The organism is Pigmentiphaga litoralis, assembly GCF_014651835.1.
Classification (GTDB): Bacteria; Pseudomonadota; Gammaproteobacteria; order Burkholderiales; family Burkholderiaceae_B; genus Pigmentiphaga; species Pigmentiphaga litoralis.
The window spans coordinates 512,959-570,629 of sequence record NZ_BMXQ01000002.1; the positions used below are offsets into that span (position 1 = coordinate 512,959).

49 protein-coding genes and 1 pseudogene (2 of these 50 only partly in view) are annotated in these 57,671 nt (G+C 64.9%); 24 read left to right on the forward strand and 26 right to left on the reverse strand.

Annotated features, from left to right (window positions below):
- The 3 genes and pseudogenes from IE116_RS20855 to IE116_RS20865 form a co-directional block, all read left to right on the forward strand.
- Positions 1 to 364 carry the end of a D-2-hydroxyacid dehydrogenase family protein gene (locus tag IE116_RS20855; RefSeq protein WP_189615165.1) on the forward strand. 596 nt of this gene lie to the left of the window's left edge, so only the last 364 of its 960 coding nucleotides appear in the window; its start codon lies beyond the left edge, outside the window; it ends in the stop codon at positions 362 to 364.
- Between the two features lie 179 nt (positions 365 to 543).
- Positions 544 to 972, forward strand: a complete 429-nt coding sequence (locus tag IE116_RS20860) for a DUF2231 domain-containing protein (RefSeq protein ID WP_189615166.1) — start codon at positions 544 to 546, stop codon at positions 970 to 972.
- A gap of 2 nt (positions 973 to 974) precedes the next feature.
- A pseudogene (locus IE116_RS20865) lies at positions 975 to 2,261 on the forward strand (PQQ-dependent sugar dehydrogenase); the annotation flags it as partial.
- A gap of 297 nt (positions 2,262 to 2,558) precedes the next feature.
- Here IE116_RS20865 and IE116_RS20870 read toward each other — a convergent pair.
- On the reverse strand, positions 2,559 to 4,706 hold the full coding sequence (locus IE116_RS20870) for a sensor domain-containing protein (RefSeq protein ID WP_189615167.1): 2,148 nt from the start codon (positions 4,704 to 4,706) through the stop codon (positions 2,559 to 2,561).
- A gap of 621 nt (positions 4,707 to 5,327) precedes the next feature.
- Here IE116_RS20870 and IE116_RS20875 point away from each other — a divergent pair.
- Entirely contained in the window at positions 5,328 to 6,209 is an 882-nt protein-coding gene (locus IE116_RS20875) for a hypothetical protein (protein WP_189615168.1), read from the forward strand.
- 242 nt (positions 6,210 to 6,451) lie between these two features.
- Positions 6,452 to 6,847, forward strand: coding sequence for a hypothetical protein (locus tag IE116_RS20880; RefSeq protein WP_189615169.1), 396 nt, complete (start codon positions 6,452 to 6,454; stop codon positions 6,845 to 6,847).
- A 26-nt stretch (positions 6,848 to 6,873) separates the two neighbouring features.
- On the opposite strand, the gene IE116_RS20885 is transcribed toward IE116_RS20880, so the two are convergent.
- On the reverse strand, positions 6,874 to 7,581 hold the full coding sequence (locus IE116_RS20885; RefSeq protein ID WP_189615170.1) for a glutathione S-transferase family protein: 708 nt from the start codon (positions 7,579 to 7,581) through the stop codon (positions 6,874 to 6,876).
- Positions 7,582 to 7,901: 320 nt separating this feature from the next.
- Between IE116_RS20885 and IE116_RS20890 the strand changes: the two genes are divergently transcribed.
- On the forward strand, positions 7,902 to 8,723 hold the full coding sequence (locus IE116_RS20890; RefSeq protein ID WP_189615171.1) for a YihY/virulence factor BrkB family protein: 822 nt from the start codon (positions 7,902 to 7,904) through the stop codon (positions 8,721 to 8,723).
- Between the two features lie 30 nt (positions 8,724 to 8,753).
- Here the strand turns inward: IE116_RS20890 and IE116_RS20895 are convergent, their stop codons facing one another.
- The 6 genes from IE116_RS20895 to IE116_RS20925 are packed head-to-tail and all read right to left on the reverse strand — an operon-like array spanning position 8,754 to position 15,567.
- On the reverse strand, positions 8,754 to 10,187 hold the full coding sequence (locus IE116_RS20895) for an NAD-dependent succinate-semialdehyde dehydrogenase (RefSeq protein ID WP_189615172.1): 1,434 nt from the start codon (positions 10,185 to 10,187) through the stop codon (positions 8,754 to 8,756).
- A 28-nt stretch (positions 10,188 to 10,215) separates the two neighbouring features.
- Entirely contained in the window at positions 10,216 to 10,974 is a 759-nt protein-coding gene (locus IE116_RS20900; protein ID WP_189615173.1) for an SDR family NAD(P)-dependent oxidoreductase, read from the reverse strand.
- A 43-nt stretch (positions 10,975 to 11,017) separates the two neighbouring features.
- Complete coding sequence (locus tag IE116_RS20905; RefSeq protein WP_189615174.1) at positions 11,018 to 11,734, reverse strand: ABC transporter ATP-binding protein; 717 nt, start codon at positions 11,732 to 11,734, stop codon at positions 11,018 to 11,020.
- Positions 11,731 to 12,501, reverse strand: coding sequence for an ABC transporter ATP-binding protein (locus IE116_RS20910; protein WP_189615175.1), 771 nt, complete (start codon positions 12,499 to 12,501; stop codon positions 11,731 to 11,733). Before IE116_RS20910 ends, IE116_RS20905 begins: the two co-directional genes overlap by 4 nt.
- Positions 12,498 to 14,381: an ABC transporter permease gene (locus tag IE116_RS26005; RefSeq protein WP_229828637.1), complete on the reverse strand. Its 1,884-nt coding sequence runs from the start codon at positions 14,379 to 14,381 to the stop codon at positions 12,498 to 12,500. Before IE116_RS26005 ends, IE116_RS20910 begins: the two co-directional genes overlap by 4 nt.
- 25 nt (positions 14,382 to 14,406) lie before the next feature.
- Positions 14,407 to 15,567, reverse strand: coding sequence for an ABC transporter substrate-binding protein (locus IE116_RS20925; protein ID WP_189615176.1), 1,161 nt, complete (start codon positions 15,565 to 15,567; stop codon positions 14,407 to 14,409).
- A gap of 300 nt (positions 15,568 to 15,867) precedes the next feature.
- On the opposite strand from IE116_RS20925, the gene IE116_RS20930 reads away from it, so the two are divergent.
- Positions 15,868 to 16,581 (forward strand): TetR family transcriptional regulator, encoded by a 714-nt coding sequence (locus IE116_RS20930; RefSeq protein WP_189615177.1) that lies wholly within the window; start codon positions 15,868 to 15,870, stop codon positions 16,579 to 16,581.
- Positions 16,582 to 16,609: 28 nt separating this feature from the next.
- Here IE116_RS20930 and IE116_RS20935 read toward each other — a convergent pair whose 3' ends face one another.
- The 3 genes from IE116_RS20935 to tcuA all read right to left on the reverse strand — a co-directional run bounded on the left by IE116_RS20935 (position 16,610) and on the right by tcuA (position 20,782).
- Positions 16,610 to 18,040: an MFS transporter gene (locus IE116_RS20935; protein ID WP_189615178.1), complete on the reverse strand. Its 1,431-nt coding sequence runs from the start codon at positions 18,038 to 18,040 to the stop codon at positions 16,610 to 16,612.
- 137 nt (positions 18,041 to 18,177) lie between these two features.
- Complete coding sequence (gene tcuB, locus IE116_RS20940) at positions 18,178 to 19,323, reverse strand: tricarballylate utilization 4Fe-4S protein TcuB (RefSeq protein WP_189615833.1); 1,146 nt, start codon at positions 19,321 to 19,323, stop codon at positions 18,178 to 18,180.
- Between the two features lie 46 nt (positions 19,324 to 19,369).
- On the reverse strand, positions 19,370 to 20,782 hold the full coding sequence (gene tcuA, locus IE116_RS20945; RefSeq protein WP_189615179.1) for an FAD-dependent tricarballylate dehydrogenase TcuA: 1,413 nt from the start codon (positions 20,780 to 20,782) through the stop codon (positions 19,370 to 19,372).
- A gap of 217 nt (positions 20,783 to 20,999) precedes the next feature.
- On the opposite strand from tcuA, the gene IE116_RS20950 reads away from it, so the two are divergent.
- Positions 21,000 to 22,601, forward strand: coding sequence for a histidine kinase famiy protein (locus tag IE116_RS20950; RefSeq protein WP_189615180.1), 1,602 nt, complete (start codon positions 21,000 to 21,002; stop codon positions 22,599 to 22,601).
- On the opposite strand, the gene IE116_RS20955 is transcribed toward IE116_RS20950, so the two are convergent.
- Positions 22,602 to 22,802, reverse strand: a complete 201-nt coding sequence (locus IE116_RS20955; RefSeq protein WP_179589248.1) for a hypothetical protein — start codon at positions 22,800 to 22,802, stop codon at positions 22,602 to 22,604. It lies immediately after the preceding gene.
- Positions 22,803 to 22,937: 135 nt separating this feature from the next.
- Here IE116_RS20955 and IE116_RS20960 point away from each other — a divergent pair, with 135 nt between their 5' ends.
- On the forward strand, positions 22,938 to 24,176 hold the full coding sequence (locus IE116_RS20960) for a pyridoxal-phosphate-dependent aminotransferase family protein (RefSeq protein ID WP_229828643.1): 1,239 nt from the start codon (positions 22,938 to 22,940) through the stop codon (positions 24,174 to 24,176).
- Here IE116_RS20960 and sodC read toward each other — a convergent pair.
- From sodC to IE116_RS21025, 13 genes are all read right to left on the reverse strand, one after another.
- On the reverse strand, positions 24,169 to 24,690 hold the full coding sequence (sodC, locus tag IE116_RS20965; RefSeq protein WP_189615182.1) for a superoxide dismutase family protein: 522 nt from the start codon (positions 24,688 to 24,690) through the stop codon (positions 24,169 to 24,171). The genes IE116_RS20960 and sodC overlap by 8 nt on opposite strands.
- A 121-nt stretch (positions 24,691 to 24,811) precedes the next feature.
- A complete protein-coding gene (locus IE116_RS20970; RefSeq protein WP_189615183.1) occupies positions 24,812 to 25,084 on the reverse strand; it encodes a hypothetical protein in 273 nt (90 codons plus the stop codon).
- 151 nt (positions 25,085 to 25,235) lie between these two features.
- Complete coding sequence (locus IE116_RS20975; protein WP_189615184.1) at positions 25,236 to 27,530, reverse strand: xanthine dehydrogenase family protein molybdopterin-binding subunit; 2,295 nt, start codon at positions 27,528 to 27,530, stop codon at positions 25,236 to 25,238.
- A complete protein-coding gene (locus tag IE116_RS20980; RefSeq protein WP_189615185.1) occupies positions 27,527 to 28,582 on the reverse strand; it encodes an FAD binding domain-containing protein in 1,056 nt (351 codons plus the stop codon). Before IE116_RS20980 ends, IE116_RS20975 begins: the two co-directional genes overlap by 4 nt.
- A complete protein-coding gene (locus IE116_RS20985; RefSeq protein ID WP_189615186.1) occupies positions 28,579 to 29,142 on the reverse strand; it encodes a (2Fe-2S)-binding protein in 564 nt (187 codons plus the stop codon). Before IE116_RS20985 ends, IE116_RS20980 begins: the two co-directional genes overlap by 4 nt.
- 141 nt (positions 29,143 to 29,283) lie before the next feature.
- Positions 29,284 to 30,183 carry a phytanoyl-CoA dioxygenase family protein gene (locus IE116_RS20990; protein WP_229828647.1) on the reverse strand — a complete coding sequence of 300 codons (900 nt, stop codon included), beginning with the start codon at positions 30,181 to 30,183 and terminating at the stop codon, positions 29,284 to 29,286.
- A 301-nt stretch (positions 30,184 to 30,484) separates the two neighbouring features.
- Positions 30,485 to 31,051 (reverse strand): SAM-dependent methyltransferase, encoded by a 567-nt coding sequence (locus tag IE116_RS20995; RefSeq protein WP_189615188.1) that lies wholly within the window; start codon positions 31,049 to 31,051, stop codon positions 30,485 to 30,487.
- 27 nt (positions 31,052 to 31,078) lie between these two features.
- A complete protein-coding gene (locus IE116_RS21000) occupies positions 31,079 to 32,515 on the reverse strand; it encodes an APC family permease (protein WP_189615189.1) in 1,437 nt (478 codons plus the stop codon).
- 172 nt (positions 32,516 to 32,687) lie between these two features.
- The gene (bcaP, locus tag IE116_RS21005; RefSeq protein ID WP_189615190.1) at positions 32,688 to 34,094 is read right to left on the reverse strand and encodes a branched-chain amino acid transporter BcaP; all 1,407 of its coding nucleotides are present in this window, start codon (positions 34,092 to 34,094) and stop codon (positions 32,688 to 32,690) included.
- Positions 34,095 to 34,206: 112 nt separating this feature from the next.
- Positions 34,207 to 35,088 carry a TauD/TfdA dioxygenase family protein gene (locus tag IE116_RS21010; protein ID WP_189615191.1) on the reverse strand — a complete coding sequence of 294 codons (882 nt, stop codon included), beginning with the start codon at positions 35,086 to 35,088 and terminating at the stop codon, positions 34,207 to 34,209.
- 53 nt (positions 35,089 to 35,141) lie between these two features.
- Positions 35,142 to 36,221 carry a tripartite tricarboxylate transporter substrate binding protein gene (locus tag IE116_RS21015; protein ID WP_189615192.1) on the reverse strand — a complete coding sequence of 360 codons (1,080 nt, stop codon included), beginning with the start codon at positions 36,219 to 36,221 and terminating at the stop codon, positions 35,142 to 35,144.
- Positions 36,199 to 37,113 carry an IclR family transcriptional regulator gene (locus tag IE116_RS21020; protein WP_189615193.1) on the reverse strand — a complete coding sequence of 305 codons (915 nt, stop codon included), beginning with the start codon at positions 37,111 to 37,113 and terminating at the stop codon, positions 36,199 to 36,201. The genes IE116_RS21015 and IE116_RS21020 overlap by 23 nt, the downstream gene beginning before the upstream one ends.
- Before the next feature lie 104 nt (positions 37,114 to 37,217).
- Entirely contained in the window at positions 37,218 to 38,135 is a 918-nt protein-coding gene (locus tag IE116_RS21025) for a LysR family transcriptional regulator (protein WP_189615194.1), read from the reverse strand.
- A 174-nt stretch (positions 38,136 to 38,309) separates the two neighbouring features.
- On the opposite strand from IE116_RS21025, the gene IE116_RS21030 reads away from it, so the two are divergent.
- The 13 genes from IE116_RS21030 to IE116_RS21090 all read left to right on the forward strand — a co-directional run bounded on the left by IE116_RS21030 (position 38,310) and on the right by IE116_RS21090 (position 54,627).
- On the forward strand, positions 38,310 to 40,493 hold the full coding sequence (locus IE116_RS21030) for a thiamine pyrophosphate-dependent enzyme (protein WP_189615195.1): 2,184 nt from the start codon (positions 38,310 to 38,312) through the stop codon (positions 40,491 to 40,493).
- A complete protein-coding gene (locus IE116_RS21035) occupies positions 40,490 to 42,307 on the forward strand; it encodes an indolepyruvate oxidoreductase subunit beta family protein (protein ID WP_189615196.1) in 1,818 nt (605 codons plus the stop codon). The genes IE116_RS21030 and IE116_RS21035 overlap by 4 nt, the downstream gene beginning before the upstream one ends.
- A gap of 171 nt (positions 42,308 to 42,478) precedes the next feature.
- Positions 42,479 to 43,489, forward strand: coding sequence for a TRAP transporter substrate-binding protein DctP (dctP, locus tag IE116_RS21040; protein ID WP_189615197.1), 1,011 nt, complete (start codon positions 42,479 to 42,481; stop codon positions 43,487 to 43,489).
- Positions 43,486 to 44,031: a TRAP transporter small permease gene (locus tag IE116_RS21045; RefSeq protein WP_229828650.1), complete on the forward strand. Its 546-nt coding sequence runs from the start codon at positions 43,486 to 43,488 to the stop codon at positions 44,029 to 44,031. Before dctP ends, IE116_RS21045 begins: the two co-directional genes overlap by 4 nt.
- Complete coding sequence (locus IE116_RS21050; protein WP_189615198.1) at positions 44,028 to 45,344, forward strand: TRAP transporter large permease; 1,317 nt, start codon at positions 44,028 to 44,030, stop codon at positions 45,342 to 45,344. The genes IE116_RS21045 and IE116_RS21050 overlap by 4 nt, the downstream gene beginning before the upstream one ends.
- A gap of 82 nt (positions 45,345 to 45,426) precedes the next feature.
- Positions 45,427 to 46,635 carry an MFS transporter gene (locus IE116_RS21055; RefSeq protein ID WP_189615199.1) on the forward strand — a complete coding sequence of 403 codons (1,209 nt, stop codon included), beginning with the start codon at positions 45,427 to 45,429 and terminating at the stop codon, positions 46,633 to 46,635.
- Positions 46,636 to 46,804: 169 nt separating this feature from the next.
- Positions 46,805 to 47,704 (forward strand): TauD/TfdA dioxygenase family protein, encoded by a 900-nt coding sequence (locus IE116_RS21060; RefSeq protein ID WP_189615200.1) that lies wholly within the window; start codon positions 46,805 to 46,807, stop codon positions 47,702 to 47,704.
- Positions 47,705 to 47,945: 241 nt separating this feature from the next.
- Positions 47,946 to 48,986 (forward strand): ABC transporter substrate-binding protein, encoded by a 1,041-nt coding sequence (locus IE116_RS21065; RefSeq protein WP_373303072.1) that lies wholly within the window; start codon positions 47,946 to 47,948, stop codon positions 48,984 to 48,986.
- Positions 48,961 to 49,893 (forward strand): ABC transporter ATP-binding protein, encoded by a 933-nt coding sequence (locus IE116_RS21070; protein ID WP_373303073.1) that lies wholly within the window; start codon positions 48,961 to 48,963, stop codon positions 49,891 to 49,893. The genes IE116_RS21065 and IE116_RS21070 overlap by 26 nt, the downstream gene beginning before the upstream one ends.
- Positions 49,894 to 49,974: 81 nt before the next feature.
- A complete protein-coding gene (locus IE116_RS21075; RefSeq protein ID WP_189615202.1) occupies positions 49,975 to 50,850 on the forward strand; it encodes an ABC transporter permease in 876 nt (291 codons plus the stop codon).
- Positions 50,851 to 51,249: 399 nt separating this feature from the next.
- Positions 51,250 to 52,284, forward strand: coding sequence for an aromatic ring-hydroxylating dioxygenase subunit alpha (locus IE116_RS21080; RefSeq protein WP_229828653.1), 1,035 nt, complete (start codon positions 51,250 to 51,252; stop codon positions 52,282 to 52,284).
- Between the two features lie 55 nt (positions 52,285 to 52,339).
- Positions 52,340 to 53,545 (forward strand): ABC transporter substrate-binding protein, encoded by a 1,206-nt coding sequence (locus IE116_RS21085; protein WP_189615204.1) that lies wholly within the window; start codon positions 52,340 to 52,342, stop codon positions 53,543 to 53,545.
- Positions 53,527 to 54,627, forward strand: coding sequence for an apurinic/apyrimidinic endonuclease family protein (locus IE116_RS21090; protein WP_229828654.1), 1,101 nt, complete (start codon positions 53,527 to 53,529; stop codon positions 54,625 to 54,627). Before IE116_RS21085 ends, IE116_RS21090 begins: the two co-directional genes overlap by 19 nt.
- Positions 54,628 to 54,684: 57 nt before the next feature.
- On the opposite strand, the gene IE116_RS21095 is transcribed toward IE116_RS21090, so the two are convergent.
- Positions 54,685 to 55,488: a TetR/AcrR family transcriptional regulator gene (locus IE116_RS21095; RefSeq protein WP_189615205.1), complete on the reverse strand. Its 804-nt coding sequence runs from the start codon at positions 55,486 to 55,488 to the stop codon at positions 54,685 to 54,687.
- Between the two features lie 371 nt (positions 55,489 to 55,859).
- On the opposite strand from IE116_RS21095, the gene IE116_RS21100 reads away from it, so the two are divergent.
- Both IE116_RS21100 and IE116_RS21105 read left to right on the forward strand, forming a co-directional pair.
- A complete protein-coding gene (locus IE116_RS21100) occupies positions 55,860 to 56,996 on the forward strand; it encodes an ABC transporter substrate-binding protein (RefSeq protein ID WP_189615206.1) in 1,137 nt (378 codons plus the stop codon).
- Positions 56,997 to 57,035: 39 nt separating this feature from the next.
- Positions 57,036 to 57,671 carry the 5' portion of a branched-chain amino acid ABC transporter permease gene (locus tag IE116_RS21105; protein ID WP_189615207.1) on the forward strand. Its footprint extends 237 nt past the window's final position, so 636 of the gene's 873 nt are visible here — the first part of the coding sequence; its start codon is at positions 57,036 to 57,038; its stop codon lies beyond the right edge, outside the window.

The following is a 57,671-nucleotide window of genomic DNA, read 5'->3' on the forward strand; positions in this document are numbered from 1 at the left end:
CACGTCGGACGCGATCAGTCTGCATCTGGTCTTGAGCGCACGGTCGCGTCACGTGGTGGACGCGGCCGCCATTGACGCCATGAAGCCGGGCGCGTTCCTGGTCAACACGTCTCGCGCGGGTCTGGTGGACAGCGACGCGTTGATGCGCGCCTTGATGGCGCACAAGATAGGCGGTGCCGGGCTGGATGTGTTTGACCAGGAACCGCTGCCTGCAGACCATCCGATCCGCACGCTCGACAACGTCGTGCTGACCCCGCACCTCGGATACGTCAGCGAAGACAATTTTCGTGCGTTCTACCAGAACGCACTGGCTGCCGTGCAGGCGTGGAAAGCCGGTAAGCCGATCAATGTGTTGAGTAAATAAGCAGAAAAGACGTCACGCCGCAGGCTGGCCTTGTGCGAGCCGCGGCAGCCCGCATACGCATGTGCTGACAGGGTTTGGACCTTGCAGCATGCCCGCAGGCGATGCGCCGGTACGCAACTTGCTGCATGCCCCTCCACAGATAGCACCCCCGCTAGACATCGCTACCAAGGAGGCAGTCAGTGGCCCACGTCATCGAACACCGCTACCACGTCACCCTACAACCGTTGCACGCCGTCTTTCTGGCAGGCACGGTGCCCTTGTTTCTGGGCGCCTTGCTCAGCGACGCCGCCTATGCCAAAACCTTCCACATCCAGTGGAGCAACTTCGCGTCCTGGCTGATTGCGGGCGCGCTGGTATTTGCGGGCATCGCACTTGTTTTTGCGCTGGTTGATCTTTTCCGGCCTTACCAACGGGCACGGGGCAGTGTGCCGTACTTCGTGGTCTTGCTGGCCACCTGGATACTCGGGTTCATCAACGCACTCTGGCACGCTCGGGATGCCTGGGCGATGATGCCTTTGGGGCTGATCCTGTCGATCGTCGTGACTCTGCTCGCTTGCCTGGCCTGCTGGCTGGGTTTCCGTACACCACGCGTCATGGGGCCGCTATGACTATGAAATACGCAAGCTCGATCGCCATCGTTACGTTGACCGCTCTGCTGGGCGCATGCGGCGATAAACCTGAACCGGTCCAGGTAGGGGCGGATCCGCAACTGCCCGAGCCCTCGCGTGGGCTGTTGCCGGACATGGTGATTGCCACGCCGGCGCCGTGGGGGGACAAGATCCCTGTGGTGCCGCAGGGCTATACCGTGACCGCCATTGCCACTGACCTGAAGATTCCACGGCAGACCCTGGTCTTGCCCAACGGGGACATTCTGGTGGCCGAAGGGCGCGGCGGCGCGGCGCCCGACCTGAAGCCGAAAGATGTGATTGCCGCGGTGATCAAGTCCAAGGGCACCAGCTCGGTCAAGGGCGGCAATCGCCTGAGCCTGCTGCGCGATGCCGATGGCGACGGCAAGTATGAAACGTCTACGGTCTTTGCTGAAAACCTGAATGCGCCGTATGGCCTGGCTTTGGTCGACAACATCTTGTATGTCGCCAACCAGGATGCCCTGGTGCGGTTCGACTACAAGGAAGGCCAGACGCAGGCCAGCGGCCCACCTCAGCTGGTTACCTTGCTGCCGTCGGATATCAACCACCACTGGACCAAGTCGCTGGCGGCGAGTGCAGACGGCCAGTATCTGTATGTCGGTATCGGATCGAACAGCAACATTACCGAACGCGGCATGACGGCGGAAGTCGATCGCGCCATGGTGTGGCGGGTCAACGCGCGCACGGGTGAGCACATGGCGTATGCCACGGGCCTTCGCAACCCGACGGCGCTGACCATCCAGCCCGAGACGGGGCAGTTGTGGGCCGTCGTGAACGAACGGGATGAAATCGGTCCCAACCTGGTTCCGGATTACCTGACGTCGGTGCGAGAAGGCGCCTTCTACGGCTGGCCGTACAGCTATTGGGGGCAGAATGCCGATGACCGTGTCCGGCCCCAGAACCCCGACAAGGTCGCGGCGGCAGTCAAGCCGGACTATGCGCTCGGCTCGCATGTGGCGGCGCTGGGTGTCGATTTCTCGACCACTGCAATGGGGACCCAGTTCGCCAATGGGGTGTTCGTGGGTGAACATGGCAGCTGGAACCGCAAGGATCCGGTCGGCTACAAGGTCGTGTTCGTGCCCTTCAACCAGGGACGGCCGACAGGGCAACCGGTGGACTTCGTGACCGGTTTCCGGGATGACGACGGGACGACCCGGGGCCGTCCGGTAGGCGTGACGGTGGATCCGCGCGGCGCGCTGATCGTGGCGGACGATCTGGCCAACACGATCTGGCGCGTGGCGCCGGTGCAGTCGGCGTCTGCGCCGCAGGCCGTGCCACCGGCGGCGGCGCCCGCTGCTTCCCCGGTGACGCCGGCGGAGCCTGCAGCAGGCGCCCAACCGGCCGCGCCAGCTGATCCAGCGCCGGCCGCGCCAGCAGCGCCGGCTGACCCAGCGCCAACGGTTCCGCCCGCATCGCCCGCGCCAGCGGATCCGGCTCCGGCTGCTCCGCCAACTCTGTCGCCGAGCTGATCGGCGCAGGCGCCTGCTAAAAAGCCGCTGACTCATCGTGAGTCAGCGGCTTTTTTTCGCCCGTCGTATCTCGATGCGTTAAATCGGCGCGGGCTTGTGCAAGGCAAACCCCTGGGCATAATCAATATGCAGCGATTTGAGCAGCGGGATCAACGCCTCGGATTCCACCGATTCGGCAATGGTCCGCATATTCATCGTCTGCGCGACCTTGATCACGGCTTCGACAATGATGGCGCTGGCCGGCTGATCCAGGATGGCCTTGACGAACTCGCCGTCGATCTTGACGTAATGCACCGGCAGGTGCCGCAGGTACGTAAAGGAAGCCATGCCTCTGCCGAAGTCGTCGAGCGCGAACTGAAAGCCCATCGCGATCAGCCGTTGCATGGCGTCGGCAGTGCGTTTCACGTTCGACAATGCGGCCGTCTCGGTCACCTCGAAGCAGATGCGGCTTGACGTGACCAGCGGATAGGTTTCCAAGGACGCTTCAACAAAGGCCAGAAACCCGGGCGCGCTCAGGGTGATGCCCGAGAGGTTGATGAAGTAGCAGGGCGGCTCGCCAGCCAGTAAGGACTGGGCCTGGATATGGGCGAACGTCTTGCGGACAATGTGCCGATCGAACTCCTCGATCAGGCCAAACCGTTCGGCGGCGGGTATGAACGCGCCCGGCAGCACCACGGTTCCGTCCAGATCCTGTATCCGCGCCAGTACTTCGCAGAACACCTCGGGCTTATCCCTGCCGGCGTGGAACGGGACGATCCGCTGGGCATAGAGCAGCACGCGGTCTTCCCGCATGGCGTCTTTCAGGCGGGTCACGCTGTCCATGTCCTGCTGTTGCTGCCTGACCTCTTCATCGCTGGGCAAGCTCACCTGCACACGATTGCGCCCCTTTTCCTTTGCCAGGAAGCAGGCGGCGTCGGCCTGGGCCAGGGCGGACTCGAACGACAGGCCGTCCGGCTCCCCGGCAAAGGCGACGCCCACGCTCAGGGTGATGCCGTAACGCCGGTCCTGCCACATGAAGTCGATGTTCTCGATGGCGGCGCACAGGCGGTTCGCGAGCTCCAAGGCGTCGTCGGGTCCGCAATTGGGCCGGACCAGCACGAATTCATCGCCGCCAAACCGGGCAAGAAGATCGTCGTCCGCGCAGGCAGTCGTCAGCAGGTTGGCCACCTGGATCAGCAGGCTGTTGCCGGCGGCATGCCCCCGGCGGTCGTTGATGATCTTGAAATGGTCGATGTCCATGTACAGCAGCGCATGGGGGCCGGGGCCTGCAATGTGCTGGGTGCGCTCGGTGAATTCCCGCCGATTGATGAGGCCGGTCAGCGAGTCGTGGGCCGCCTGATAGGCGATTTCCTGGCCTAGTTCGTAGGCTTCGGTGACGTCATTGCCTTGCACGAAGATGCCGGTCACGGCGTGCGTGGCGTCAAGGATGGGCTGGTAGATCAGATCGATGAAATGCTGTTCGAACTCGCCGCCGGCTTCGCGTTGCAGCTTGATCGGCATGGCGCGGCCGACAAAGGGCGTTCCGGTCGTATACACGCGGTCGAGTTTGGCCAGGAAACCCTGTTCGATGACTTCCGGCATGACCTTGGCGAGCGGCTGGCCGATGATGGTGCGGTGACCGGCCAACTGGTAATACGCATCGTTGGCCAGCTCAAGGACATGGTTCGGACCTTGCAGGACGCAGATGAACCCCGGCGCCTGCTTGAACAGCTGCTGCAGGCGCTGGATCTCGCTCTGAAGAATGTTCTGGATGTTGCGGGTCCAGCGCTGCGTGGTGGCCTGCTGGCCGGCGATCAGGGCCACGTCCAGCGAGCCGGAATCCTGGTGATCATTCCGGACCAGTTCAGTGACGTCAGCTGCGCAGTGCAGGATCCCGCGCAGGACCGAATCGCCATCGAACACCGGGGTGTTGGACACCGTCCAGTAGCGCTCTTCGTGCACGCCCTTGGCGGCGATCGAATACTGGATCTGCGAGATGTGATGCGGCTTTCCGCTGTCCATGACGCGCTGGTAGGAGTCGCGCATGATCTCGGACTGCTGATCGTCGGATCCAGGAAAGATGTCGAAGATCTGCCGGCCAAGCATGGCGGCGCGATCCTTGTGCACGGCGTGTTCGTACGCACTGTTGCAGGCCAGCACTGTCAGGTTGCAGTCGAGGAGCAGCGCCGGGCACGGGGCATCTTCGAACGCAACCTTGAAACCTTCTCGGGTGATAGCCGTAAGCAATGTGTCTCCTCCTGTCTGGCAGCAAAATAGGATGGCAACCGCCAAACGGGTTGCATCTGTGCGCCGCAATGCATCGGTCGCGACTGGCGTCCATATGCGGCTGCACACGCAGGAGTTTAGGTGCTGCCGGCGTTTTGTGATGCCGGGACGGCATGAAGCCGTCAAATGCGGTGTGGAACTGGTGTTGGAATGACACAGTGCAGGCCTGACAACCCGCGGTTGCCGTGCCCCCCAGGGTTTGACCGGCCTTGTCGCATGCACTTACACTCCGGCCATGATCGGCCTTCGCACCCCCATATCCATTGCCCGCGCTGCCTCGTCCTCGAGCGCCGTGCAGGCGACCGTGCGCGTCGATATCCCCCCTTGTTCTGCATGCATCCGGGTCCGATATTCGGGCGCAGTTTCCTGAGCCCGGCGATACCTCCCCCCTTTATCTGATTTGCGCATTGTTTTCATCGCCGGGCCAACAGCTCAGCGCGACTGACGCCGCTCGTACCGTTCGGGCGCGTCGATCATGGAAACACCAATGCCGTCACATTTTCCGTACGGGCTTCTGCCACGTCCGCTGGCTAGGTTCGCCAGCAATGCCCCGCGCTTGCCTTTCTTGCGGAGGGCCGCGTCATGACCGACCTGGCGCTTGCCGACATTACACGCAACTTCATCAAGACCAAGGAGCCGTGTGCCGCCGGCTACCGGTGGTTCCTGCGGCGGCAGGAGTTCGGCAGCAGCTACCAGGCCCTGCTCGATGACCTGGTCCGCGACGGACGGGTGGACGACGCGTGCTGGTTGCTCGATCAGCTGGGGCCTACCAGCGATGTCTTGCGGCTTTCCGGACTGGATACCGAGGCCTTGGTGTTTGCGGGCCAGGTGGAATGCACGGGCAGCGTCGACGTCGGCACCGTATTGCGCACCGGGCGGGGCCTGACGGCACGCGGCGGTGTGTTTGCCGGCGAGCGCCTGCAGGCGGGAGACAGCCTGCTGGTGGCAGGGGCCGTCCAGTGTGGCGGGGCGATCCAGGTGGGCGCGGACATGCGCATCGAATGGGGCGTGGACGCCACGGGCACCGTGGTGTGCGAAGGCAATGTGCGGACGGGGTGGGGCTTCGCGTCAGGCGCGGAAGCGCGTATCGGCGGCGAAGCGATGATTGGCCAGGACATGCACGTGGCCGGCGACCTGGTCTGCGGGCAGGGGGTCAAGGTGGGCGGCGACCTGCACGCGCAAGGGCAGGTCCAGGTTGGCCGCGGCATCCACGCGGGTGGGTCGGTCCGCGCCACGCGTCACATAGGTGCCGGGTGGGGCATCCGCGCCGGGGGCGACATTGTGTCGGGCGGTGCGATCCGGGCGGGGGAAAGCCTGCTGGCAACGGGCATGATCGAGGCGGGCGCCGGCTATGGCGTGTTTGCAGGAGTCGATGTCTGCATGGACAGCTGGGAAGACAGCGCCCGCGTGACGGCACAGTGCAAGCCTGAGCGTTTGCTGAGCGGCTGGTGGCATGCGCCATGAGCGCAGCCCGGGTGTGCGATGTTCGCCCCTTCGGCATGCCGCGAGCTATCGGCGGATCGGGATCGCCGGCGCGCTGTTGCCGAGACGGGTCGACAGCATGTCGCGCCTGTCCGGCCGGCTTGGCTGCAGCCGCGCTGAGGCCTCTCGATAGGTGTTTTTGCAACGCCGCGACACCGTGTGAGTTTGCGTGAGCCTCTTCGCGGGCGGCGTGAGTATTCTTCGCTCGATCAGAAGGGAAGACCATGCAAATTGAGTATCGTGGCCACTGGGTCGAGGTGGTCGAGCTGCAGCGCGAGGCGCTTGGCTGGACCGCACTGGCAACGGGCGGGCCGAAAGGGACGCCTGCTTCGTTCGACGTCATGACGCCGCAAACGTACGAGACCGAGCTGGAAGCGTTCGTGGCCGTGGTACGGGTGGCCAAGCGCCGGATCGCGCAACTGCTTTCGTCGTCTGCAGGCAATTACTACGTGCCGCTGTCGCGGCGCGATTATGCGCACAAGCTGCGGGCCATCAGCGCCAGTCACACCGCGCCGCGTGCGCCTGCGCCCGCCATTTCCGAACCGCTGATCGATGTGTTTCCGGGGTTTGCGGCGTGCCCGCAGGCGGTACGGTACTTTGCCGACGTCAGGAAGTACTGACGCCGACGGCAACAGCGACGCCTGCCTCAGCCCGCTGCGGGCGGGAAGTTCGACGGGAACAGCGACCGCCGCGTTTCTTCGTCATTCACCTTCTTGAACTCGATGTCCTTGCCGACCGCGCGAGCGCGCGTTGCGGCATCGCGGGCGTTGATGGTCTCGAACAATCGCTTGACGTTGGGGTAGGCCGACAGGGGATCGTCGACGCCTTTGAAGACGCGCGTGGCGCGGTCGATCCAGCCCCAGGCCGACATGTCGGCGATGGTGTATTCATTGCCGACGATGTAGTCGCGGCCTTCCAGGTGGTCGTTCAGCACCTGGTAGTGGCGTTCCACTTCGCGGCGATAGCGGTTGGTGGCGTAGGGGCTTTCGTTTTCCGCCACGTATTGGAAGTGCACGGCCTGGCCCGAGAAGGGACCCAATCCCGACGAAATGAAGAACAGCCAGGACAGCAGCTCGGGCTTGTCTGCCGGCGACCCCAGGAAGCGGCCCGTCTTTTCGGCCAGGTACACCAGGATGGCGCTGGAATCGAACACGCGCGTGTCCGAACCGGCCGGACCTTCCGTGTCCACGATGGCAGGCACCTTGCCGTTTGGATTGATGGCGCGAAATTCCGGCAAGTGCTGCTGGCCCTTGCTGGTGTCGACCGGAATGACTTCATACGGCAGGCCGGCTTCTTCAAGGAAGAGGGCGACTTTGGCGGGATTGGGCGTCGGGTGGAAGTAGAAGCGGATCACAGGGCGTCCTTGGTGGCTTCGCGTTGGAGGGGTCGCGGGAAAGTTAGACCGCTACCGTAGGCGAGGACGGGGTGAATGCACTACAGGGTTTACGCGAGGTAGTGCGGATGGTTGGTCACTGGGAGCATCCCTCACCCATACAAATCCTTCTTCATTGCCTCGTCATAGTGCGCGTTGACTTGTTCGATCTGCGCCGGCTTCAAAAGTGTCGCTCGGACCCCGCGGTAAGCGACTGGTCATTGTCACTCTTCCTGCCAGTCCGGCCGCCACCCCGTGCTACGGTGGAGCCCCGGCCCACCCCACACTTTCCGCTCGCCACCGTGAAACTCCTTTCGTCCGTCCTCGGCTTCTGCAAGAAGATCAATCAGCACGATCTGTTCAACGGCGCCGCCGTGCTGGGGTTCTACCTGACCCTGGCGATCTTCCCGGCCATCATCCTGATCATGGCCTTGCTGCCCTATCTGCCAGTGCACGATGTGGACCGGGCCATCATGGACCTGCTGGGCCAGGCGCTGCCGCCCGAATCGGCCGCCATGTTCCAGGACGTGGTCAAGGACGTGACTGAGCAACCGCGCGGCGGCCTGCTGTCTTTCGGGATCGGCGCCAGCCTGTGGGCGACGTCCACCGGCATGTACGCGATCATGCAGCAGCTCAACACCATCTACGGGGTGCCCGAAGGGCGGGGCGTGTTCGGAGGCCGCTGGGTGGCGATTTGCCTGAGCATGCTGTTCGTCGTGCTGGTGATCCTGGCGTTTTCGCTGGTGGTGCTGGGCGGGCTGCTGCAGGACTGGCTGGGCGAACGCCTTGGCATGTCCGGCCTCTGGATGGTCGTGTTCGGCACGCTGCGGTGGGTCATCATCCTGTCGGGCCTGGTGCTTGGCTTTGCCCTGATCTACTACCTGGCGCCCAACCGCAAGCAGCAGTTCGTGCTGATCACGTCCGGCAATCTGGCCGCTGCCGGCCTGCTGGTGGTGTCGTCGCTGCTGTTCGCCCGCTATGTGCAGACCTTCTGGGACTACAGCGCCACGTACGGCAGCATCGGCGCGGTGATCGTGCTGATGCTGTGGCTGTACATGGCGGGGTTTTCGATGCTGATCGGGGCGGAATTGAATGCATGGCGGCACGCCGGGACGTCGGCCTGAACACCGCGCCGCGCCTGCCGCGCCGCATCTCTACATCTGGCTGACGAACTTGGTGGTCAGGTAGCTTTCCAGCGACTCGCTGCCGCCTTCCGACCCGTAGCCCGAGTCCTTGACCCCGCCAAAGGGCGTCTCTTCTACCGAGATGTTGTAGGTGTTGATGCCCACCATGCCGGATTCGAGTTGCTCGCCCAAGGCGATCGCGCGGCCGTTGTCTGCCGTGAACGCATAGGCGGCCAGGCCGACAGGCAGGCGGTTGGCCTCGGCAATCGCCTCGGCCGGATCATCAAACGCGTTGGCGATGATCACCGGGCCGAAGGGTTCTTCGTTCATGATCCGGGCCGACAGCGGCACGTCCGCCAGTATCGTGGGCTGCCAGTAAAAGCCCGGGGAAGGGCCCCGGCGTCCACCCGTGACCAGCCGGGCGCCGTGCCCGACGGCGTCGTCGATCAGCGCTTCCATCGTGGCCATTCTGCGGGGGTTGGCCATCGGGCCCATGCCCGTATTGGCGTCAAGACCATTGCCGAGCGTGAGCCGCTCGACCGACCCCGCCAGCGTCGAAATGAATGCGGCATGCAACGATCGGTGCACGTAGAAGCGGGTGGGCGAGATGCAGGACTGTCCGCTGTTGCCGAATTTGCGCATGGACTGGGCCGCGACCGACGCCACGTCGGCATCCCCGAAAACCAGCACGGGGGCATGGCCGCCCAGTTCCATGGACGTCGGCTTCGGGCCCAGGGCGGCCAGTGCGGCGATCTGCCGGCCGACCGCCGTCGACCCGGTAAACGATACCTTGCGGATGATCGGCGACCGGATCAGGTGCGACGACACGTCGGCCGGCACGCCGAACACGATGTTGAGCACCCCCGGCGGCAGACCGGCATCGATCAGGCAACGCATGATTTCGATCGCGCTGCCTGGCGTTTCTTCGGCGGGCTTCAGCACGCACGAGCAGCCGGCCGCCAGCGCGCCGCCGATCTTGCGAACCGGGGTCAACACCGGAAAATTCCATGGCGTGAACGCGGCCACGGGGCCCACGGGCTCGCGCACCACGATCTGGCGATGGCCCGGAATCCGCGACGGGATGACGCGGCCATAGGCGCGCCGGCCTTCTTCGGCGTACCAGTCCAGGGTATCGGCCGAAAACAGCACCTCGCGCTTCGATTCCATCAGGGGCTTGCCTTCCTCGCGCGTCATGACGTACGCCATGGCATCCGCCCGCTCGCGCATCAGCGATGCGGCCTTGTGCAGGATGGCGGCGCGGTCTGGCGCCGGGGTCTTGCTCCAGCCGCGAAAGGCGCCCTGCGCCGCATGCAGCGCGCGGTCGAGGTCGGCGGCGTTGGCCAGGGGCAATGCGGCCAGCGGTGCTTCGGTTGCCGGGTCGGTCACCTGGAACACGTCGCGGTCGTTGCCGGCCAGCCACTCGCCGCCAATGTGCAGCGCCAGGTCAGGGTAGGAATGCGTCATCTCGGAATCCTTGGTCGGTCGAACGCGGTCAGTGCAGGACGATGCCGCCATCGACGGTCAGGGTCTGGCCGCTGATGAAGTCGCTGTCGGACGACGCCAGGAACAGCAGGGCGCCGACCAGGTCTTCGGGCATCTGGTCGCGTTGCACGCAGCGCGCACGGTGTTGCGCGGCGATCGTGGCGGTCAGCACGGCGCGGTTGGCTTCGACGTTCTCGCTCATGGTCAGGCCGGGAGCAATCGCATTGACGTTGATGCCCGTGCCGGCCAGTTCGCGCGCCAGGCATCGGGTAAAGGCTTCGACGGCGCCCTTGGACGCGACGTAGTGCGTCAGGTCGGGCACGCCGGTCGCTACCGTGGTCGACGAAATCGTGATGATCTTGCCACCGCCCGCGGCCATCATTTCCTTGACGGCGGCCTTGGCGCAGAAGAACACGCCGCGCGCATTGACGGCCATGACCTTGTCCCAGTCTTCCTGTTCCAGGTCCAGGATGCGAGCGCGCTTGAGCTGGCTGTAGATGCCGGCGTTGGCCACCATGATATCGATACGGCCAAAGTCGGACATGGCCTGCCGGACCATGGCCTGGCACGCTTCCCAGCTCGACACGTCGCCCCGGATGCCCGTGGCCTGGCCCCCGGCGGCACGGATCTGCTCCACGACAGCACCCGGATCGGCAATGTCGGACACCACGACGCTTGCCCCTTCCGCTGCCAGGGCGCGGGCGTAGTACGCGCCAATGCCTACCGCGGCGCCTGTGACGACCGCGACCTTACCGTTCAACCTGCCCATGCGTGCCTCTCTGCGTTTGGAATGTTTGGGGGGCGCGGCGCGTTCAGTGCACGCCGACGCCAAGATAGCGATCCACGAGGGAAGGATCCTCGCGCATCGCGCTGGCCTGACCGCTCCACGCGATGTGGCCATGTTCGATGATGAGCACCACGTCTGCGTAGTCGAGCGCGCGATCGATCTGCTGTTCCACCAGGATCGTCGTCATCGACCGGTCCTGCGTCAGCGCGATCAGCGACGTCATCAACTCGTCGCAGACCACCGGCGCCAGACCTTCGAGGGGTTCATCAAGCAGCAGGATCGACGGCTGGCCCAGCAGCGTGCGTGCGGTCGACAGCATCTGCTGCTCTCCCCCCGACAGCTGGATGCCGAGGTTCTTCTTGCGTTCGGCCAGCCGCGGAAACATGGCGTAGGCTTCCTGCACGGCAGATCGCGGGCGGCCCTTCAGGCCCGCCATCAGATTCTCTTCCACCGTCAGCGAAGCGAAGATGTCGCGCGTCTGCGGCACGTATCCCAGCCCCGCCGCGGCGCGCGCCGTCGTCGACAGGCCGCTGATGTCGCGCGTGTCCAGAAGCACCTCGCCGCCAAACCGTCGCGTCAGTCCCATCAGGCTGGCGAGCAGGGTCGTCTTGCCCATGCCATTGCGGCCCAGCAGCGCGACCCGGCTTCCGGCAGGAATGTCCAGCGACAGCTCGTCGATGACGCGGATGGCGCCGTAGCCGGCAGCCAGGCGGCGGATGGACAGGGTAGGGGGTGTCTTCACGCGGCTCCCTTGCCGACGCGGTCGGCGTAGCGTCCCAGATAGGCGGTGCGGACCTGCGCATCGGCCATCACCTCGCGCGGCGTCCCTTCGAAGATCACGGCGCCTTCCGCCAGCACGACCACGTGCGAGGCAAAGCGGAATGCAAAGTCCAGATCATGTTCGATCATCAGCACGGCCATGTCGGCAGGCAGGCTTTGTATCGCCTGCAGCATGCGCGGCACGTCGGCGCGCGATACGCCTGCCGCCGGTTCGTCCAGCAGCAGCACCTTGGCTTTCATGGCCAGCGCCAGTGCGATCTCGAGCAGCCGGTGCTGCCCATAGGCGGCGTTGCGCACCTTCAGGTCGGCCAGTTCGGACAGCGCCAGGCGAGCCAGCACAGTGCGCACTTCGTCTTCCCGCGCCGGATCACTGCGGGTACTGCAGAACATGCGCTGCGACTGACCATCACGTTGCAGCAGGGCCAGCCGCACATGATCCGCGAACGACAGGTCCAGGAACAGCCGGCTGATCTGGAACGAGCGCACCAGGCCGCGGCGGGTGCGGGCAATCGGTTCCAGGCGCGAGATGTCGTCGCCGTCCAGAAGGATGCGTCCGCCATCGGGCCGCAGGCGCCCGGCAAGCAGGTTCACAAACGTCGTCTTGCCCGCGCCATTCGGACCAATCAGCGCAACCCGCCCACCGGCCGGAATGGTCAGGGAAATGTTGCGGCTGACCTGGATCCCGCCAAAGGACTTGTCGAGTCCTTCCACTTGCAGCAGTGGCGTCATGGATGCACCTCGATGGCTTGCGGCGTCACGGGGCGCCGACGACGGCGACGCAGGGTCAAGAGGCCCTGCAGACCCGAGGGCAGGAAGAACATGACGGCGATCAGGATGAGCCCGATGGCGATCAGCCAGTGCGACGGGTCCGCCGCGGCAATCCAGTGTTCCGCCGTCAGATAGACGACCACGCCGCCAAGGGCGCCGAACAGTGTTCCGGCGCCGCCCAGGATCAGCATCACGAAGGCTTCAGCCGAGCGCTCGAAGGTCAGGCTGTCCAGACCGACCACCCCTGTCGTGATGGCCGCCAGCGCGCCACCCAGGCCGGCGACCATGCCCGACACGCCAAACATCCGCACCAGGGTGCCGTTGACCTTGCCGCCCATGGCTTCGACCCGCACCGGGTCGCCCTTGATCCCTCGGCACAACAGGCCGAACGGCGAATGCACGATCAGGGTGAGCGTGCTCAATACGCAGACGAGCACCCCCAGGCCGAGCAGGTAGCCCGTCACGCCTTCGAAGTCGAACGCAAAGATGCCGAACAGCGGGGACGGCGCAATATCGGAGAGCCCGTCGCTGCCGCCGGTCAGCCACGACAGCTTGTTGCCCAGCGCCAGCGTCAATTGCAGGATCGCCACCGTCAACACCAGTTGCGCCAGCCCCTTGGCCCGCACGATCAAGGCGCCCGACACCAGCCCGGCAAGACCGCCCGCAATCATGCCGACGCCCAGCATGGCAAGCGGATCGGTAATGCCGGCCCGCAATGCCGCAATGCCGGCGGCGTACGCGCCAATACCGTAGAGCGCGGCCTGGCCCAGGGTGGCCACGCCGCAGTAGCCAACGATCAGGTCCAGCGACAGCACCAGCAGCGCCATCGACAACATGCGGGACAGGTAGCCGGCATAGTCCGGGACAATCAGGTAGGCCGCGAGCCCCGCGACCGCGATGCCGGCGATACCCACAAAGGCGATACGGCGATCGGGCCCATCGACCGGCGTGGGCGTTGCGGCAGTGGCATGCGCCGCGGCGCGGCGGCCGAGCAGCCCGTCCGGAAAGACCAGCACCACCCCGATCACCGCCACGTAGAACAAGGCGTCGCCATAGCCGGGCGCCAGATACTTGCCGACGGTATCGATCAGACCGAGCAGCAGGGCCGCCGTCAATGCGCCACCAATCGACCCGGCGCCCCCTATCGATACGACCACCAGGATGGTGACCATGTAGCGCAAGGCGTAATACGGATCGATGGGGAGCAGCTCGGCGCCGATCACGCCGCCCATCGCGCCCAGCGCCACGGACAGTGCGAAGGTCAGCGAATAGATGCGCTGGGTGCGAATGCCGAGCGACGCGGCCATGCCCGCGTTGTCCACAGCGGCGCGCAGCTTCGTTCCAAAAGACGTCTTCTCGATCAGCAGCCACAGGCCCAGCGCCACGGCCAGTCCGACCGCGATCACGAACAGACGGTGCGCCGGGATGAAGCGAAATCCCAGGTCCACCGGGCCGGTCAGGAACGCCGGCAGCGGAATCGTGCGCATGGCGGGACCAAAGAAATAGTTGGTCAACCCGATCATGCAGAAGGCGATGCCAATGGTGATCAGCACCTGCACCAGGTAGTCGTTCTTGCCGTACAGCGGCCGGAACAGGGCGACTTCCAGCGGCACGGCCAGGATGACCACGCACGCCATGGCCAGGGGCAGCGCCGCCAGATAGGGCAGGCCCAGTGCCAGCAGCGCATGCGACGCAAAGTAGCCGCCGAGCATCGCGAACCCGCCGTGGGCCAGGTTCACGACCTTCATCAAGCCAAGGGTGATCGACAGGCCGATCGAGATGGTAAAGAGCACCATGCCGTAGGCCAGCGTGTCGATCAGTATGCTGACGAGTGTCGCCATTCGAGCGTCTCCTTACCCGGGCAGATCAAGGTTTCGCAGCGGGCGGATAGACCTTGATTTCCTTGTTGTACAGACGGCCGTCCGGGCCTTTCTGCACGGACCGGATATAGATGTTCTGCACCAGTTCGCGGCTGGTGGGGTCGATCCTGACCGGGCCGCGCGGGCTCTCCCAGGCCAGCCCCTTTGCCGCTTTCATGGCGCCGTCCGCGTCCTTCTTGCCTTTGGTCGCTTCGATCATGGTTCGCAAGACATGGGTGCCGTCGTACGCCATGACGGTGGCCGGATTTACCGTGCCGTTGGGATACAGCTTCCGGTAGGCCGCCTGGAAATCGGTGTTGACCTTCGACTCGTGCGCCGCGGAATAGATGTAGCTGGTCTCGAGGCCGATCGCGGCATCGCCCAGTTGTTGCAGGTCGGATTCCTGCGTTTCCGACAGGCCGAAAAAGCGGATGCCTTCGGCCTTCATGCCGTTTTCCTGATAGGCCTTGACGAAGCCGAAGGTGGCCGGGCCGGCAGGCAGGAAGACGAACAGCGCGTCGGGCTTCAGAAGGCGGATCTTTTGCAGGAAGGGGCCGAAGTCGGTCGTGGACAGCGGCATGCGGATGGACTCGATCACCTGGCCGCTGTTGCCGTAGGCTTCCTTGAAGGCGGCTTCGGCATCGGCGCCGGGGCTGTAATCGGCCACCGCGGTCACGACGCGTTTCAGGCCGTTTTCGGCCATGTACTTGGCCACCGGCACGGTGATCTCGGGCAGCGTATTCGACGTACGCAGAAAGTAGTCCGACTTTGCGACGATGGTCGGGCCGGCGGCATTGAAGATGACCGACGGAATCTTGGCGGACTGGATGACATTGGCAACGGCCAGGGCATCGGGTGTCGACACGAAGCCGGCCAGGTATTGCACCTTGTCGCGGACGATCAGTTCCTGGGCCAGTGCGCGGGCGCGCTGCGGATCCACCGTCGGCAGGTCGCGATAGATGTACTCGATCTTGATGTCGCCGGACAGCGCGCCTTTCTGAGCGGTGTACGTTTCCATGCCTTGCCGGAACGGCGTGCCCCACGAGCCCGAGAGCTGGCCCGAGAACGGACCGATCACACCGACCTTGACGGTCTCGGCCGCGGGGGCGGCGGTGGAAAACACTAGGGCGGCGCTTGCCGCGGCCACCAACCAAACTTGTCGTTTCATGGAGTCTCCTGTCCTGGCATGCGCGTCATCGCTTTCCGATAAAAGGAAAGACGTGCAGCGTCTCTGCAATACGGCGTTTCGTGACGGGCAAGGCTCGCGCCCCGTGTGTTAATCAGGTGATTAACTTTGGCGATTACAGCACGATGGCGCGTGCTCTCGCGAACTGATTTTTTCGATGGCTTGAAAACAAAAAGTGATGAGTGCACAAGGTTGTGAAGCAGGCTTTGCAACCGCATTGGCGATGGCAATGTGTGGGTACACTGCGCGATGCGCCGTGGCACGGCCGACACCAGGATACCCATGCCCGCTATCTCGAAGCCTACCCTGTCAAGACCGACGCGCCCCGTCCGCAAGCCCGCCCTGGCCATGGCCGACGCCACGCCGACGCCTGACGAAAGCGCGCGCGACCGGCTGGTTGCGGCGGCCAAGGAACTGTTCGCCCGCAGGGGCTACAACCATGTGTCGATCCGGGACATCGCCACGCTTGCCGGGGTCAATTCGGCGTTGATCGCCTATTACTTCGGCAACAAGGAAACCTTGTTCCGGCATGTGTATTTCGAGGCGGCACGCCCCATCAACGAAGAGCGCATCGTGCTGTTCGACGCCCTGGAACGCGCGCCGAAACGGCCGACCATCGAAGCGGTGATCGCGGCCTGGCTCAGGCCCATGTTCCACATGAAGTCGCTGGCCCATGGATCACCCATTTCCGAAATGTCCTTGAGCCTGACTGCCGACCACGCCGAATTGTCGGACCAGATGAATACCGAGATCTACAGCGAAGTGAACGAGCGCCTGCTGGTTCTGCTGGAATCGCGTCTGCCCGGCGCGTCGCGGCGATCGCTCGCATGGCGCCTGTACTTCCTGATCGGCGCCGTGGTCACGATTACCCGGCCCCATGCCGAAGGCATGCGCCGGTTTTCGCACGGGGACTGCGCCGGCGAAGACGCCGAAGAAATGATGCGTGAGCTGATCAGTTATGCGGCCGCGGGCTTCCGTTCCGTGCCGCGATCCTAGCGGAGTCGGGCCCTTACTTCCTGGCCCCTTACCTCTTGGCCTTGCGCGCGATCTCATCCCCCGCATCCGCCGGCAGCGGACGCACGTCATACAGCGCGATCAACGACAGCACCGCGATCAGCACGAAAGCCAGCCGGAAGTCCACCGCCGGCACGCTGGCCACGTCCAGGCCATCCTTCGCCCATGACCCGATGCGCAGCGCCAGCGCGCCGACGGCGACGCCCACACCCAGCGACAGCTGGAACGCGGTGCTGAACAGGGTGTTCGCGGCGCGCAGTTTGGCGGGGGGCACGTCGGCAAAGGCCAGGGTGTTCAGTGCGGTGAAGTGCAGCGAACGCGCCAGGCCGCCCACGAACAGCACGCCCAGGATCCAGCCCAGCGGCGTATTGGGCGAGAGCATGGCGTAGCAGAGCAAGAAGACCACGTTGGCCAGGCCATTCCAGCCAAGCACACGCTTGAAGCCGTGGCGGCGAATGATGCCGGTGGTGGCGGGTTTCATGGCCAGGTTGCCGGTAAAGATGGCGACCATCAGCAGGCCGGCATGGAAGGGATTGAGGCCAAAGCCGACCTGGAACATCAGGGGCAGCAGCAGCGCCGTGGCGCCGGTCGCCATGCGAAACAGCGATCCGCCACTCACGGTGGCGGCAAAGGTCTGGATCTTCAGTACGCTGAGGTCGATCATCGGATGGCGGGCGCGGTGCATGTGCCAGACGCAGCCCGCCAGCAGCAGCACGCCGGCCACCAGGAAGCCGACGGCTTGAAACCAGGGCGTGTCCTGGCCGCTGACGAGTTCGACGGCCCACAAGGTGCAGAACAGGCCGCCGCCACCCAGCAGAAAGCCCCGGGTGTCGAAGGGCTGGGGGTTCGGGTTCCTGTCGTTCGGGATCAACCGCAACGCAAAAAAGAAGGCGATGATGCCCAGCGGCAGGTTCAGATAGAAGATCCATCGCCACGACGCATAGGTCGTGATGAAGCCGCCAATGGGCGGGCCCAGAATCGGGGCGACCAGGGCGGGCCAGGTCAGTGTCGCAATGGCGCTGACCAGCTTTTCTTTTGGCGTGGTCTTGAGCACGGCCAGCCGGCCGACCGGCACCATCATGGCGCCACCCATGCCTTGCAGCACACGCAGGAACACGAATTCCCACAGGCCGGTGGCAAAGCCGCACAGCAAGGAGGCCGCGGTAAAGAGGGCGACGGCGGACGCAAAGACGGTGCGTGCGCCGAAGCGTTCGGCCACCCAGCCGCTGGCTGGAATGAATACACCGAGCGCCAGCATGTAGGCGCTGACGCCGATGCTCAGATCGACGGCCTGTACGCCGAAGGACTCGGCCATCTGCGGGACGGCGGTGACGATGATGGTGGCGTCGAGGTTCTCCATGAAAAAGGAGGCCGCGACCAGCAATGCGATCCAGGTGCTCGCCCGGCTGTCGGCGGCCGGCACCTGAGTTGTGTTGGACATCGGGCATGTCTTCGGGAAGGGGGGTGAGAGATGTTACCCCCCCAAGGCGCTTCGCGCCGCCCCCAGGGGCGACGCTGGCGGACCGGCAGAGCCGGATCCGCGGCGTCCCGGATCCGGCTGCGCCATGTCAGGCAGAGTCAATCCGCGCCGACTTGCAGCTTGCTCGGTTGGCGCTTTTCGATAGACCACTTCAGCAGCGCGGCGCTGCGGTAGATGCCGTGGGCGAACTTGCCGTAGGGCAGGGTCAGGAACAGGGCCATCACCACGCCCAGGTGCACGGCCAGCAACAAGCCCATCAGGCGGGTGTCGCGCAGTCCCAGCAACAGCAGGCCCGTCACGCTGATGAGCAGCAGCAGGACGATGAAGCCGCGATCCATGGGCCGCTGCGCCACGTCGCCTTGCGCGGGATCACGCTTCAGGTTCAGCCACAGCAAGCCCACCGGACCGATGATGAGTCCCATGCCGCCTGCGGTTCCCAGCAACACCGGCAGGCTGAAGAACGGGTAGGGCGCGTGCAGGTCCAGGAAGTAGTGGTACAGCGTTGCCACCGACGTGGCCGCAAAGCACAGCATGAAGCCGTAGAAGGTGAAGTGATGGAACCGGCGGCGGCGCAGGGTGAACTTGTCGCTCTCGTCATTGCAGCCCTTGCCATGTCCACCGTCCAGGTATTTGAGCTTGAGCGCGTTGCCGGCCGCTTCGGCAATGGCTTCGCCGCTGGCCTCGCCAGGGCTCACGTTCCGCCAGAACCGCGTCACGCCAATCCCCAACGCAAGGATGGCCAGCATGAACACGCTGCCAAACATCAACGCCAGGGTGTTGTGCGGAAAGATGGCGTAGAAGTTGCCTTGCAGCGGTTCATGCAACAGGCCGCCGTTGATCCCCGCGGCAAGCACCAGGAACAGCGCCAGGCAGGCGGCCGCCGCCATGGCGACCGTCAGGCCGTTGCGCTCGTACAGCTTGCCCAGGGGCGCGGGCCACGCAAAGTCCGAATACGTCTGCACCCGCACCTTGGCCATGGCCTGAGGCACGTTCACGCCGAATTCATGCGGCGGCGCGTACTGACAGGCATGCAGGCAGGCGCCGCAGTTGTGGCACAGATTGGCCAGGTAATGGATGTCGGCCTTGCCGAATTCCAGCCGCCGGCTCATGGCCGGGAACACCGCGCAAAACCCCTCGCAATACCGGCAGGCATTGCAGATTTCCATCATGCGGCCCACTTCGTTCTCGTTGTGGCTCAGCGCCTTGCCGTCCTGGCCCGCCCAACGGACCGGATGTTCCTTCATGGCCACGCCGGGCGTGGCAAGCGCAACCGCTTCCCGCGTCAGGATCTCAAGCTGCTTCACGACGTGCTCCTTCATTCTTGTTCAGGGCGGCCGCGGCGGCGCTGGTCCCGGCTATGCGGCCAAAGGCCGTGCCGATGGTCATGCCGACCCCGGCGGTATAGCCCTTGCCCAGGACGTTGCCGGCCATCATCTCGCCAGCCGCGAACAGGTTGGGACTGGGCTTGCCGCCGAAGTGGACGGTGGCGTCCTCGTCCACTTGCAGGCCCAGATAGGTGAACGTGATCCCGGGGCGCACCGGGTAGGCATAGAACGGCGCCGTGTCGATGGGCCGGGCCCAGTGGGTCTTGGCCGGTGTCACGCCTTCGGTATGGCAGTCGTCCAGCACGGTGTGGTCGAACGTGCCGATGCGGCACGCGGCGTTGTACTGGTGGATGGTGTCAACGAATGCGTCCACGTCCAGCCCGACCGCGCGCGCCAGGTCTTCCAGCGTGTCGGCCCGGGTGCCTGGAAACACGGGCGGCATGAAGCGTCCGACGGCTTTGGCGTCGATGATCGAATAGGCGATCTGGCCCGGCTGCATGGCAGTCAGCCGACCCCAGATCGCATAGCGCTTGGGCCAGAAGTCTTCGCCTTCGTCATAGAAACGCTGCGCGTCGCGGTTCACGACCACGCCCAGCGACACACAGTCGATGCGCGTGCAGATGCCGCCGTCGTACATCGGTGCGCGCGCGTCGATGGCCACGCAATGGGACTGCGACGGATCGCCGATGATGTCGGCGCCGGCATCGATCATGTACCGCAGCAGCACGCCCATGTTGTAGCGGGTGCCGCGGATCAGGAAGTTGTCGGCCGGCCATTCGCCGCGCTCGTTCTGGCCCCAGGCCTCGCGCAGCCACGCCAGATTGGATTCGAAGCCGCCGCAGGCCAGCACACAGGTGCGCGCTTCGATGCGGGTGTCGCCGATACGGGCCGCAACGAAGCGGTCGCCGTCCAGTTCCAGTGCGTCGACCGGGCTGTCGTACCGGATCTGCACGCCCAGCGCCTCGGCGCTGCGGTAGTAGGCGTTGATCAGGGCCTTGCCGCCGCCCATGAAGAAGGCGTTGGTCCGCGCCAGGTGCAGGGTGCCCGACAGCGGCGGCTGGAAATTGACGCCGTGCTTGCGCATCCAATCGCGGCAGGTGGCCGAGTGGCGGATGGCCACGCGCGCCAGGTGTTCATTGGTGATGCCGCCGGTCACCTTCAACAGGTCCTGCCAGAATTCTTCTTCGGGGTAGGCCTCGAGCAGCACGTCTTGCGGCGCGTCGTGCATGCAGCGCAGGTTGCGGGTGTGCTGCGAATTGCCGCCCCGCCATTCACGTGGCGCGGATTCCAGCACCATCACGCTCGCGCCGGCCTCGCGCGCCATCAGCGCGGCGCACAGCGCAGCATTGCCGCCGCCAATTACCAGTACATCGATCATCGGAAGGTCCGAGGGGGTTGTCAGGCACCCACTGTAGGGCGCGCCCCGCCGCGCCGCCATCCCTCCGCGCACAAGCCCTCTTCACGAATCGTGAAGGGCAACGCCTGCCGTCATACAGGCGTTGTATGCGTCCAAAGGACGGTGCCGCCAGCACCTTACGCTTACATTTCAGCAAAAAGCTGCATGCTAAATTTTTGTTCTATCCATCAGGAACAGCATGAGCGATACCCCCAAGCCCTTCCATCTGCCGAACGCGACGCAGACCATCGACCGCCGTTCGCATGAGATCTTTGCGGCGGCGGTATCCACGACACGCATGCCCATGATCGTGACGGACCCCAGGCAGCACGACAACCCGATCGTGTTCGCCAATAACGCCTTCCTGATCATGACCGGCTACACGGAAGACGAGATCCTGGGCACCAACTGCCGGTTCCTGCAGGGTCCGGATACCGATGAATCCACGGTGGATGAAGTGCGCAACGCCGTGCTGGCCAATCAGGAAATCGCGACCGAGATCCTGAATTACCGCAAGGACGGGTCGACCTTCTGGAACGCGCTGTTCATCTCGCCCATCGTCAACGAGGCTGGCGAGGTCATCTATTTCTTTGCTTCGCAGCTGGACGTGAGCCGCCGTCGCGATGCGGAGGACGCGCTACGGCAAGCGCAGAAGATGGAATCTCTTGGACAACTCACGGGCGGCATTGCGCACGACTTCAATAATTTGTTGCAGGTCATGTCCGGGTACGTGGAGTTGTCACGTGTCGGGCTGGAAGCCGGCGCGGGCGTGGCGCGAGTTGGCGCGAACCTGGATCGCGTGAAGGATTCGATCGACAAGGCGTCGCGGCTCACGCAGCAACTGCTGGCCTTTGCCCGCAAGCAAAGCCTGAGCGGCCGGGTGCTGAGCCTGAACGGTCTGGTCGAAGACATCGTCACCCTGAGCGACCGGACCTTGGGCGAGCACGTCCGCATCCGCAACGAGTACGCGCCCGATCTGCCCAACGTGCGGGTCGACTCGACGCAGATGGAAGTGGCGATGCTCAATCTGCTGGTCAACGCGCGCGATGCCCTGGCGGACACGCCGGACGCCACGATCACGGTGCGAACCGAACTGGTCACGGTGAACCATCACCAACTGTTGGGCTTTGCCGAACTCAATGAAGGCCAGTACGTGACGGTGCAGGTGACCGACAACGGCGTCGGCATTCCGCCCGCGGTGGTCGACCGCGTGGTGGACCCGTTCTTTACGACCAAGGAATTGGGCAAAGGCACCGGCCTGGGCCTGTCGATGGTGTATGGCTTCGTCAAGCAGTCGGGCGGCGCCATGAATATCGAGTCCGAAGAAGGCGCCGGTACGACGGTCACCCTGTACTTCCCCGCGCTGGACGCAGAAGAAAACCCGATGCCTACCCCGATCAAGATCATCGAGCCGATCGGCAAGGAGCGCATTCTGGTGGTGGATGACCGGCCCGAAGTCGCGGACGTCGGCAAGGCCTTGCTCGATCAGCTCGGCTACGACGCCATCGTCGCCTACAGCCCCGATGACGCGCTGGCCGTGCTGGCCAGCGACACGCCGATCGACATGCTGCTGACCGATGTGATCATGCCGGGCAAGATGAACGGGGTGATGCTGGCGCGGGAAGCGCGCCAGTTGCGGCCCCGGATCCGTATCCTGCTGACGACGGGGTTTGCCGATACCGAGCTCAATCGCAAGGGCGAACGTGCGTCGGAATTCGACATCCTCTACAAGCCCTACAGCCGCGGCGATCTGTCCAAAAAGGTCAAGATCGTCATGAAAGGGCCGACGGGCGTCGGCTGATCAGATCGCTTCGCCCACGCGCAGCTTGACGCCAAAGCGGTACAGCCGGTGGCCGGACATGCCCGTGCGCTCGCGGGCTTCCAGGAAGGTGTCCCACAGGGCGGGGTCGGCGCCCGCCTTGCTGGCCTTGATGTAGGCATCGACCATATCGCGCGATGCGTGCGCAAAATCGGTCAATGCATCCAGTTCTGACTGTTTCATGGGCGAGCCCTCGGTATCGATGGCACATGCTATCGCCGCGGCCCAAGGGCTGAACATAGGTGACACGGACTACACCGGCCGGACGGGATGAGGCGATAATGCATGCTGCAACGCAACCTAACCCGGAGAACTCCTTTGTTGCCTCACACAATCGGCGAAATCGATCCCCCTCAACGCCTGCTGATGGGACCCGGCCCGGTCAATGCCCATCCGCGTGTGCTGCGCGCCATGGCAGCGGACCTGCTGGGGCAATTCGATCCCGAAATGACGTCGTACATGAACGAGGTGATGGCGTTGTACCGCCCGGTGTTCGGCACCGGCAACCGGTGGACCTTCCTGGTCGACGGCACCGCGCGGGCAGGCATCGAGGCGTCGCTGGTCTCGCTGGTGGCCCCCGGCGACCGCGTGCTGGTGCTGAACTTCGGCCGTTTCGGCCTGTTGCTGACTGAAATCCTGGCGCGTATCGGCGCCGAGGTCGAGACGGTCGATGCCCCATGGGGCGAAGTCGTGCCCATGGACGCGGTCGCGGCGGCGATCGCCCGCTTTCAGCCCAAGGTGGTGGCCACCGTGCATGGCGACACCTCGACTACGATGGCGCAGCCGCTCGACGGCCTGGGTGACCTCTGCCGCGCCGCGGGCGCGCTGTCGTATGTGGACGCCACCGCCACCATAGGCGGGATGGAAATCGCCGCCGACCGGTGGGGCGTGGACGTGGTCACAGGGGGGCTGCAGAAATGCCTGGGCGGGCCGTCGGGCTCGTCGCCGATCACCATTTCCGACCGGGCGGCCGAAGCAATCTTTGCGCGCCGCCACGTCGAAGAAGGCATCCGCCGCGATGACATCACCGATGGCACGGGCATCCGCATCGGGTCGAATTACTTCGATCTGGCCATGATCATGGACTACTGGTCGGAAAAGCGCCTGAACCACCACACCGAAGCCACGACCATGCTGTACGGCGCGCGCGAGTGCGCCCGGGTCGTGCTGGGCGAAGGGCTGGCGCCGCGCTATGCGCGTCATGCCGCCGCAAGCCAGGCCATGATGGCCGGCATCCGGGCCATGGGACTGACGGTGTTTGGCGATGAACGCTACAAGATGACCAACGTGACGGGCATTTATATTCCGGAGGGCGTCGATGGTGAAGCCGTTCGCCGCCGCATGCGCGAAGATTTCGAGATCGAGATCGGGTCGGCCTTCGGCCCGCTGCAGGGCAAGATCTGGCGGATTGGCGCCATGGGCTACAACGCCATGAAGCACAAGATCCTGATCACCCTTGGCGCGCTGGAATCCGTGCTGCGCGCCGAGGGGTATGCCTGCCCGCCGGGCGCCGCGGTCGACGCGGCGCTGGCGGCTTGGAACGCGTCGCTTACTTGATGACGCCGCAGGCCTGACGTGCGCCCCCGCCGCCCAGCGGCGCGGGGTGGTCGCTGTGGTTGTCGCCCCCGGCATGCACCATCAGGGCCTTGCCGCTGACCGCCGCCAGCTTCAGGCGCGGGGCCAGCACCGGTTGCATGGCGTTGCCCTTGTCGTCCACGATCAAGGGCGGCAGATCGCCCAGGTGCGCGCTGTCATCCCACGGATAGCCGTGTTTCTTGGTGTTCTGGGGATCCAGGTGGCCGCCGGCAGCACCTGCCGGGACCATCTTGCCGCCATCTTCCTTGGCGTCGCAACTGCCATTTGCATGCACGTGGAAACCGTGGACGCCCGCAGGCAGGCCCGTCAGCTTGGGCGTGAACACCAGGCCGTACTTGCTGTCCGACAGCGTCACCTCGCCAATGGCCTGGCCCTGGCCCTTTTCCGTTGCCATGTACATCGGAACGGTGGTATCGGCATGGGCGGCAGCAGAGGCAAGCAAGCCGGCAAGCAGGGCGGGAATAAGAATGCGCATGGTAGTGCTCCAGGACCTAATCGAAGAGCAGACAATCTAGCCGCTGGCGGGCCGTTGTGCCAGCGCGGATGTCACGCGATGTGACCGGGAAGGGGGACTGCGCAGGATGACCCGGCGCGGGTCAGGGGCGGGGAAGTCGTTCGCCCAGCGCGGCAAGGAACGCAGCAGCCTGTTCCGCCATCGGTTGGCGCATGGCGATCATGGAAGGCTGGTCGTCTTGCGCGCTCAGCACGCGTTCCATGCGCAAGCGGAACAGTTCCGCGGACTCACGTTGCGCGCGCAGCGACAAGGTGCCCAGCAGCGTCTCAAGCGCTTCGGCCATGACGATCTGGCGCGCTTCGAGTTCCCGCATGGCCGTGGCCATCTCGATTATGAGTTCCTTGTGCTGCATCATGGCGTCTCTCTGAATAGAGCTGTCATCGAGCTTGGGATTTTAGGACACCGTCTCCAGAAAAGCTTGCTGCTGAGCGCCTCCACAACCGGTTTCTTTGCAGGCAGATGACCGCACGGTGCGATCATCTGCCCGGTCTTCCCATTTGCGCTCTTCAGTAGCCCGGACGATCCGTCATGACCTTGTCCGGCGTCATGGGCGTGCTGCGTACCCGCTTGCCGGTGGCATGGAAGATGGCGTTGCAGATGGCCGCCGAGACGCCCACCAGCCCGATCTCGCCCACCCCTTTCGCACCAAGGCGGCTGACGATGCGATCGTCCTCGTCGACGAAGATCACGTCGATGTCATGGATGTCGGCATTGACGGCCACATGGTATTCGGACAGGTTGTGATTCATGAAGCGGCCCAGGCGATGGTCCGAATGCGTCTCTTCATGCAGGGCTTCGCTGATGCCCCACACCACGCCGCCGGTGATCTGGCTGTGCGCGGTCTTCAGGCTCATGATGCGGCCAGCGGCAATGGCGCTGACCACGCGGGTCACGCGCACCGTACCGAACTCCTCATCCACCTTCACTTCGGCAAACACCGCCGAATGGGTCGAGCGTGTGTACTTCTTCTGCTTCAGGATATTGGGCAGCAGCAGGTACTTTTCTTCGACACGCGTCTCGCCCGCGGCCGCCAGCAGCTCGGGCAGCGTGACCGCCACCGTGGGATCGAGCTTCAGCCGCATGTGGCCTTCCACGAACTCGACGTCATTGAAGCTCGAATGTTCAAAGGGCTGGCCTGCCAGCGACTTGGCCATCTTGTACAGGCGCTTCTGCAGCTTTTCGCAGGCGCCTTCCACCGCCGACCCGACGGTTGTCACGTGCGACGATCCGCCTTCGATCGGCGCCACCGGCAGGGTCGAATCGCCCAGCTGGAAGGTCACCTTCTCCAGTGGCATTCCCATGGCGGCGGCCGCGATCATGGACATGACGGTGTAGGTGCCGGTGCCGATATCGGTCGCGGCGCTGCTGACGACCAGGCGGCCGTCGGCATGCAGCACGGCGCTGGCCCGCGCGAACATCTGCATCGCATCCCATTGGCCCGTTGCCATGCCCCAGCCCACCAGCTCGGTCCCTTCGCGCATCGAGCGGGGTGCCAACGGCCGGCGTGACCAGCCAAACCGTTCGGCGGCCTGCTCGTAACACGCTCGCAGTTCCTTGGTGGAAAAGGGCAGGTCGTTCATCTGGTCGCGCTCGGTATAGTTCTTCAGGCGCAATGCCAACGGGTCCATGTGCAGTTCGTGCGCCAGCTCATCCATGGCGACTTCAAGTGCATGCACGCCGTGCGCCGCGCCGGGCGCCCGCATGTCGATCGGGGTGTACTGGTCCAGGTCCACCAGCTGATAGCCCAGGCGCACGTTGTCGCAGGCGTAGAGCTGGCCCGACCAGTTCACCACCACCTCCACATAGTCCTCGATGCGGGACGTCTCGGCGATGGCTTCGTGCATGATCGACCGCAGCGTTCCGTCGCGTTCAGCCGCCAGCTTCACGTGCTGCAGGGTCTCGGGCCGGTGGCCGAACGTGAACATCTGCTGGCGCGTCAGCACCACGCGAACCGATCGTTCCAGCTTGAGCGACGCCATGACGGCCAGCGTCAGCTGGTATTGCGGACGCAGGCCCGAGCCGAACGCGCCGCCGACATAGGGGTTGCGCACGGTGACCTTGTCTTTCGACAGGCCGAAGACATGCGACACGTACCAGCGGCTGTTCTGCGAACTTTGCGTCTTGTCGTAGATGGTCAGGTGGCCGTCCGCGTCGCGGATCACCGTGGACGCGAACAGCTCCAGGGGATTGTGGTGTTCGACGCCGTTGTAGTAGGTGGCCGCGATCTTGACCGGGGCCGCGTCGAACGCGGCCTGGGCGTCGCCGCGTTCATCGGGCGGTGGCGAGTAGCCTGCCTTCAGGCGGCTCGGCTTGTACCCGCGATCCAGGTTGTCCATCAGGTTGGTCTCGTGCGGTTCGATCGCGTACTCGACGTTCACGAGCGATGCAGCATGGCGCGCGGCTTCGAACGTCTCGGCCACCACCAGGGCGATCGGCTGGCCGCTGTACAACACCTTCTCGTCATACAGCGGACGGAAGGGCGAGCCGCCGGGCGCCGTCATGTCCTTGTACGACAGGTCGAAGGACCGCATCTTGGGGCGGTTCTGATAGGTGATGACGTCGATCACCCCGGGCACGGCAAGCGCTTCTTCCAGGTGAAAGACCGTGACGCGGCCCTTGGGAATGCTGCTGTTGACCACGACGCCATGCGCCAGGTCGGCAGGGAAATGTTCGGCCGCGTACTGGGCGGTGCCGGTGACCTTGGCACGGCCGTCCACGCGCGATACCGACATGCCCTTGGTCACATACCCGGTGCCTTCGGGCGCGACCGGCGCCTTCAGCGATTCGATCAGCTCAGTCATACGGATTCCTCAGAAATGAACGGTTCACCGGTATTGGTCACGGTGCCTTCGGCGGCCTGGGTCAGCGCGCGGACAATGGCGCGATGGGCCAGCGGGATTTTGTAGTCGTTGGCGCCTTGACCCTTGGCATTGCTCAGCAAGGCCTCGGCGGCCTGCGTGAACAAGGCGGCGTCCGGCCTGACGCCGACCAGTCCCGCTTCGATCTGCAGGTCGCGCCAGGGCTTGTGGGCGACGCTGCCGACGGCCAGGCGCGCTTCGCGAATCGTGCCGTCTTCGGCCAGGTCCAGCGCGGCGGCAACCGATACCAATGCAAACGCGTAAGACGCCCGTTCACGGATTTTCAGGTAGACCGAATTGCCGGCAAAGGCGCGGGCATCGGGCAGTTCCAGATGCGTGATCAGTTCATCGAAGGCCAGTGTCGTATCCTGATCGGGGCGATCCCCGGGCAGGCGATGGAAGTCGCCAAACGGGATCTGGCGGCTGCCTGATGGCGACTGCACGTGCACGATGGCGCCAAGCGCGGCCAGCGCCACACACATGTCCGACGGGTGCGTGGCAATGCAATGTTCGCTCGCGCCCAGGATGGCGTGCTGGCGGCTCAGCCCGCCAATGGCCGAACAGCCGGTGCCCGGGTCCCGCTTGTTGCACGGTACCTTGGAATCGTAGAAGTAGTAGCAGCGCGTGCGTTGCAGCAGGTTGCCGCCGTTGGTGGCCATGTTGCGCAACTGGGGCGATGCGCCGGCCAGGATGGCGGCGGTCAGCAGCGGATAACGCGTTCGCACCAGCGGGTGATAGGCCGTGTCGGCATTGCGGGCAAGGGCGCCGAGCATCAGCCCGCCGCGTTCGCTTTCTTCGATCTGGTTGTACGGCAGGCCATTGATGTCGACCAGACGCACCGGCCGCATCACGTTTTCCTTCATCAGGTCCAGCAGATTGGTGCCGCCCGCGATGAACTTGGCGACGCCCACGGCCATGCTGTTGCCTTCATGTCCGCCCAGCGCATCGAGCGCTTCGGCGGCATCGGCCGGTGCCACATAGGTGATCGGATTCATGCTGGCACCGTCCCGACGACGACGCTGCGATCCGTGGTCTCGGTCACGACCGGAATGCCCATGACCTGCGTCACGGCATGCATGATCTGCGGATAGGCGCCGCAGCGGCAGACGTTGCCGCTCATCAGCTCGCGGACTTCATCGGCGGTCTTGGCTTCGCCTTCGTTGATCAGGCCGACGGCCGAACAGAGTTGACCGGGGGTGCAATAGCCGCACTGGAACGCGTCATGATCGATGAAGGCCTGTTGCAGCGGATGGAGCGTATCGCCGTCCGCCAGCCCTTCGATAGTCGTGATTTCGCGGCCGTTCTGCATCACGGCCAGGGTCATGCACGAGTTGATGCGCTTGCCGTCGACCAGCACCGTACAGGCGCCGCATTGGCCCTGGTCGCAGCCCTTCTTGCTGCCGGTCAGGTGCAGGCGTTCGCGCAGCAGGTCCAGCAGGCTGACCCATGCTTCGATCTCTAGTCGGGTTTCCTGGCCGTTGATACGCAGGGTGATGGGGTAGCGCGGGGCGGCGGCGGGCGCCAGGCCGGGCCGGGGTGTGACAAGTGCGTCCATGGAAATCCTTGGTGAGCGAGCCGTAGGCATTGCCCACGGAACAGCAAGGTGCGTGCCCATGGTCGCGCACAAGCACAAACAGCCGGCAAAGGCCGGCTGTTCATGAGGGGTCACCAGCCCGGCGCGAAGGCCGGCACACCGTCAGGGGCGGGGACGGTTTGCGCGCTGACGCATCTTGCTCGACAGGCGGATGGCCGCCCATGCGAGCCAGCGGCCGTTGGTCACGCGCACCTGGGGCAGGCGGCGCAGGACTTCAACAGCGATGCCACCCTTGCGATACCACAGGCGCTTACGCTCCTGGCTGTCGGTGCGGCGGCCAACCAGCCATTCCGCCTTGCGCAGACCGGGTTTGTAGACCGGTGGTACGTTGAAGATCAGGATGTAGGCCAGGCGGGGCGCGGTCGAGGTGTTCGGCGCCGTGTAGTGCAGCGTGCGCACGTCATGGATCGTGCAGTCACCGGCTTCCAGCGGCACCGGCACGGCTTCGGACTTGGGGAAGTCGCCGCAGCATTCCAGCGGGTGCAACGTACGGTCGCCGCCCGGCGACTGGTGTTCCAGCACGTCGCCCAGGTGCGATCCTTCCAGAAACTGCATGCAGCCATTGGCCTCGGTCACCGGCTGCAGGGCGAGCCAGACGCTCAGTTCCTTGTATTCGAAGTCGGGCGAACGGAAGGCCTCGTCCTGGTGCCAGGGCGTTTCCGGGCCGTACAGCGCAGGCTTGAGCAGGGCATGCTCGCCGTACAGGGCGGCGTCTTCACCCAGCAATTCCTTCGCCAGCGCCAGGGCGCGGCGATGGAACGTGGTCTTGCGCAGCTCGGGCACGTAATGGCTCGGATCATGCATGCTCGGGAAGCTTTGCATCTTGCCTGGTTCGTCGCGCCCCGAGAAATCGTATTGCGCGCCTTCTTCGTAACCCGCCTTGCGGGCGAACAGACCAAGCAGGGTGTCGCGGATTTGCTGGACTTCGGACGTCGGGCAGATGCCCTCGCGGCGCATATAGCCTTTGTTTCGGTAATCGTTCAGTTCTTGTTCGGAAAGCAAGGCCGCAGTGCCCACGTTGGTCTCCCCAGGTTGGAGGGGAAGCGCGCCCCTCATCGCAATTGACATGGGCTCTACCGTAAACGCTCTGTAACGATTAGTGCATCGTGAGAACGTCCTACTGACGCGCTGTAGAGCGCGCGTCGTAATGTCGTGGGACTACACCCTTCGCGGCCCGATCAAAAGGCTGGGAAGGACGGGACAAAAGCGGGGAAACGCCGTCGATTCGACGCCTGGCCCGGTTTTGCGGCGGCGGCGCACAAGGCGCCGCCGGACCGGAGGATGAGGCCGGAGGAGCCTCTCCTTATTTCGGTTGGGGCACCGTCCAGAAGTAGACCTTCCGTCCATTGACGTCAACCGTCTGTTCCGGCTCCCACTCAGGCATCTGGAAGGCATGCGACACGATGCGCGTGCCCGGTTTGAGCTTGAGCAGCGTGGGCTTGAGCCGGGCGTTCAGGCCTGGCAGCAGATACAGCGTGATCACGGTCGCGGGCCGCAGGTCCTGCTGGAACAGGTCGCCTTGCACGAAGCGCACCTTGTCGGTGACGCCGGACGCCTGGGCATTGGCGTTGGCCTCGGCGATCCGTTGTGGGTCGATGTCGAAGCCGATGCCCCGGGTACCGAAGCGCTTGGCCGCGGTGACGGGAATGCGGCCATCGCCCGACCCGAGATCATAAAGCACGTCGTCCGGACCGACGTTCGCCACCTTGAGCATGGCATCGACCACTTCCGGCGGCGTCGGCACGTAGATGACATCCGGCTTGCGGGCAGCCTGGGGTGGACTGGCGGCTTGCGCGTGCGCAGCGGGCGCCGCGGTCAGCAGCGCAAGGGCAACGAGGGCGGCGGGCCAACGCAAGCGGGCAGTCAACATGGCGATCTCCTTGGCAAAAGGTTTGGTTCAGGTTCCGTGGTCGGCGTCGGCCGTCGCGCTGGGCGGACCGCGGAACAGCAGCAGCACCGCGCCCGAGGCCAGCACGGCCAGGCCGACCAGTGCGCCAATGCCGGTGTGCACCAGGCTGGCATACAGCAGGTAGCCACTGCTGGCGCAGAACACCAGCGGCGTCAGCGGATAGAGCGGCACCTTGAAGCGGCGCGGCAGGTCGGGCATGCGCCGGCGCAGCACGAACAGCGCAATGCCGGTCAGCACGAAAAACAGCCAGAACACGGGCGCCGTGTACTCCACCATGGTAGCGAAGCCGCTGCGCGTGACGGCGCCCAGCAGCACCAGGCCGAGCGCAATCGCGCCCTGGGCCAGCAGGGCATTCACGGGTGCGCCTTGGCGTGTGCTCCAGACGCCCAGCGCACGGAACATGGGGGTGTCGCGGCCAAAGGCGTAGTTGGTGCGGGCGCCGGTCAGGATGGTGGCATTGGCCGAGGTCAGCGCCGAAATGGCGATCAGCGTGCTGATCCAGTTCGCGCCTTGCGGGCCGACCAATGCGCGCATGGTGTCGGCGGCCACGGCGGACGACCCGGCCATGCCGCTCATGCCCAGGCCGTTCAGGTAGGCCAGGTTGACGAGCAGGTACAGGGCCGTGACGATGCACAGGCTCCAGAACAGCGCGAGCGGCAGGGTGCGGCGCGGCCCGATGACTTCCGCCGACACGTAGGCGGCTTCATTCCAGCCGCCGTAGGTCAGCATCACGAAGATCAGGACCAGGCCCCACTGGGTGACGGCAGGCGCGGTGTTGGCTGTGGTGGCGGCTGTTGTGGCGGCGGCCGCCGCGGCCGGGGCTTCCGCCGGCGACAGCAGCAGGCCGGCCGCGATGATGAGCACGACCCCGCCCACTTCAAGCAGGGTCAGCAGGTTCTGGGTCCACTTGCCCGACTTCAATCCGACGATGTTGATGGCCGTCAGCACCACGACCATGACCGCCGCGTAGATGGCTGATGAATACGGCCCGACGCTCACCACCTGCGACGCGTAATCGCCAAAGACATAGCCCAGCAAGGCGATCGATCCGGTCGGGATCACCGTCAGCCGGGCCCAGGCGAACAGGAAGGACACCTTGTCGCCGAACGCCAGCCGCAGGTAGTGATAGTCGCCGCCGGCGTGGGGATGGACGGTGGCGAGCTCCGCATAGCACATGGCCCCCACCAGGGACAGCAGGCCACCGAAGACCCAGGCCATCAGCATGTGGCCCGGCGTCGCGGCATTGCCGGCGACCAGGGCGGGTGCGCTGAAGATGCCCGCCCCGATGACCAGGCCGACCACCAGTGCGATCGTGTCGAGTGTCGACAGTTGCGGCCGAGGCTGGCTGCCGGACGATGCACCAGAAGGCAGCGCAGCCGAGGAAGGCAAGGACGACCCGGAGGTCTCGGAGGTCGCAGGACGCATGGGCGGCGCTCGCAGTGGATAAGGTGGGCCAGCAGAGAAGACGGCACTACCGGGCCGCTGTTATGCACCCGCGACTATGCCTTTCGAGGCGCAGGCTCGTCATTCCTGTACATGAAAGCTTACAAATATCTGAACGAAGGTCGTCAGCCTACTGATGTTGATTCAGCAACGATCATTCAGGGCGCACCGGATTGTGCAGCACGGAGTGCCATCGCGAATACATCGCGTAAACCACGAGTCCGACCACCACCCAGATGCCGAAGGCGATCCACGTGACCCGGCCCAGGTGCGCCATCAGGAAGACGCAGCTGGCCACGCCCAAGGCCGGAACGACCGGAACCCAGGGGCAGCGAAAGCCGCGCGGCAGGTCGGGCCGGGTCCGGCGCAACACCACCACGGCAATCGAAATGAGCGAGAACGCGGCCAGCGTGCCGATGTTGATCAACTCGGCCAGGACACCCAGGGGCACCCAGCCTGCGATCAGGGCGGACGCCATGCCCACCGTCCAGGTCAGGCGCGTCGGCGTGGCGTAGCGCGGGTGCAGGCGCGCCAGGGACGCGGGCAGCAGCCCGTCGCGCGCCATGGCGTACAGGATGCGGGTCAGGCCATAGCCCATCACCAGGATCACGGTCGTCATGCCGATGATGGCGCCCAGGTCGACGAAGCCCGCCAGCCACCCTTGTCCCGCCACCTGCAAGGCAAGCGATACCGGGTGATCCAGGTTCTGCGCGAATTGGGTGTACGGGACGATGCCGGTCATGATCGCGGCGACCGACACATACAGCACCGTGCAGACCAACAACGAACCCAGAATGCCGCGGGGCAGGGCGCGCTGCGGATTGCGGACTTCTTCGGCCGACGAGGCCACGGCGTCGAACCCCACAAAGGCGTAGAACATGAGCGCCGCGCCCGTATAGACGCCCTGCATGCCAAAGGGCATGTAGGGCTGCCAGTTGGCGGGCTTGACGTGGAAGACGCCGACGCCGATGAACAGCAGCACGACGGCGAGCTTGATCGCGACCATGACGTTGTTCACACGCTTGGACGCCTTGATGCCGAGCGACAGCAGGCCAGTAATTGCGGTCATGACCAGAAAGGCGGGCAGGTTGAAGACCGTGTCCCGGCCGGGAATCGCATTGGGGGCGGCCGTCAAGATCGAGGGCAAGTGCCAGCCGAAGCCTGCGATCAGCGATTGGAAGTAGCCCGACCAGCCCGCGGATACGGCCGCGGTCGCCAATCCGAATTCCAGGATCAGGACCCAGCCCACCATCCATGCGACGAGTTCGCCCAGCGTGGCGTAGGTATAGGTGTAGACCGACCCGGCCACCGGCACCGTGGACGCGAACTCGGCATAGGCCAGTGCGCAGAAGAAGCAGGCGACCGCCGCCAGAACGAAGGACAGGGACAGGGCGGGCCCCGCCGTGAGCGCGCCGGTGCCCGTCAATACGAAGATGCCTGAACCGACCACGGCCCCGACCCCGAGCAGGATCAGGTCCAGCGTGGTCAGGGATTTGACGAGCCCCGCGTCGGCGCGCTGCGCCAGCATGAGGTCGATGCTCTTGGTTCGGAACAGGCTCATGGACGACTCCGCGACGAGGACGGACCATGATATGTCGCGGGTTTGCCGCGAGGCTACGCCGGGCTTGCAACAAAAGCGCGTGAGCCCGGAAGGTCAAGGTCCAAGGTCACGCTCAGGCCGTCGCGGCTTCCGGCGACGTCACGGTCTCTTCGGTCGTGGCGCGCCGCAGTTCGCGGCGGGTCGCCATGTCGAAGGCGCGGCCACGATGCAGCGTGGCGGTGTTGTCCCACATCACCAGGTCGCCCACCTGCCATTCGTGCGCATACACGAACTGACGCTGGGTGGCGTGTTCCAGCAAGTCGAGCAGCAGCATGCGGCCTTCGGCCACGGTCATGCCTTCGATCTCGCACGCATGAATGCCGACGAACAGGATCTTGCGGCCGGAGCGGGGGTCCGTCTGCACCAGCGGCCACGCCACGGGCGGGATCGCGTTGCGCTGTTCTTCCGTGTACTGCGTATCGCCAAGCAGAAAGCGCGAATGCAGGGCGTAGTGGATGGCCTTCAGGTCCTGCAACGCGGTCTTTTGCGCGGCGGGCAGGGCGTCGTAGGCGGCGCGCAGGTCGGCGAATTCGGTGTTCCCACCCGATCCCGGGAGCGATACGGCGGACAGCATCGAGTACTTGGCGCGGGGTCGCTGGAAGGAACTGTCGCTGTGCCAGAGCTGGTTGGCGATATTGCTGACGATCTTGGCGTGGTTGCGATCGGCCAGGGCGCCGTCGGGCGTTACGTTGGAAATGTCCGCCAGCTCGGCATAGTCGAACCGATGGGCGCCGCCCTTGACCTTGCGCAGGCCCAGGTCCAGGGGGCCGAACGACGTGGCAAAGGCCATCTGCTGCGCCTGGGTGATCGGCTGGCCGCGGAACACCAGCACGCCATATTGGTCCATGGCGGCTTCGATCGCCCGCACCTGGGCGTCGTCCAGCGCTTGGGTGATGTCCAGGCCGGTGGCTTCGGCGGCAAAGCCTTGGGTCAGGGGAGTGAGTTGCAGGCTCATGTCAGGCTCCAGATAAATGGGAAAACGAATGGGGTTCGTGAATGAAGCAGGCGTCATTCCGGTTTGATGTGCGCATTGGCCACGACCTTGCGCCACTTTTCGATCTCGCTGTGGATGAGCGTGGTGTATTGCTCGGCGGTGGAGCCTACCGGCTCCATGCCCAGTTGCATCATGCGGGCGCTCAGCTCCGGCGCCTTCACCAGGGCAGCGATATCGGCGCTGATCCGCTGGCGCAGCGCGGCTGGCACGCCCGCCGGTTCAACGATGCCGATGGTGCTCATGGCCGAGAAGCCCTTGACCGTCTCGCCGATCAGCGGCACGTCGGGGCGGATGGCGGCGCGGGTCGGACTGGCCAGCGCAATCAGCTTGAGCTTGCGTTCATCCACGAAGGGCAAGGCCGAGAACATGACGTCGAACAGCAGCTGCACGCGCCCGCCCACCACGTCCTGCTGCGCCGGGCTGCTGCCCTTGTAGGGCACGTGCACCAGGTCGATACCGGCCATGTCATTGAGCATTTCGCCCGCCAGGTGCGGGCCGGTGCCCACCCCGGCCGTCGCATAACTCAGCTTGCCCGGGTGCTTCTTGGCATAGGCGATCAGTTCCGGAATCGAATTGATTTCCAGCGAGGGGTGCGCGAACAGGCCGAAGTGCGTCAAGGCCACCTGCGAGACCGCGTCGATGTCCTTCTTGGTGTCGTAGGGGATCGCGGGCTGCAGGCTCGGGTTGATCATCAGTGCACTGACCGCCATGCCCAGCGTGTAGCCGTCGGGCGGCGACTTGGCCACGATGTTGATGCCGGTGATCGTTCCGCCGCCGGGCTTGTATTCCACAATGACCGGCTGTTGCCACGCGGCCTGCATCTTCTCGGCCATCAGCCGCGCGATGATGTCGGTGGGGCCGCCGGGCGCAAACGGCACGATCAGCTTGACCGGGCGGGTGGGCCAGGCGGCGTCGGGCTGCGCCCGGGCCAGGCCGGACAGGGCCGTGGCCGGCAGGGCCAGGCTTGCAGCAAGCAGGTTCAGCACGCGGCGCCGGCCGGCGCGCTGCGATTCGCTCACGTGCGTGCCGTCGTCGTGCCTTGCGCTGCCGTGTGCTCCGGCGCGTGGCCCGTCATCGCGACAGGGGGTCTCCATGGGTGTCTCCTTGTGGGGGGGAACGCCGCCGTCCTTGCTTTGAGGAGGCGGGGGAAAGCGGTGCAGGGGCGGCGGCTGCCTGGGCATCCTGCCAGGCCATCAGCTCGCTGCCCGACAGGCCGCCGACATCCGCCGCAAACGCAGCGGCGGCCTCGAGCAGACGGGGAATCACGACATCGCGCAGCTTGTCGGGATGGGTCAGGAATGATGGGCTGCCGCAATTCAGGCTGAGGACCTCGCCGCTGGGCACGCGGATGGGGACGGCCGCGGCATTGGTGTCGGCCTGCCACTCGCCCAGCGACACGGCATACCCGACGCGGCGCGCCTTGCGCAGCGCGGCGTCAAGACGGGGTGCCAGCTCCGGGTGACCGGCAAGGTGACCGCCGGCCTGCAACTCGGCCAGCACGGCATCGCGCGTCGGGGCGTCGACCCCGGCCAGCCACGCGCGGCCCAGCGCGGAGGTGGCCAGCGACATGCGCGTGCCGACATCGGCGCCCAGGTAGGCCACGGCCGACCGGGCGCGTGCCGCTTCGACCACGAGCACGTCCTTGCCGTCGCGCAGGGCCAGGAAGGCGGATGCATTGCAGGCTTCGGCCAGCGTGACCAGGTGCGGACGCACCCAGCGCCGTGCGTCGATCTTGCCAAGAAAGGATTGGGCAAGCCGGACCACGCCCGCGGCCAGTTCGTATTTGTCGGAGTCCGGGCAGGGCCGCAACTGGCCCAGCGCCACCAGGGTGGAGATCAGCCGGTAGGCCGTCGGCCGCGGAATGCCGGTCGCGGCGGCCACGTCGCCATTGCCCAGCGGCGTGCCGGCCGCGGCAAAACATTCGAGCACGGCAAAGCCGCGTTCAAGCGCGTTGACGGGGATGGGCGGGACGGTATGGCGGCGCATGGCGGACTCGGGGCGAAGAGATCCGACCATAAAAGACGCTTTCGACCGCTACAAGCGAATTCGAAAATCGTTTTCATTTTTGCGGTTTAAGCGCTCCGTGCACCTCAATTCGCCCGCGCAAACAGCTCGTGGACCAGGCTGCGCATCCATTTGTGCGCAGGGTCTTTCTCGGTGCTGGCATGCCATACCAGCCGCACTTCATACGCCGGCGCGTCGGCCAGTTCCCAGGTCGACAGGTCATGCCGCTGCTGCAGGCTGCGCGCGTACATGTCGGGCACGATGGCCAGCATGTCGGTGGTCAGCGCGATTTCGGGCAGCGCGCCAAAGTGCCGCACGCGCATCACGATCCGGTCCGACATCTTCATGCGCGCCAGCATTTCTTCGACACCGCTGTGGAAGGTGGCAGTCGGCGACGACACCACCAACGCTGCCTGGGCCAGTTCCCCACGCGTCAGCACGCGGCGACGCCCACCCGATGCCGGGCGCCACGACGGCGAGGCGATCGCCACATACCGTTCGCGAAACAGCAGGTCCGTGCGGATGCCGCGATGGCGCGGCTGCAGGATGCCGATCGCGCAGTCGATCTCACGATTGTCCAGGGCCGCCGCCACGTCGGCCGCACCGACCGAGATGTTGTACAGATGGGCATGGGGCGCCTGCTGGCGCAGCGCGGCCGCCAGCGGCGGCAGGAACATCATCTCGCCCAGGTCCGACATCGACATCTGCCAGCGCATCGGGCTGGTGGCCGGATCGAAAGCGTCGTGACCGGCCACCGCGATCTCCAGCGCCTGCAACTGCGCCAGCACGGCCGGCGCCACCCGTTCGCACAGGCGCGTCGCCTTCAGTCCGGTGGGGGATCGCACGAACAGTTCGTCGTCAAAGAAATGGCGCAGCCGCGCCAGCGCATTGCTGGTGGCGGGCTGCGACAGGGACAGCGCCTTGCTGGCGGCCGTGACCGATCGGGTGCGATGGATGGTGGCCAGTACACGCAACAGGTTCAGGTCCAACTGACGGAAATTCATGGCGTCTCCAGGCCGCCGGACGCGTCTCAGGGTTGGTCCGGATTATTCACCGCATCAATGTAGCTCATGTGAAAAAACCATTAGTCAGATGACGGCAGCCTCCGTAAATTTCACTGGCGCCACAGAGCGCGATCCGCATTTCGCGCGTCACATACGTATTCTCAGGAGGCCGTCATGGCAGAACGTTCATTCGCCAAGGAAGTGGAAAAACTGCGCCTGGGTGACGGCGACGAGTTCCGCGGCGAAGGCATCCTGGCCGTGACCAAGGCGCTGCTGCAATCGGGCGTGTCGTATGTGGCGGGCTACCAGGGCGCACCGATCTCGCACCTGATGGATGTGCTGACCGATGCCAACGACATCCTGAACGAACTGGGGGTGCACTTCGAACACAGCGCGTCCGAAGCCACCGCCACCGCCACGCTGGCGGCATCGGTCAACTACCCGCTGCGCGGCGCGGTCACCTTCAAGTCCACGGTCGGCACCAACGTGGCGTCCGACGCGCTGGCCAACCTGGCGTCGGGCGGCGTGACCGGCGGGGCCTTGCTGATCGTGGGCGAAGACTACGGCGAAGGGTCCAGCATCATGCAGGAACGCTCGCATGCCTTCGCCATGAAGTCGCAGGTGTGGCTGCTCGATCCGCGTCCCAACCTGGTCAGCATGGTCAATGCGGTGGAGCAGGGCTTTGCCTTGTCCGAGGCCAGCAATACCCCGGTGATGCTGGAACTGCGCATTCGCGCCTGTCATGTGCACGGCCGCTTTCCGACGCGCGACAACGTGCGGCCGTCGTTCACCTTGAAGGACGCGATCGAAGCGCCGGTGCGCGACGTCAACCGCATCGTGCTGCCGCCTGCCAGCTACCTGCACGAACAGGAAAAGATCAGCCGCCGCTGGCCGGCCGCGGTCCAGTACATCCAGGACCATCATCTCAATGAGTTCTTTGGAGAAGGCACGGCCGACGTCGGCATCGTGATGCAGGGCGGGCTGTACAACGCCGTGCTGCGCGGCCTGGAACTGCTGGGCCTGGCCGATGCCTTCGGCAATTCGCGGATCCCGCTGTATGTGCTGAACGTGACCTATCCGCTGGTCGATGCCGAGTTCACGTCCTTTTGCGCTGGCAAGCGCGCGATCCTGATCGTGGAAGAAGGGCAGCCCGACTTTATCGAGCAGGCGGTGCATGCGATCTTGCGCCGCGCCGACGTGCAGACCAAGGTGCACGGCAAGGACATGCTGACGCTGGCGGGTGAATACACCGGCGGCGTGGTGGTCAAGGGACTGGCGGCATTCCTGAACAAACATCTTCCCGACAGCGTCGCCGAGCGCCCCCTGCCTGTCGCGGCACGACCGGTTCCGCCTCTGGCGCGGCTGGAAGGCAATCCCAAGGCGTTTGCGATCCAGGCCGCGGCCAGCCAGGTGCAGGGCCGTCCGCCCTCGTTCTGTACGGGCTGTCCGGAACGGCCGATCTTCACGGCCATGAAGCTGATCGAACGCGAGCTGGGCACCCACCACGTCAGTTGCGATATCGGCTGCCACCTCTTTTCGGTGCTGCCGCCATTCAACATCGGTGCGACCACCATGGGCTATGGCCTGGGCTGGGCAGGCGCATCGGCCTTCAATAGCGGCGATACCGCCAAACGCACGATCGCCATCATGGGTGACGGCGGCTTCTGGCATAACGGCCTGACCAGCGGTGTGGGCAATGCCGTATTCAATGAGACCGACAACCTCTTGGTTGTCATCGACAACGGTTATTCGGCCGCCACCGGCGGGCAGGATGTCCTGTCGTCCAAGGCCGCCAATGCGATCCGCAGCACCAACAACCCGATCGAAAAGGCGGTGCGCGGCGTGGGCGTGAAATGGGTGCGCACCGTCGACAACACCTACAGCCTGACCCGTATGCGCGATGCGCTGCGCGAAGCCCTGACGACGCCATCGAAAGGGCCGAAGGTGATCGTGGCGCAGAGCGAATGCATGCTCAATCGCCAGCGCCGCGAAAAGCCGCTGGTGCGCAAGCAGATCGCTGATGGCGGCCGCGTGGTGCGCGAGCGCTTCGGCATCGACCCCGACACCTGTACCGGCGACCATTCCTGCATCCGGCTGTCGGGTTGCCCGTCGCTGACGATCAAGCCCAATCCCGATCCGCTGCGCACCGACCCGATCGCAACCGTGATCGACAGTTGCGTCGGCTGCGGGCTGTGCGGCGAGGTGGCGCATGCCGCCGTGCTGTGTCCGTCGTTCTACCGCGCGGGCATCATCAACAACCCGACCCGGTGGGACCGCTTCAAGCTGCGCCTGCGCACTGCCGTGATCGGCGCGCTGCAGGATCGTATTGCCCGCCGTCTGGAAGGAATCACAGCATGAGTTCACCCCGCGCCATCACGATTGCCATTCTGGCCATGGGCGGCGAGGGCGGCGGCGTCCTTGCCGACTGGCTGGTGGACCTGGCCGAAGCCAACGGCTATCTGGCCCAGACCACCTCGGTGCCGGGCGTGGCCCAACGCACCGGCGCCACCATCTATTACCTGGAGATGTTTCCGGAAGCGGCCGTGCCCGCAGGCGAAGCGCCGGTGCTGGGCCTGAGCCCGGTCCCCGGTGAGGTCGACATCGTCATTGCGTCGGAACTGATGGAAGCCGGCCGTGCCGTACAGCGTGGACTCGTCACCGCCGACCGCACCACCTTTATCGCATCCAGCCATCGGGTGTATTCGATGACCGAACGCACCGCCATGGGCGATGACCGGGTCGATTCGAACAAGCTGATCGAAGGTGGCCGCGCCGCCGCCCGCCGGTTCGTGACAGCCGATTTTGCGACCCTGGCCGAACGCACCGGCAGCCCGATCAGTCCTGCGCTGTACGGCGCCTTGGCGGCGACCGGCGCATTGCCGTTCACGCGTGAGCAGTTCGAGGACACCATCCGCCGCGGCGGGGTGGGGGTGACGCCGAGCCTGAAGGCGTTCGGGGCGGGATTCGATGCCGCAGTGATCGATGCGGCCGCCACGGCGGACATCGCGGTGGTGGTTGCGAACAGCAACGTTGGGGTTGGCAACGATACGGCCGTCAACGATGCCACTGGCGAGCAAGCGCACGGCAGCGAGCCCGTGGGCAATGATGTGGTGATCAACCAGGCACGACGCAAGGTGCCGGGCGACACGCCTGCGGCGAACAACCCCGCGGCGTCCAGTGATGCGGCTGCCGATCGCCAGACACCTCGCCTCGCCGAAGCCATGCCTCCGAACACCCTCCAGGTGGGCGCACGCCTGACGGCGCTGTCCGACCGCATCCGCCGCGATTTCCCGGCTGACGTGCACAAGACCCTGCACGCCGGCATCGTGCGCTGCGCCGATTACCAGGACGTGGCCTACGCGGTCGCCTACCTGGACCGGCTGGCAGCATTGCAGTCGGCGATCCCGAACACGTTGTCTCCCGCTCAGGTCGGTGCGCCATTGCATGCCCACGCCGGCGCGCCATCGCCTACCCAAACCGGCGGCTCACCCCACACCCTGCTGAACGAAGCCGCCCGCCACCTTGCGCTGTGGATGACCTACGAAGACACCGTGCGCGTGGCCGACCTCAAGACCCGTCGTTCCCGCTTCGCCCGCGTCAGCGGCGAAGTGCGGCTGTCCCCCAAGCAACAACTGGATATCAACGAGTTCCTGCATCCGCGTCTTGAAGAGATCGCCGATACCTTGCCTGCCGGGCTGGGCCGCTGGCTCCTCCGATCCCGCGCGGCGCGGGCCTGCGTCGAACCCTTTCTGAAGCAGGGCAGGGTGGTGCAGACCACGTCCATCCGCGGCTTCTTGTTGCTGTACACGATCGCGTCGCTGCGCGGCATGCGGCCCAAGTCCCTGCGCTTCCAGGTTGAACATCAACGCATCGACGATTGGCTGGCGACCGTCACCAGCCTGCTGCCCGATCACCCGGATCTGGCCGAGCAGGTGGTACGCGCGCAGCGGCTCGTGAAAGGCTATGGCGACACGCACCATCGGGGCTGGAACAGCTATCAGCGGGTGACCGCGATGCTGCCCGCCTTGCGCACCCTGCCCGATGGCGCGGTGCAGATGCAGGCGCTGATCGCGGCGGCGCTGGCCGACGACAGCGGCCGCACGCTGGCTTCGGCCATCGACGCACTGGCCGGCGCGCCGGTGCCACGTCCGACGCAGGCCTTTGCGCATTGAGGGGCCGAGGCCGCTGGATGACGTACCCGCAGCACGCACCGCATCACGCATCACGCAGCCCGCATCACGCATCAAGCAGCCCGCACCACGCAGCCCACACGTAAGTGCCGATTGACCGCCTTGCCGCAGTTCCCGATGATCGTTGCACCTGACAATGATGGAGACACCCCCATGACATCCCGCGTTCCGACTTCTCGCGTCCTGCCTTCCGGCCTGCTGACCCGCCTTGCCGTCCTGCTCGCCGCCGCGGCGGTGTCCACCGGGGCGATTGCCCAGGAACGCACGCTGCGCCTGGTCAGCGGCTTTCCGGAAAACGGCATCTACGTGCAGCGCCTGCTGCCCTGGATCAAGCAGTTCAATACCGAAGGCAAGGGCGTGCTGCAGATCAACTTCCTGGGCGGCCCCAAGGCCATCCCGGCATTTGAAGTCGGCAATGCGGTCAAGACTGGCGTGGTCGATATGGCCCTGACCACCGGCGCGTTCTACACCAACGTCATGCCCGAAGCCGACTTCCTGAAGCTGACGCAGGTGTCGGTGGCCGAGCAGCGCAAGAACGGCGCCTTTGACGCAATCAACAAGGTCTGGAACGAGAAGGGCAACATGCAGTACCTGGCCCGGGTGGTCGAGAACCAGCCCTTTCATCTGTACACGAACAAGAAGGTCGACAAGCCCGACCTGACCGGCCAGAAGATCCGCATCACCCCGGTGTACCGCGACTTTTTCCAGGCGCTGAACGCCAACGTCGTGACCACCGCGCCGGGCGAGGTCTACACCGCGCTGGAACGCGGCGTGGTCGATGGCTATGGCTGGCCGATCGGCGGCATCTTCGACCTGAACTGGCAGGAAAAGACCAAGTTCCGTGTCGAACCCGGTTTCTATGACGCCGAGGTCTCCCTGATCATGAACCTGCCGTCGTTCAAGAAACTGACCGACGCGCAGCGCGCCTTCCTCGACAAGCAACTGGCGGCGTATGAAGCCGGCAATGCCTTCTGGACGCAATACGGCAAGGACGAGGCCGCGCGGCAGGAAAAGGCCGGCATCCAGACCATCCGCTTCGACGACGCCACCGCCAAAAGCTTCCGTGACAAGGCCTATGACATCGGCTGGGCCGCCGCCGCCAAGCAGAGCCCGGACATTGCGGCGCGCTTCAAGCCCGTGTTCTCGTCGCCTGCCGCGAAATGACGCAGCCGGGTTCGATCGCGCGGGCTTCGGTCCGCTACGGACGCGCGCTTGAGGCGCTTGCGATGGTCGGCTTTGCGCTGCTGCTCGCCATGATGCTGATCATCGTGGCCGACGTGGCGCTGCGCAATCTTGCCATTCCCGGGCTGCCGCAAGGTCTGGCCTGGAGCAACGAGGTGTCCGAGCTCATGCTCTATCTGATGACGATGTGCGTTGCGCCCTGGCTGCTGCGCCAGGGTCAGCACATCCGCGTGGACATCCTGTTGCAGGCGCTGCCCAAGCGGCTGGCGTGGAGCCTGGAATGGATTGGTGACACCATCGGCCTGGCCTGTTGCCTGGTGATTGCCTGGGTCGGCGCCGGGTCGGCCTGGTCCAGCTACCTGGCCGGGTCGGTCAATATCAAGACGCTGGTGACGCCCGAGTGGTGGTCGCTTGCGCCGTTGCCGATCGCCTTCGTGCTGCTGGCGATCGAGATGCTGTTCCGCATGCACCGCCTGTGGCAGGGCGAGCGCGCGCCGCGCAGCGACGCCGTGAGCGCAGCATGAGCTGGGAATTCGCGGCGTGGCTGCTGCTGGGTGGCTCGACGGTGCTGCTGTTCATCGGCATGCCGGTGGCGCTGACCTTCATCACGATCAACATTGTGGGTGCCTGGCTGTACATGGGCGGCGAAGTCGGCCTGGCCCAACTGGCGCGCAGCAGCGTCAGTTCGGTCGCGGCGTTTTCGCTCACACCGATTCCCCTGTTCGTGCTGATGGGCGAGATCCTGTTCCACACCGGCCTTGCCATGAAGGTGATCGAAGGCGTCGAACGCCTGATCACGCGCCTGCCTGGCCGCCTTGCGGTCGTGGCCGTGGTGGCCGGCACCGTGTTCTCGGCCATCTCGGGATCGACCATCGCCACCACGGCGATGCTGGGCTCGCTGATGCTGCCCGTCATGCTGGCGCGCGGCTATCACCCCAAAATCGCCACCGGCCCTATCATGGCGATTGGCGCGGTGGACATGCTGATCCCGCCCTCGGCACTGACGGTGCTGCTGGGCTCGCTGTCGGGCATCTCGATTTCCAAGCTGCTGATTGGTGGCGTGCTGCCGGGCGTGATCCTGTCGATCTCGTTCGTGCTGTGGATCGTGATCCGCGTCAAGATCAGCCCGCACCTGGCGCCCGATGACGGCGAAGGCGCGCGGCACAAGGGGTGGGACCGCTGGCGCCTGTTCTTTGCGTACGTGCTGCCGACCCTGTCGATCTTTGGCGTCGTGGTGGGCGCGCTGGCTGCAGGCTGGGCCACGCCGACCGAATGTGCCGCCTTGGGGGCATTCGCCACGATGATCCTGGCGCTGGCCTACCGGGTACTGACCTGGGACGCGGTGCTGAAGTCGCTGCGGGGCACGGCGGGCATCTCGGGCATGATCCTGTTCATCATCTTGGGGGCGACCACGTTTGCGCAGATCCTGTCGTTCTCGGGCGCCAGCAATGGCCTCGTCGAGATGATCACCGGGCACGGCTTGTCCACCGGCATGATCGTGGCCGGCATGATGCTGATGCTCATCTTTCTGGGCATTTTCGTCGACCAGGTCAGCATGATGATGATCACGCTGCCGATCTTCATGCCGGTGGTGCAGGCGCTGGGGATAGACCCGGTGTGGTTTGGCGTGCTGTTTCTGATCTGCATGCAGCTGGGGCTGCTCTTGCCGCCGCACGGGCTGCTTCTGATGACCATGCGCGGCGTGGCGCCGCCCCAGGTGACGATGGCGCACATCTTCGTGGCGGTGGTGCCCTATGTGGTGATGAGCCTGCTGCTGCTGGCGGCCGTGTTCTTCATTCCGGGTATCGCCACCTGGCTGCCGGGAAGGATAGGCTAGGGCGGGGGAGTGCGGTGGGCGGTGTATGCTCTTGAACCTTCAGGGTACTGATGGTTTTCGGCCCCGCTCCTGCACTCTCATAATGACAACTCCGCTTGCCGAGCCCACGGCTCAGTCGGTGCCACCGGTACCGACCCGTCTTTCCGTCTTCCTGCTCGCCATGGCCTCGTTCGCCAGCGCATGCGCCTTCCGTATCGGCGACCCGCTGTTGCCGCAGCTGTCCGTCGAATTCGGCACCACCCCCAGCATTGCCGCCCACGTCGTCACCGTGTTCGCGATCGCCTATGGCATCGCGCAGTTCTTCTATGGACCGCTGGGCGACCGTATCGGCAAGTACCGCACGATCACGCTGGCCACGCTCTTCTGTTCGGTCGGCAGCATCGGCGCCGCGCTGGCGCCGTCCCTGGATGTGCTGGTGTTCTGCCGGGTGCTGTCGGGCATCGGGGGCGCGGGGGTCATGCCGCTCGCCCTGGCGTGGCTTGGCGACAGCGTGCCGTACGAACGGCGTCAGGCCACCATGGCGCGCTTCCTGGTGGGGTCGATTACCGGCATTGCGGGCGGTCAGGTGATTGGCGGCCTGTTCGCCGACACGCTGGGGTGGCGTTCCGGCTTCGTGTTCCTGGCCGCCATGTATCTGTGCGCGGGCGTTGCGCTGCATGTGTTCCGGCCTGCCGGGCAGGTGGTGCCGCCGCGTCGTCCGGGCCACCTGTTCTCGACCGTCGCGCATCTGTTCTCGGTCAAATGGGCACGGGTGATCATCCTGGCTGGCTTTCTGGAAGGCGCCATTGTCTTCGGCATCCTGGCCTTCGTCCCCAGTTATCTGCAGACGCGCTTTGGCGTGTCGGCCACGGTCGCAGGCGCCAGCGGGGCGGTGTTTGCCGTCGGCGGCTATCTGTATGTGGCGGTTGCGAACTGGTTCGTGCCGTGGCTGGGTGAACGAAAGATGGTGCTGACCGGCGGCTTCGTGCTGGCGCTGGCCTTCCTGACACTGCTGGTCGGCTGGTCGTGGACCTTTGCGTTGCCAGCCGGCCTGCTGTGCGGCTTTGGCTATTACCTGGTGCACAGCACGCTGCAGACGCAGGCCACGCAGATGGCGCCGCAGATTCGTGGCACCGCTGTCGCCATGTTTGCGTCCTTCCTGTTTACCGGCCAGTCGCTGGGTGTGTGGGCGGTGTCGCAGATCGATGCGCACGTGGGCGTGTCGTGGGCCTTTGCGCTGGCCATGGTGATGATGCCGATGGTGACGATTGCACTGGCCACCGCCATGCGCCGGCGCAAGCGCCTGGGGTGATCGGGCAGGCCGCCACATAGCGTCTGCTTATTCGTTTTTCGGACTAACCATAGAAAGAATGCGTTGTTTGAGTTGTTAGGCGGACTGCCTATATTGGTGACCTTGGGGCCGCACCCAGCAGTGACGGTGCTGCCCCTATCTGCACCAACGCAACTCAAACGGAGCATCTATGTCGGCGGTTCTTCAACAGCAACCTACCCACCGCATCACGCGCAACCAGGATTTCGAGGTTCTTGCGTTCGATGCGCCGCTGGGCGCGGAGATCGTCGGCATCGATCTGTCCACACCGCTGTCCGACAGCGATTTTGCCCGGGTGCATCGCGCCCATCTCGACTACCACGTGGTGGTGTTCCGCGATCAGCGCATCAGCCCGCAGCAGCATGTCGAATTCAGCGCGCGCTTTGGCCCCCTGCAGCGCCATGTGCTCAAGCAGTTCGCACTGGCCGGGCATCCGGAAATTCTGATCGTGTCCAACGTGGTGGAAGACGGCAAGCCGATTGGCCTGGGTGACGCCGGCAAGTACTGGCATTCGGACCTGTCGTACAAGGAATTGCCCAGCCTCGGTTCCTTGCTGCATGCGCAGGAATTGCCGTCGGAAGGCGGTGACACCTTGTTCGCCAACCAGCACCTGGCCTACGAGCAACTGCCCGCCCACCTGCGCACCGCGATCGAAGGCCGCAGCGCCGAACACTCCTACCTGGCCAAATACGCCGAGCTGCAACAGAACGCGCCGTGGCGCCCCAAGCTGACCGAAGCGCAGATCGCCGAAGTGCAGGCTGTGGTCCACCCCATCGTGCGCACGCATCCGGAAACCGGCAAGAAAGCCCTGTTCGTCAGCGAACATTTCACGACCCGCGTCGTCGGGCTGCCCGAAGACGAAAGCCAGGCCTTGTTGAACGAACTGTTCGCGCTCAGCTCGCGCGATGCACTTGTCTATCGCCATCAGTGGGCCGACCACGACCTGGTGTTCTGGGACAACCGGTCCGTCACGCACCTGGCCGCGGGCTGTCCGGACCACCTGCGCCGCAAGCTGTTCCGCACGACGATCGAAGGCGATCGTCCGTTCTGAACCGGGCCGGCGACGCCGGCGGCCAGGGTGTGCCAGCCGGCCTTTGACACCTGCACGGGATATGCGCCAGGCGACATCCTGCGCGGCGCACCGGTCACCCCCGACGCGTTCCACCTAACACCTTCCACCTGACCCCTTCCACCTGATGACCCGCCATGCCGACAACCGGCGTGCGGGCGGTCACGCCGGTACCCCGTGCGTGACGATGCCTTTCCGACCACCCCTACGGAGCACCGCTGCAATGACTTTTTTGACTTCCCCCGACCGCGCCGGATGGCGGCGTGTGGCTGGTGTCTTCGGCGTCAGCCTGGGCCTGATGTCGGCCGGCGTTGCCATGCCGACCGTGGCGCACGCGGAAGGCAAGCTGCGCGTGGCCGAGCAGTTCGGCATCGTCTACCTGCTGCTGAATGTGGTGCGTGACCAGAAGCTGGTCGAAAAGTACGGCAAGCAGGCCGGGGTGGACGTCAAGGTCGAATGGACGCAGCTGTCGGGCGGATCCTCCGTGAACGACGCGCTGCTGACCGGCGCCATCGATGTGGCCGGCGCCGGTGTCGGTCCGCTGCTGACGGTCTGGGACCGCACCAAGGGCAAGCAGAACGTCAAGGGCGTGGCGTCGCTGGGCAACTTTCCCTACCTGCTGTTGAGCAGCAACCCGGCCGTCAAGACCATTGCCGACTTCTCCGGCAAAGACCGGATCGCCGTGCCTGCCGTGGGCGTGTCGGTGCAATCGCGTTATCTGCAGATGGCATCCGCCAAGCTGTGGGGCGACAAGGATTTCAACCGCCTCGACAAGTATTCGGTGGCCATCCCGCATCCGGATGCCACCAACGCCTTGCTGGCCGGCGGCACCGAGATCAACGCCCACTTCTCCAATCCGCCGTTCCAGTACCAGGCGCAAGCCAACAAGGCCGTGCACGTCGTGCTGAATTCGTATGACGTAATCGGCCCCAATTCGCCGACCGTGCTGTTCGCCACCGAAAAATTCCGCGAACAGAATCCCAAGACCTACAAGGCCTTCCAGCAAGCCCTGCAGGAAGCCGCGCAATACATCCAGAAGAACCACGAAGGCGCGGCTGACACCTACCTGCGCGTGACCGGCGGCAAGGCCGATCGTGCCGAGCTGCTCCGTATCCTGGCCGATCCGCAAGTGCAGTTCACCGCCGTGCCGAAGAACACCTTGCCGATGGCCGAGTTCCTGCATCGTGTCGGCGCCATCAAGAACAAGCCCGCGTCGTGGAAAGACTATTTCTTTGACGATGCGGCCACCACCGGAGGCAGTTGAGATGACATCCCCCGTTCTGAGCCTGGCGTCGGCCAACGACGGGCCGGCGGGTTCCGCCGCCGCTGCGCCTGCGGACTCGCCCCTGCTGCAAGTGCGCGGCGTCAGCCTCGACTACACCACCGGCAACACCGTGGTGCGCGCGACGCATCAGGTCGACTTCAACGTGTACCAGGCCGACCGCTTCGTGCTGCTTGGCCCGTCGGGCTGCGGCAAGTCCACATTGCTCAAAGCGATTGCCGGCTTCCATCCGACCTCGCAGGGCGAGATCGCCCTGGCCGGAGAACGCGTGGCCGAGCCCGGTCCCGACCGCATCGTCGTGTTCCAGGAATTCGACCAGCTGCCGCCGTGGAAGACGGTGCTGCAAAACGTCATGTTCCCCCTGCGCGCGTCGCGCACCCTGGGCCGCAAGGAGGCCGAGGAACGTGCACGGCACTACCTGGCCAAGGTGGGGCTGTCGGCCTTTGCCGATGCCTATCCGCATACCTTGTCGGGCGGCATGAAGCAGCGCGTGGCCATTGCCCGCGCGCTGGCCATGCAGCCCAAGGTGCTCTTGATGGACGAACCGTTTGCCGCACTGGACGCGCTGACCCGCCGCAAGATGCAGGAAGAGCTGCTGGCGCTGTGGGACGACATCCACTTCACGCTGCTGTTCGTGACGCACTCGATTGAAGAGGCGTTGGTGGTCGGCAACCGCATCCTGCTGCTGTCGCCGCACCCGGGCCGCGTGCGCGCCGAAATCAACGCGCATCAGTTCGGCCTGCATAGCCAGGGCGGCGCGGAATTCCAGTCGACGGCGCAGCGGATTCATCGCCTGTTGTTCGATACGCCGGCGCCCGATGCACAAGGCGCAGCCGATGCGGCGCCCGCTGCGGAAGTGCCAGGGCGCGTGCGACTGGCAGCGGTGTGAGGGCGGTGCCTGCCCCTGCGACGATGAGCGCGTGACTCGAGCCCGCCACAGCGACGTCTGAATTTTTTTGATCGAGCAGTCATGACTACCCAAACCGTGTTTCCTCCGATCCGTCCGGAATACGAGCTGCCGCTCGCACCGGTCGGCGACCTGCCCCTGAAGCGCGAGCTGCCGTTCACGCAGCGCCTGTGGCGCCAGGCGTGGCTGCGCAAGACCGTGATCCTGCTGCTGCTGGCGGTGCTGTGGGAAGCCGTTGCGCGCTGGCAGGACAACGACCTGCTGCTGCCCGGTTTTTTGCAGACGGCCGCGGCCTTCGTCGATGGCGTCGCGACCGGCGAATTGCTGACGCGGGTCCAGGCGTCGTTGTGGGTACTGTTGCAGGGCTATGTGGCCGGCATCGTGCTCGCCTTCGTGCTGACCACGTTGGCCGTCTCCACGCAGTTCGGCCGCGACTTGTTGAGCACGCTCACGTCCATGTTCAACCCGTTGCCGGCCATCGCACTGTTGCCGCTGGCCCTGCTGTGGTTCGGCCTGGGCAACGGCAGCCTGATCTTCGTGCTGATCCACTCGGTGCTGTGGCCGCTGGCGCTCAACACCTATGCCGGTTTCCAGGGCGTGTCGGACACCCTGCGCATGGGCGGCCGCAACTACGGCCTGCGCGGCCTGCGCTATGTGCTGGCGATCCTGGTGCCCGCCGCCTTGCCAGCCATCCTGTCCGGCCTGAAAATCGGCTGGGCCTTTGCGTGGCGCACGCTGATCGCGGCGGAACTCGTCTTCGGGGCCTCGTCGGGCAAGGGCGGCCTGGGCTGGTACATCTTCCAGAACCGCAACGAGCTCTACACCGACAAGGTGTTCGCCGGCCTGGCCATGGTGATCGTGATCGGCCTGGTGGTCGAAAACCTGGTCTTCAACCTGCTGGAGCGCGCCACCGTTCGCAAGTGGGGCATGCAGCGCTAAGGCGTTCTACGCTACAGCAGTTCGCTTCGCTTGCAGGCGCCGCAACCAGCCCCCTCCGCAACCCACTCCCACCAAGGCCCGGCTCAGTCCGGGCCTTTTCACGTGCGCTGCGACGTCAGAACGCACTGAAAACGCGTTCACCACCGTGCATTCCCGGCCATCCTGGTGCACCACTGCACCACACGCCAGCACCTTGTAAACGCCGGCCTTTTTCGCTTGCCAAAGCAAACCGAACGGGACTACGCTGCAAAAAATGGAGTAAACACTCCATTAGTTAAGTTTCCACTTACCAAAATCAAGGACGCCGCCGTCCTCCAGGGCACGGTCGATCTGGCTCCGCCAGTCGACCCGTGCCGCCCCTGGGGGAGACGCGCAGCGTCCAGGGGGGGCTATATGTACATGCGCAACACCTGGTACCCGCTCACCTGGTCCCGCAATGTGGGCCGCACGCTGGCCCGCCACGTGGTGATCGAAGAAGATCTGGTCGTCTACAGGACCGAAGCCGGCAAGACGGTGGCGCTCGAAGACGCGTGCCCGCACAAGCTGGCGCCGCTGTCGATCGGCACCCTGAAAGGCGACACGGTGGAATGCGGCTATCACGGGCTGACCTTCGACTGCAGCGGATCGTGTACGCGGGTGCCGGGGCAGGCCAACGTGCCGGCCAGCCTCAAGGTGCGGGCCTACCCGACCGTCGAGAACATGGGCATGGTGTGGGTGTGGATGGGCGACCCGGCTTTGGCCGATCCGTCCACCGTATTCGACCTGCCGGAGTACCACGACCCGGCCTACAGCGTGGTCGAAGGCGACGCCTTGCCGGTCGCGGCCAGCTATTTGAACCTGGCCGACAACCTGTGCGATCCGTCGCACGTGGCCTTCGTGCACAAATCCACGCTGTCCAATCCCGAACATGGCGACGTGCCGGTCATGTACGAGCGGCAGGACGGCAAGGTCGTGACCTGGCGCTGGATCATCGACTCGCCGCTGATTCCGATCTTCCAGGGGCTCAAGCCCTTTGAAGGCAATGTCGACCGCTGGCATTACTACCACTACTACGCGCCGTGCATCGCGGTGATCGATTTCGGGTCCGCGCCCACGGGCACCGGTGCGCCCGAGGGCAAGCGGCAGGACGCGATCCAGATGTATGCCTGCCACTTCATCACGCCGGTGGACGCGACCACTTGCGTGCAGCACTGGCTGTGCATCAAGAACCTGCCGGCCGATCCCGCCACGGACAGCCGCCTCGCTGCGGGCCTGCGTCTTGCCTTCGATGAAGACAAGACCCTGCTCGAAGCCATCCAGCGCAATGAGGTCAAGCCGCGGTCGACCCGGCCGGTCAAGCTGGCCATCGATGTGTCGTCGGTGCGCATGCGGCGCATGGTGGACGAGATGATCGCTGCCGAACAGTCGGCGGAATCATCGGTAGTGACTGCCTGAGCTTTCCCTTTCCGGCCATCCGGCCGCTTCCTGACGTCTTCTTCCGGAGAGTTCCATGCCTCGTTTCCATGCGGTGTTCGCGGTGTGCCTGGCCGCCGCGGTCTGTAGCGCGAGCCCGTCGGTGCACGCCCAGGGCGTCATCAAGATCGGCGAGATCAACAGCTACAAGGCGCTGCCCGCGCTGATGGTGCCCTACAAGAAAGGGTGGGAGCTGGCGCAAGACGAAATCAATGCCAGCGGCGGCCTGCTCGGCAAGAAGCTTGAGACGGTCTTTCGCGACGACAATGCCAACCCTGGCGATGCGGTGCGGGTGGCCGACGAACTGCTGGTGCGCGAAAACGTGGACGTGCTGTCAGGCGTGACGTTGTCCAACGTCGGGCTGGCGGTTGCCGACTTTGCCAAGCAGCGCAAACGGTTCTTTCTGGCGTCGGGTCCGCTCAGCGACCGCATGGTCTGGGAAAACGGCAACCGCTACACCTACCGGCTGCGGTCAGGCACGCATGTGCTGGCCGCGTCGGTCGTGGCCGAAGCGGCGCAGCTGAAAAAGAAGCGTTGGGCCATCGTGTATCCCAATTACGAATACGGCCAGGCCGCGGTCAAGACCTTCAAGGAAGCGCTGAAGAAGGCGCAACCCGACGTCGAGTTCGTGGCCGAGCAGGCACCGCCCTACGGCAAGATCGACGCGGGCGCGGTCGCGCAGGCCCTGGCCGACGCCAAACCCGATGCGATCTTCAACGTGCTGTTTGGTGTGGACCTGACCAAGTTCGCGCGCGAAGGCAAGACGCGTGGCCTGTTCGAGGGCAGGGAAGTCGTCAGCCTGCTGACGGGTGAGCCCGAGTACCTGGACCCGCTGAAAGACGACGCACCCGATAACTGGATCACGACGGGCTATCCCTACTACAGCATCGCCACGCCGGAACACAAGGCCTTCGTTGCGGCCTACCAGAAGAAGTACAACGACTACCCGCGCCTGAACTCGGTGGTGGGCTACGCCACGGTCAAGGCGATTGCTGCGGGCATCAAGAAGGCCGGGTCGACGGATAGCGAGAAGCTGGCGACGGCTTTCAGCGGACTGTCGTTCGACACGCCCTTCGGCCCGTCGGTGTTCCGTGCCATCGACAACCAGTCCACCTTTGGCATCTACGTGGGCCGACTGGGTGTCAAGGACGGCAAGGGCTATATGAAGACCGCCGCCTACATCGACGGCGCGACGCTGCAGCCGACCGACGATCAGGTGCGCGCATGGCGGACGGCGCCGTAATGAAGGGCGCCGTCATGATGGAAGCCGACGCCAGGCAGCTGTGCCCCATCGGCTGCAATGGCCGCGGCGTGCAGGACTCGTCGCTGGCATTGCCCGTGTCGATGGACGAGCCGTCGATCGAAGAACAGTTCCGGCTGGTCAAACGGGCAGGCGTGTTTGATTGCTTTGACCGGCTTCCTTTGCAGGATCAGATTGATACCTTCCTGGCCTGCATCGATACGTATGGGCTGCCGGTGCACACCACCAGCTGGTTCTACGAGATGGGCACCGACGATGCGAAGTACGCTGACAATCTGCGCCTCAGCGCCCGCGTGGGCGCCAGCACGCACAACGTCATGGTGTACGCGCGCCATGCCGATGGCCGCGTGGTGACCAACGACGAGATCGCGGACTGCTATCTGCGGGTATATGACGAAGGCATGAAGCAGGGGGTGGAGCCCAGCTTCGAATTGCACACCAATATGTGGAGCGAGGACCCGCGCCGTGTGACCCCGGTCGCCGAAGCCGTCATGCGGCGGGGCGTGCCCTTCAACTTCACGCTCGACTACAGCCACGTGCTCTACAAGATAGGCAACGATGAAGAGCTGGACGTGGCAGGGATGCGCGACGACGTGCAGGCTGGCCGCGTGGTGCTTGATCCGTTTGAACCGGGCAACCTGGTGGACGAGTGGCTGGCGCTGGGCATCGTGCGCTGGATGCAGGTGCGGGCCGCGGTGCCAAATGGGCCGCGCAATGCGTGGGCGCGCCATGATCCCGATGCCCAGGTGGCGGCCTTGCCGCGGTATCCCAGCCTGCCCGTTGAACGGGGCGATCCGGGGCGGGGGATCCTGTACCCCTTCATGAAGCCGGCGCCCGGTGAATGGCATTCGCCCTGGAATGCCTATCGGCTGGAGCCGACCAAGGAAGTGGTGCGCAAGGTGCTGGCGCATCACCACCGCACGCCCACATCGCGGCTGCGGTTCATCACGACCGAGATGATCACGCTGCCCGATTACGCGTTGAACGCCAAGTTCTCGTTGATCGGGCAGAACGCCGCGATCGCCCGCTTCATCCGCGAGACGTGGGACGCTTTGCCGAGATAGGCGGGACTGCAGCGGTCCTGGAAGCAGGGCGTTGGCTGCGGTCGGCGTCGATGCCGCCTAGGTGCGTGCGCGCTTCGACGCCGCGCCCTTCGCGCCCGGCTGCAGATGCGTCAACACCACGTCGGTGATGTGCTCGAGCCATGCCGCCCGGCGTGCATCATCCGCCAGATCCACGCCCAGCCACTGCGAACACGTGTAGTGGTTCGACACGTAGAAGAACGCCAGCGACATGATGCTCATGAGCACGAACTCGGGCTCGACGTCGGCGCGGAACAGCTTTTTCGTTTGTCCGGCGGTCAGGATACCGTTGACAGTCTCCACCAACGGAAAGGACACGTCCTTGATGGTCGGCGACTTGCGGATATGCTTGCCGCGCATCAGGTTCTCGGTCATCAGCAGGCGGACAAGTTCCGGATGCGATGAATAGTGTTCCCAGGAATGCGCAATCAGCTGGCGCATGCCGGCCACCGGGTCATCAGGCGGCGTGACGAAGGTGCGCTGCGCGCCGATCATTGCCGCGTACACGTGTTCCAGCACCGCCTGGTACAGGCGTTCCTTGTTGCCGAAGTAGTAGTACAGCATCCGGTCCACCGTCTTGGCCCGCTTGCTGATGCGGTCGATGCGGCCGCCCGAAAACCCATGCTCCGAAAATTCCTCGATGGCCGCATCCAGGATGCGCGCGTTCAGTTCTTCGGGGCTGCGCCGGCTCTTGGCAGGGCGGGTAGGGGCGCCAGTGGCGGCAGTCTTGCGCGCGCGCGTGGTGGTCTTGGGGGGGGGCTTGGCTGTCTTGGCAGGCGAGGTAGCGGTCTTGGTGGTACGCCGGGTGCTGACTTTGGCAGCGGCGGGGGTCTCTGCGGGCATGCGTTTCCTGGGTTCTTCGCGCTTGTCGAAGCATAAGGCATCGGGCGGACGTCTCGTCACCAGTTCGGTTCAGCCACGGTCGCGTTGATGGTGCAGGCGCGATCGATACTGGTGCGTCGCCGTGACGGCCAAAGGTGGACGCCCCAGCAAGCGCCCAACTCTCACGCCATTGGCACGCTTTCTGCTTTACGAAAAAGCAGAAATAAAAATTATTGACCTGATTAATTAATTTGCGATTTGGCCGCAAAAACCGCTGGACACAAGCCGGCCGCTTAATTAATTATATGTTTAATTAATCTAGCGGCCGGGTCGGTGACCGTGGTCTGGGCGGGTTGGCGTTTCCCCTGAACATTCATCCTTGAGAGGTTGTCATGCGTAAGTTGTCCATAGCCTTGGTGCTGGCGGGTCTTGCCGGTGGAACGATGTCCGCTGCGTCCGCGCAGGAAACCATCAAGATCGGCGTGATCCAGCCACTGACCGGTTCCGTCGCCTACAACGGGCTGACCTATGTCAATGGCGCCAAGCTCGCGGTCGAACGCCGCAACGCCGCTGGCGGCGTGCTGGGCAAGAAGGTTGAACTTGTCATTGAAGACGGCCAGTGCCAGCCGGCCAAGTCCGTCAACGCGGCTGAAAAGCTGATTGCGCGCGACAAGGTCGTGGCACTCAGCGGCGCCTTCTGCAGTTCGGCCACCGCGGCCGTCATGCCCGTGGCCGAGAAGTACAAGATGCCGTTCCTGACCGGGGTGTCGTCCAAGGCCGACCTGACCGAGAAGGGCATGCAGTACTTCTTCCGGTCAGCCGAAACCGATCGGCTGATGTCCAAGACGTTCAGCAAGATCCTGGTCGACAAGCTGCAGCTCAAGCGCGTTGCCTACATTGGCGTGAACGATGACTGGGGCCGTGGCGGTGTCGAGGACTTCTCGAAAGACATGGCATCGCTGGGCGTGACCACCGTCATGAAGGAGTACTTCGATCATGGCGCAACCGACTTCTACACCCTGCTGACCAAGCTGCGGTCGGCCAATGTCGACGGCGTCTTCGTGGCTGCCGAAACGCAGGACGGCTCGATCCTGGTCAAGCAGTTCAAGGAGTTCGGCCTGAAGACCAAGGTGTTCGGCGTTGGCTCGTGGGCCACGGCCGACTTCATCGGCCTGACGGGTGACGCATCCGAAGGCATCTACGCGGCCGTGCCGTATGCGTCGAGCATGCCTGGCGATCGCAACAAGGTCTTCGTCGAGCAGTACCAGAAGGCCTACAAGGAAAAGCCCGGCAAGTACGGCGCGGCAGGCTTCAACGCCATGAACATCCTGATGGAAGGCGTGGCCCGCGCGGGCAATACGCAGTCCGATGCGATCCGCGATGCGCTGCGCAAGACCGAATACCAGGCGCCGAACGGCACCTACCGGTTCACCGACAAGGGCGAAGGCTACGGCTTTGACGTCGTGCTGGTGCAGATCCAGAACAAGGAACCGAAAGTCGTGGCGGAAGCCCCGACCGAGAAACCGTAAGGGCTGCTCGATTCCTGCATTGAAAGGTACGGAGGCACGATGGATTTTTTCCCGCAGTTGCTGGCCAACGGTCTGGTGACGGGGTCGTTCTATGCGCTGTCGGCGCTGGGACTGACCCTGATCCTGGGCTTGATGCGCGTCGTCAATTTCGCGCACGGCGAGCTGTACATGCTGGGCGGCGTGATGGGCTGGTGGGCCACCACCTACCTGGGACTGGACTTCTTTTCCGGCCTGGCGCTCGTCGCGATCACCATGGCTGCCTTCGGGTGGCTGATCGATCGATTCCTGATCGAACGCATTCGCGGACAGGGTGAAGAGGCGGGCATCCTGCTGACCATCGGCCTGTCGATCTTCCTGGCCAACACTGCGCTGCTGGTGGTGGGCACGGCGCCGCTCAAGATCGAAAGCCCGGTCGCGAGCGGTCCGCTGTTCTTTGGACCGGTGGTCGTGACCAAGCTGCGCCTGTTCGCGGTGGCGGTCTGCGCGGTGCTGATTTTGGGCGCCTATCTGTTGATCCAGAAGACCCGGCTGGGCCGCGCCATGCGCGCGACCTTCCAGGATCCGATGGCGGCGCAGCTGGCCGGCATCAAGACGGCCAACATCTACGCCTGCACATTTGCCCTGGGCAGCGCCATCGCGGCCATGGCCGGGATGCTGCTGGGGTCGGTCTATTCG

Coding starts and splice junctions, on each gene's coding strand:
- IE116_RS20875 (WP_189615168.1), top strand. CDS start 5,328: ATGACCGACCTGGCGCTTGCCGACATTACACGCAACTTCATCAAGACC.
- IE116_RS20880 (WP_189615169.1), top strand. CDS start 6,452: ATGCAAATTGAGTATCGTGGCCACTGGGTCGAGGTGGTCGAGCTGCAG.
- IE116_RS20895 (WP_189615172.1), bottom strand. CDS start 10,187: ATGACGCATTCCTACCCTGACCTGGCGCTGCACATTGGCGGCGAGTGG.
- IE116_RS20900 (WP_189615173.1), bottom strand. CDS start 10,974: ATGGGCAGGTTGAACGGTAAGGTCGCGGTCGTCACAGGCGCCGCGGTA.
- IE116_RS20910 (WP_189615175.1), bottom strand. CDS start 12,501: ATGACGCCACTGCTGCAAGTGGAAGGACTCGACAAGTCCTTTGGCGGG.
- IE116_RS26005 (WP_229828637.1), bottom strand. CDS start 14,381: ATGGCGACACTCGTCAGCATACTGATCGACACGCTGGCCTACGGCATG.
- IE116_RS20925 (WP_189615176.1), bottom strand. CDS start 15,567: ATGAAACGACAAGTTTGGTTGGTGGCCGCGGCAAGCGCCGCCCTAGTG.
- IE116_RS20930 (WP_189615177.1), top strand. CDS start 15,868: ATGCCCGCTATCTCGAAGCCTACCCTGTCAAGACCGACGCGCCCCGTC.
- IE116_RS20935 (WP_189615178.1), bottom strand. CDS start 18,040: ATGTCCAACACAACTCAGGTGCCGGCCGCCGACAGCCGGGCGAGCACC.
- tcuB (WP_189615833.1), bottom strand. CDS start 19,323: ATGAAGGAACATCCGGTCCGTTGGGCGGGCCAGGACGGCAAGGCGCTG.
- tcuA (WP_189615179.1), bottom strand. CDS start 20,782: ATGATCGATGTACTGGTAATTGGCGGCGGCAATGCTGCGCTGTGCGCC.
- IE116_RS20950 (WP_189615180.1), top strand. CDS start 21,000: ATGAGCGATACCCCCAAGCCCTTCCATCTGCCGAACGCGACGCAGACC.
- IE116_RS20955 (WP_179589248.1), bottom strand. CDS start 22,802: ATGAAACAGTCAGAACTGGATGCATTGACCGATTTTGCGCACGCATCG.
- sodC (WP_189615182.1), bottom strand. CDS start 24,690: ATGCGCATTCTTATTCCCGCCCTGCTTGCCGGCTTGCTTGCCTCTGCT.
- IE116_RS20970 (WP_189615183.1), bottom strand. CDS start 25,084: ATGATGCAGCACAAGGAACTCATAATCGAGATGGCCACGGCCATGCGG.
- IE116_RS20975 (WP_189615184.1), bottom strand. CDS start 27,530: ATGACTGAGCTGATCGAATCGCTGAAGGCGCCGGTCGCGCCCGAAGGC.
- IE116_RS20980 (WP_189615185.1), bottom strand. CDS start 28,582: ATGAATCCGATCACCTATGTGGCACCGGCCGATGCCGCCGAAGCGCTC.
- IE116_RS20985 (WP_189615186.1), bottom strand. CDS start 29,142: ATGGACGCACTTGTCACACCCCGGCCCGGCCTGGCGCCCGCCGCCGCC.
- IE116_RS20995 (WP_189615188.1), bottom strand. CDS start 31,051: ATGTTGACTGCCCGCTTGCGTTGGCCCGCCGCCCTCGTTGCCCTTGCG.
- IE116_RS21000 (WP_189615189.1), bottom strand. CDS start 32,515: ATGCGTCCTGCGACCTCCGAGACCTCCGGGTCGTCCTTGCCTTCCTCG.
- bcaP (WP_189615190.1), bottom strand. CDS start 34,094: ATGAGCCTGTTCCGAACCAAGAGCATCGACCTCATGCTGGCGCAGCGC.
- IE116_RS21010 (WP_189615191.1), bottom strand. CDS start 35,088: ATGAGCCTGCAACTCACTCCCCTGACCCAAGGCTTTGCCGCCGAAGCC.
- IE116_RS21015 (WP_189615192.1), bottom strand. CDS start 36,221: ATGGAGACCCCCTGTCGCGATGACGGGCCACGCGCCGGAGCACACGGC.
- IE116_RS21020 (WP_189615193.1), bottom strand. CDS start 37,113: ATGCGCCGCCATACCGTCCCGCCCATCCCCGTCAACGCGCTTGAACGC.
- IE116_RS21025 (WP_189615194.1), bottom strand. CDS start 38,135: ATGAATTTCCGTCAGTTGGACCTGAACCTGTTGCGTGTACTGGCCACC.
- IE116_RS21030 (WP_189615195.1), top strand. CDS start 38,310: ATGGCAGAACGTTCATTCGCCAAGGAAGTGGAAAAACTGCGCCTGGGT.
- IE116_RS21035 (WP_189615196.1), top strand. CDS start 40,490: ATGAGTTCACCCCGCGCCATCACGATTGCCATTCTGGCCATGGGCGGC.
- dctP (WP_189615197.1), top strand. CDS start 42,479: ATGACATCCCGCGTTCCGACTTCTCGCGTCCTGCCTTCCGGCCTGCTG.
- IE116_RS21045 (WP_229828650.1), top strand. CDS start 43,486: ATGACGCAGCCGGGTTCGATCGCGCGGGCTTCGGTCCGCTACGGACGC.
- IE116_RS21050 (WP_189615198.1), top strand. CDS start 44,028: ATGAGCTGGGAATTCGCGGCGTGGCTGCTGCTGGGTGGCTCGACGGTG.
- IE116_RS21055 (WP_189615199.1), top strand. CDS start 45,427: ATGACAACTCCGCTTGCCGAGCCCACGGCTCAGTCGGTGCCACCGGTA.
- IE116_RS21060 (WP_189615200.1), top strand. CDS start 46,805: ATGTCGGCGGTTCTTCAACAGCAACCTACCCACCGCATCACGCGCAAC.
- IE116_RS21065 (WP_373303072.1), top strand. CDS start 47,946: ATGACTTTTTTGACTTCCCCCGACCGCGCCGGATGGCGGCGTGTGGCT.
- IE116_RS21070 (WP_373303073.1), top strand. CDS start 48,961: ATGCGGCCACCACCGGAGGCAGTTGAGATGACATCCCCCGTTCTGAGC.
- IE116_RS21075 (WP_189615202.1), top strand. CDS start 49,975: ATGACTACCCAAACCGTGTTTCCTCCGATCCGTCCGGAATACGAGCTG.
- IE116_RS21080 (WP_229828653.1), top strand. CDS start 51,250: ATGCGCAACACCTGGTACCCGCTCACCTGGTCCCGCAATGTGGGCCGC.
- IE116_RS21085 (WP_189615204.1), top strand. CDS start 52,340: ATGCCTCGTTTCCATGCGGTGTTCGCGGTGTGCCTGGCCGCCGCGGTC.
- IE116_RS21090 (WP_229828654.1), top strand. CDS start 53,527: ATGGCGGACGGCGCCGTAATGAAGGGCGCCGTCATGATGGAAGCCGAC.
- IE116_RS21095 (WP_189615205.1), bottom strand. CDS start 55,488: ATGCCCGCAGAGACCCCCGCCGCTGCCAAAGTCAGCACCCGGCGTACC.
- IE116_RS21100 (WP_189615206.1), top strand. CDS start 55,860: ATGCGTAAGTTGTCCATAGCCTTGGTGCTGGCGGGTCTTGCCGGTGGA.